This window comes from Ruegeria sp. F5, assembly GCF_056533845.1.
In genome coordinates this window covers 1-44,035 of sequence record NZ_JBQFOU010000027.1, presented here as the reverse complement: position 1 = coordinate 44,035, position 44,035 = coordinate 1, and the positions used below count along the sequence as shown (strand labels likewise).

42 protein-coding genes are annotated in these 44,035 nt (G+C 54.1%); 10 read left to right on the top strand and 32 right to left on the bottom strand.

The genetic code is table 11. The features are described 5' to 3' along the window. Nucleotides 1-147: 147 nt before the first annotated feature. From ACR0K1_RS23645 to ACR0K1_RS23550, 20 genes are all read right to left on the bottom strand, one after another. Nucleotides 148-1,065, bottom strand: coding sequence for a MurR/RpiR family transcriptional regulator (locus ACR0K1_RS23645; protein ID WP_480616088.1), 918 nt, complete (start codon nucleotides 1,063-1,065; stop codon nucleotides 148-150). A gap of 62 nt (nucleotides 1,066-1,127) precedes the next feature. Beyond that, nucleotides 1,128-2,009, bottom strand: coding sequence for a sugar phosphate isomerase/epimerase family protein (locus tag ACR0K1_RS23640; RefSeq protein WP_480852077.1), 882 nt, complete (start codon nucleotides 2,007-2,009; stop codon nucleotides 1,128-1,130). A 9-nt stretch (nucleotides 2,010-2,018) separates the two neighbouring features. After that, nucleotides 2,019-2,804 carry an SDR family NAD(P)-dependent oxidoreductase gene (locus tag ACR0K1_RS23635; protein ID WP_480852076.1) on the bottom strand — a complete coding sequence of 262 codons (786 nt, stop codon included), beginning with the start codon at nucleotides 2,802-2,804 and terminating at the stop codon, nucleotides 2,019-2,021. A 3-nt stretch (nucleotides 2,805-2,807) separates the two neighbouring features. Continuing rightward, nucleotides 2,808-3,803: an ABC transporter permease gene (locus tag ACR0K1_RS23630; RefSeq protein WP_480852075.1), complete on the bottom strand. Its 996-nt coding sequence runs from the start codon at nucleotides 3,801-3,803 to the stop codon at nucleotides 2,808-2,810. A gap of 11 nt (nucleotides 3,804-3,814) precedes the next feature. Continuing rightward, nucleotides 3,815-5,323, bottom strand: a complete 1,509-nt coding sequence (locus tag ACR0K1_RS23625) for a sugar ABC transporter ATP-binding protein (RefSeq protein WP_480852074.1) — start codon at nucleotides 5,321-5,323, stop codon at nucleotides 3,815-3,817. A gap of 59 nt (nucleotides 5,324-5,382) precedes the next feature. After that, nucleotides 5,383-6,426 carry a sugar ABC transporter substrate-binding protein gene (locus tag ACR0K1_RS23620; protein WP_480852073.1) on the bottom strand — a complete coding sequence of 348 codons (1,044 nt, stop codon included), beginning with the start codon at nucleotides 6,424-6,426 and terminating at the stop codon, nucleotides 5,383-5,385. Between the two features lie 124 nt (nucleotides 6,427-6,550). After that, a complete protein-coding gene (locus tag ACR0K1_RS23615) occupies nucleotides 6,551-7,855 on the bottom strand; it encodes an arsenate reductase/protein-tyrosine-phosphatase family protein (RefSeq protein WP_480852072.1) in 1,305 nt (434 codons plus the stop codon). Beyond that, nucleotides 7,852-8,772, bottom strand: a complete 921-nt coding sequence (locus ACR0K1_RS23610) for a phosphoglycerate dehydrogenase (RefSeq protein WP_480852071.1) — start codon at nucleotides 8,770-8,772, stop codon at nucleotides 7,852-7,854. The genes ACR0K1_RS23615 and ACR0K1_RS23610 overlap by 4 nt, the downstream gene beginning before the upstream one ends. Nucleotides 8,773-8,788: 16 nt before the next feature. Then, nucleotides 8,789-9,364 carry a glucose-6-phosphate isomerase gene (locus ACR0K1_RS23605; RefSeq protein ID WP_480852070.1) on the bottom strand — a complete coding sequence of 192 codons (576 nt, stop codon included), beginning with the start codon at nucleotides 9,362-9,364 and terminating at the stop codon, nucleotides 8,789-8,791. Nucleotides 9,365-9,376: 12 nt separating this feature from the next. Then, nucleotides 9,377-10,327 (bottom strand): shikimate dehydrogenase family protein, encoded by a 951-nt coding sequence (locus tag ACR0K1_RS23600; RefSeq protein ID WP_480852069.1) that lies wholly within the window; start codon nucleotides 10,325-10,327, stop codon nucleotides 9,377-9,379. An 8-nt stretch (nucleotides 10,328-10,335) separates the two neighbouring features. Continuing rightward, nucleotides 10,336-11,838, bottom strand: coding sequence for a glycerol kinase GlpK (gene glpK, locus ACR0K1_RS23595; protein WP_480852068.1), 1,503 nt, complete (start codon nucleotides 11,836-11,838; stop codon nucleotides 10,336-10,338). Between the two features lie 23 nt (nucleotides 11,839-11,861). Beyond that, entirely contained in the window at nucleotides 11,862-12,917 is a 1,056-nt protein-coding gene (locus ACR0K1_RS23590) for a galactitol-1-phosphate 5-dehydrogenase (protein ID WP_480852067.1), read from the bottom strand. Then, nucleotides 12,914-13,969, bottom strand: a complete 1,056-nt coding sequence (locus ACR0K1_RS23585; protein WP_480852066.1) for a zinc-dependent dehydrogenase — start codon at nucleotides 13,967-13,969, stop codon at nucleotides 12,914-12,916. The genes ACR0K1_RS23590 and ACR0K1_RS23585 overlap by 4 nt, the downstream gene beginning before the upstream one ends. A gap of 4 nt (nucleotides 13,970-13,973) precedes the next feature. Then, nucleotides 13,974-14,810, bottom strand: a complete 837-nt coding sequence (locus ACR0K1_RS23580; protein ID WP_170386406.1) for an SDR family oxidoreductase — start codon at nucleotides 14,808-14,810, stop codon at nucleotides 13,974-13,976. Nucleotides 14,811-14,844: 34 nt separating this feature from the next. Continuing rightward, nucleotides 14,845-15,540 carry a bifunctional 4-hydroxy-2-oxoglutarate aldolase/2-dehydro-3-deoxy-phosphogluconate aldolase gene (locus ACR0K1_RS23575; RefSeq protein WP_480852065.1) on the bottom strand — a complete coding sequence of 232 codons (696 nt, stop codon included), beginning with the start codon at nucleotides 15,538-15,540 and terminating at the stop codon, nucleotides 14,845-14,847. Nucleotides 15,541-15,599: 59 nt separating this feature from the next. Continuing rightward, nucleotides 15,600-16,625, bottom strand: coding sequence for an ABC transporter permease (locus tag ACR0K1_RS23570; RefSeq protein WP_480852064.1), 1,026 nt, complete (start codon nucleotides 16,623-16,625; stop codon nucleotides 15,600-15,602). Next, entirely contained in the window at nucleotides 16,625-17,602 is a 978-nt protein-coding gene (locus ACR0K1_RS23565; RefSeq protein ID WP_480852063.1) for an ABC transporter permease, read from the bottom strand. Before ACR0K1_RS23565 ends, ACR0K1_RS23570 begins: the two co-directional genes overlap by 1 nt. 11 nt (nucleotides 17,603-17,613) lie before the next feature. Further along, a complete protein-coding gene (locus tag ACR0K1_RS23560) occupies nucleotides 17,614-19,116 on the bottom strand; it encodes a sugar ABC transporter ATP-binding protein (RefSeq protein ID WP_480852062.1) in 1,503 nt (500 codons plus the stop codon). 68 nt (nucleotides 19,117-19,184) lie between these two features. Further along, entirely contained in the window at nucleotides 19,185-20,180 is a 996-nt protein-coding gene (locus tag ACR0K1_RS23555) for a substrate-binding domain-containing protein (RefSeq protein ID WP_480616119.1), read from the bottom strand. 687 nt (nucleotides 20,181-20,867) lie between these two features. After that, nucleotides 20,868-21,776: a LysR family transcriptional regulator gene (locus ACR0K1_RS23550; RefSeq protein WP_480616121.1), complete on the bottom strand. Its 909-nt coding sequence runs from the start codon at nucleotides 21,774-21,776 to the stop codon at nucleotides 20,868-20,870. 36 nt (nucleotides 21,777-21,812) lie between these two features. On the opposite strand from ACR0K1_RS23550, the gene ACR0K1_RS23545 reads away from it, so the two are divergent. The 3 genes from ACR0K1_RS23545 to ACR0K1_RS23535 all read left to right on the top strand — a co-directional run bounded on the left by ACR0K1_RS23545 (nucleotide 21,813) and on the right by ACR0K1_RS23535 (nucleotide 25,616). Next, nucleotides 21,813-22,712: a CmcJ/NvfI family oxidoreductase gene (locus tag ACR0K1_RS23545; protein WP_480852061.1), complete on the top strand. Its 900-nt coding sequence runs from the start codon at nucleotides 21,813-21,815 to the stop codon at nucleotides 22,710-22,712. A gap of 139 nt (nucleotides 22,713-22,851) precedes the next feature. Beyond that, nucleotides 22,852-23,640, top strand: coding sequence for an SDR family NAD(P)-dependent oxidoreductase (locus ACR0K1_RS23540; RefSeq protein WP_480852060.1), 789 nt, complete (start codon nucleotides 22,852-22,854; stop codon nucleotides 23,638-23,640). A 95-nt stretch (nucleotides 23,641-23,735) separates the two neighbouring features. After that, nucleotides 23,736-25,616 (top strand): sigma-54-dependent Fis family transcriptional regulator, encoded by a 1,881-nt coding sequence (locus tag ACR0K1_RS23535; RefSeq protein ID WP_480852059.1) that lies wholly within the window; start codon nucleotides 23,736-23,738, stop codon nucleotides 25,614-25,616. A gap of 51 nt (nucleotides 25,617-25,667) precedes the next feature. Here ACR0K1_RS23535 and lpdA read toward each other — a convergent pair whose 3' ends face one another. The 11 genes from lpdA to ACR0K1_RS23480 all read right to left on the bottom strand — a co-directional run bounded on the left by lpdA (nucleotide 25,668) and on the right by ACR0K1_RS23480 (nucleotide 35,584). Further along, the gene (lpdA, locus tag ACR0K1_RS23530) at nucleotides 25,668-27,062 is read right to left on the bottom strand and encodes a dihydrolipoyl dehydrogenase (RefSeq protein WP_480852058.1); all 1,395 of its coding nucleotides are present in this window, start codon (nucleotides 27,060-27,062) and stop codon (nucleotides 25,668-25,670) included. A 23-nt stretch (nucleotides 27,063-27,085) separates the two neighbouring features. Then, nucleotides 27,086-28,360: a HupE/UreJ family protein gene (locus ACR0K1_RS23525; RefSeq protein ID WP_480852057.1), complete on the bottom strand. Its 1,275-nt coding sequence runs from the start codon at nucleotides 28,358-28,360 to the stop codon at nucleotides 27,086-27,088. A 65-nt stretch (nucleotides 28,361-28,425) separates the two neighbouring features. After that, nucleotides 28,426-29,016: a VOC family protein gene (locus ACR0K1_RS23520; protein WP_480852056.1), complete on the bottom strand. Its 591-nt coding sequence runs from the start codon at nucleotides 29,014-29,016 to the stop codon at nucleotides 28,426-28,428. A 119-nt stretch (nucleotides 29,017-29,135) separates the two neighbouring features. Beyond that, nucleotides 29,136-30,713, bottom strand: a complete 1,578-nt coding sequence (locus tag ACR0K1_RS23515) for a GMC family oxidoreductase (RefSeq protein ID WP_480616135.1) — start codon at nucleotides 30,711-30,713, stop codon at nucleotides 29,136-29,138. An 11-nt stretch (nucleotides 30,714-30,724) separates the two neighbouring features. Continuing rightward, nucleotides 30,725-31,318, bottom strand: a complete 594-nt coding sequence (locus ACR0K1_RS23510) for a hypothetical protein (RefSeq protein WP_480616137.1) — start codon at nucleotides 31,316-31,318, stop codon at nucleotides 30,725-30,727. Nucleotides 31,319-31,456: 138 nt separating this feature from the next. Then, complete coding sequence (locus ACR0K1_RS23505) at nucleotides 31,457-31,819, bottom strand: putative quinol monooxygenase (protein WP_480852055.1); 363 nt, start codon at nucleotides 31,817-31,819, stop codon at nucleotides 31,457-31,459. Nucleotides 31,820-31,872: 53 nt separating this feature from the next. Next, nucleotides 31,873-32,583 carry a lipoyl protein ligase domain-containing protein gene (locus tag ACR0K1_RS23500; protein ID WP_480852054.1) on the bottom strand — a complete coding sequence of 237 codons (711 nt, stop codon included), beginning with the start codon at nucleotides 32,581-32,583 and terminating at the stop codon, nucleotides 31,873-31,875. Beyond that, entirely contained in the window at nucleotides 32,580-33,260 is a 681-nt protein-coding gene (locus ACR0K1_RS23495; protein ID WP_480852053.1) for a 2-oxo acid dehydrogenase subunit E2, read from the bottom strand. The genes ACR0K1_RS23500 and ACR0K1_RS23495 overlap by 4 nt, the downstream gene beginning before the upstream one ends. Further along, entirely contained in the window at nucleotides 33,257-33,490 is a 234-nt protein-coding gene (locus ACR0K1_RS23490; protein ID WP_480616145.1) for a biotin/lipoyl-containing protein, read from the bottom strand. The genes ACR0K1_RS23495 and ACR0K1_RS23490 overlap by 4 nt, the downstream gene beginning before the upstream one ends. A gap of 71 nt (nucleotides 33,491-33,561) precedes the next feature. After that, the gene (locus ACR0K1_RS23485) at nucleotides 33,562-34,581 is read right to left on the bottom strand and encodes an alpha-ketoacid dehydrogenase subunit beta (RefSeq protein ID WP_480616147.1); all 1,020 of its coding nucleotides are present in this window, start codon (nucleotides 34,579-34,581) and stop codon (nucleotides 33,562-33,564) included. Nucleotides 34,582-34,597: 16 nt separating this feature from the next. Beyond that, nucleotides 34,598-35,584, bottom strand: coding sequence for a thiamine pyrophosphate-dependent dehydrogenase E1 component subunit alpha (locus ACR0K1_RS23480; RefSeq protein ID WP_480852052.1), 987 nt, complete (start codon nucleotides 35,582-35,584; stop codon nucleotides 34,598-34,600). A 335-nt stretch (nucleotides 35,585-35,919) separates the two neighbouring features. Here ACR0K1_RS23480 and ACR0K1_RS23475 point away from each other — a divergent pair, with 335 nt between their 5' ends. From ACR0K1_RS23475 to ACR0K1_RS23445, 7 genes are all read left to right on the top strand, one after another. Then, the gene (locus ACR0K1_RS23475; protein WP_480852051.1) at nucleotides 35,920-36,906 is read left to right on the top strand and encodes a zinc-dependent alcohol dehydrogenase family protein; all 987 of its coding nucleotides are present in this window, start codon (nucleotides 35,920-35,922) and stop codon (nucleotides 36,904-36,906) included. Nucleotides 36,907-37,168: 262 nt separating this feature from the next. Beyond that, nucleotides 37,169-38,314, top strand: a complete 1,146-nt coding sequence (locus tag ACR0K1_RS23470; RefSeq protein WP_480852050.1) for an adenylate/guanylate cyclase domain-containing protein — start codon at nucleotides 37,169-37,171, stop codon at nucleotides 38,312-38,314. A gap of 205 nt (nucleotides 38,315-38,519) precedes the next feature. Further along, on the top strand, nucleotides 38,520-39,365 hold the full coding sequence (locus ACR0K1_RS23465) for an enoyl-CoA hydratase/isomerase family protein (protein WP_480852049.1): 846 nt from the start codon (nucleotides 38,520-38,522) through the stop codon (nucleotides 39,363-39,365). Next, a complete protein-coding gene (locus ACR0K1_RS23460) occupies nucleotides 39,365-39,772 on the top strand; it encodes a nuclear transport factor 2 family protein (protein WP_480616157.1) in 408 nt (135 codons plus the stop codon). The genes ACR0K1_RS23465 and ACR0K1_RS23460 overlap by 1 nt, the downstream gene beginning before the upstream one ends. 201 nt (nucleotides 39,773-39,973) lie before the next feature. Further along, nucleotides 39,974-40,825: a 2OG-Fe(II) oxygenase family protein gene (locus ACR0K1_RS23455; RefSeq protein WP_480852048.1), complete on the top strand. Its 852-nt coding sequence runs from the start codon at nucleotides 39,974-39,976 to the stop codon at nucleotides 40,823-40,825. Between the two features lie 164 nt (nucleotides 40,826-40,989). Then, nucleotides 40,990-41,598, top strand: coding sequence for an NAD(P)H-dependent oxidoreductase (locus ACR0K1_RS23450; RefSeq protein WP_480616161.1), 609 nt, complete (start codon nucleotides 40,990-40,992; stop codon nucleotides 41,596-41,598). A 3-nt stretch (nucleotides 41,599-41,601) separates the two neighbouring features. Continuing rightward, nucleotides 41,602-43,593 (top strand): cation:proton antiporter domain-containing protein, encoded by a 1,992-nt coding sequence (locus ACR0K1_RS23445; protein WP_480616163.1) that lies wholly within the window; start codon nucleotides 41,602-41,604, stop codon nucleotides 43,591-43,593. An 18-nt stretch (nucleotides 43,594-43,611) separates the two neighbouring features. On the opposite strand, the gene ACR0K1_RS23440 is transcribed toward ACR0K1_RS23445, so the two are convergent. Beyond that, entirely contained in the window at nucleotides 43,612-43,896 is a 285-nt protein-coding gene (locus tag ACR0K1_RS23440) for a PfkB family carbohydrate kinase (protein WP_480852078.1), read from the bottom strand. Nucleotides 43,897-44,035: the final 139 nt, after the last annotated feature.

Below are 44,035 nucleotides of genomic sequence, written 5' to 3'. Positions count from 1 at the left end.
GAATAGGATCACATCTTTCGGATACTGTGCACCTTTGAAGGAAATCATGAGCTGGCTTTCGACTTGATACGACCGACGAGTCATTCACTCGCTATTTCCGAAAGCGTCAATGGCCGAAAGTTTGCAACGGAACCGCTCGGCGTCGCGCTAGTACCGCGTAACAGATGTGACGTTTGACGTCTTCTCCAAACCCTCCATGGCACTTCCGAAGTTTTTCACTGCGTAGATCGAATACAAAATGTCGATCATCTGAAGTTGCGCAATTTTGGAGACCATAGACTCATGGTAGTCTGCCGTGCCTGTCGCTCCTGTAACCGTTGGCGTGAACAGTTTGATATCTGAGTATTTCACAATGGGGCTATCAGTGAAGCTCGTTATACACAGCGTTCTTGCGCCTTGTTCTCGTGCGGCTTTGAGTGCATCTACAGTCGAAATTGTGCGACCGGAATTAGAAATACCAATCGCCAGGTTGTGGGGGCCAAGCGATGCTGTCGAAATCTGACGAACACCAAGATCGCGAAAGAACTGACAGCTCTTGCCGACGCGCATGAACCGCATCAATGCGTTTTCAACGCATATCATGGACGAGCCCATGGCAAAAAACGAAAGCGTATCTGCTTCCTCGATTGCCGCAACCGCGGCCTCAAATTGTCCAGAATGCGACCCGGCCATAGTGTCCTGAACAGTCATGGCATAACGCGCAGATACCTTGTCGATGATCGCTTTTGAATCGTCCGTTTCGGAAATATCTTCATAAACGTGCCGATCTGATCCGGAGGTCTCGGTCGCCTGAGACTGCGACAGCTCTTCTGCAATCAGGATTTTGAACTGCTGGAAACTCGACACATCAATTTCCCGCACGAAACGGGTAACCGTAGATTCCGACACGTCGCAGATTGTGGCCAGCTCCTTGATCGACATCGACTTCACTTTTTCCGGTTTTTTCAGAACCTGCTCTGCAATACGGCGCAAGGCCGGGTTGAGATATGCAGACATATAGCGAATCCGGCTCAAAATCCCGGTTGAGTGCGCACCATCCATATGATCGTCCTTGTTCGGTTCCATTCTTTCCTCATGCCGGACTTTGCTGTCGAACATGTAGCACGAAAGAAAATTTTATTGCATCCTCATTTATTCCAAGGAGAAACAGACAATTCCGCGGTCTGCATATGTGATTTAACAACAGCGTGGGCCGAAGTGGCGGCGTCTTTCGCGTCGAGCCAACCCTTCCGCCACAGGCTGACCCCTCCAACCAGGTCGGGGCCGAGGACTTCGGGTGAGAAGCTTTCAACGGTAAAATCGCCGGAATAACCCACATCTGCTAAGGCGCGGAAATATACACTCCAATTAAAATTGCCGGTCCCGAGAAGGCCACGATGGTTTTCCGCGACATGGGCGTAACCCAAAAGATCGGCGTTCCGCGAAATAACAGACGGCAAATCCGCTTCTTCAATGTTCATGTGGAACGTATCCATATGAATAAACATGTTGGCCGCATCGATTGACCGGATCATATCACCAGCCTGGTCCAGGCTGTTGATCATGTTTGATTCATATCGATTTACCGGCTCGAGTCCGAGCTTGACACCCAGATTGCCCGCCAATTTGTCCAGACGTGCCAATGCTGCCATAACAGCGGCTCTTTGTGCATTGGTTGGCGGCGCTGTGTAGTTGTTGAAGGCCGCGTAAGTGATCCCACTGACCGCCGGCACGCGGAGGTCGCTTGCTATTTCCAGGCAACGTGCAACGGTTGCTTCGCCGGCTTTGGCAATTTCTGGATTGGTGCTGGAAATATCCGCGCCCTGACTAAGGGCCATACCAAGTCGCAACTCAAGCCCAGCGTCTTTGACGACCTGGCCCGTCATTCCGGTATCCAGCGCCTCGGGATCAAAAATCAGCACCTCAAACAGATCGTAACCGATCTCGGCCGCAATACCTGTTGCCCTCTGCGCGGCTTCCTCGGTCCAGGTGTCTCCGAAAACAAGACTATGAATGCCAATCTTGCTCATCTTTTTCCCTTACCCAAAAATCGAACGGATTGTACCGCCGTCGGCCCGATGGCAGACCCCGTTCATCGCCGCATTTGTGGCCAGTTGCAGAACGCCGCGCCCATGCATTGCTGGGTCAATTAGTTTTTGCGGCAGATTGCCGGGCTGTACGTCACGGTAGAAGTCTTTTAAAGCAGCCTCGATCGTAGTGCCCTGATCATTAGCCAAACCTTCGAAGTAGCCCATCACCGACTCCGTTGCGGTTGTGCCAGGCATGTAACTCGTCACACGCACATCAGTGCCGCGTGTTAATTCGGATAGTGAACGGCTGAGGCCAAGCATCGCAGATTTTGTAGTGGAATAGGGCACCATATTACCGATCGACCGGATTGCGGCTTCGGAAGCAATGAAAACGATGCTTCCGGAGTTCCGATCTAGCATATCCCTCAGCACCAAACGGCTGATCCGGACAGACGTCATGATGTTGTGATCAAAATACTCCATCCAACGGTCATCGCTGACCTCGAAAAAGTCGTTCACATCGAACACGCCAATGTTGTTCACCAAGAACTTCACAGCTCCATGTGCTTTGGCGAACTCAAAGAGATCCGCTGCCCCTTTGGCACTGCGCAAATCGGCAACTAACCCGTGCGCACGTTGACCAATCTCGGCGCAGGCAGAGTCCAGCTTCGACTGCGTCCGACCGTTAATGATGACGGTGGCACCCTCGTCGTGGAAGGTCTGGGCGATTGCCCTGCCAATTCCAGTTGCACCGCCTGTAACGATGACGACTTTTCCTTTAACCCCGAAATCCATGGCTTACACTTCCTTTGTCTTGGCATTCAGAAACCCCGCGATCGATGCGCCTATTCGACTCCGCCAGACATCTACACCGACTGCGACCAGAATGATCAGACCGATGGTCAAGCTTTGCATCGAGGTGGTAACCGCATTTAGGTTAAGACCGTTTTGCACCACGATGATGATCAGCGCTCCTATCAAAGTTGAGATCACGCGCCCCCTGCCCCCGGCCAAGCTGGCGCCACCAACCACGGCCGCCGCAATTGCCTGCAATTCAATCAAGGTGCCATAATTCGGTGAACCAGAGTTCAAACGTGATGAAAGAAGCACAGCACCAACTGCCGCACAGAGCGCCGCAAACACAAATGCGATCAACCGCACACGGGCAACATTGATCCCTGAGAGTCGCGCCGCAGATTCATTCCCACCAACTGCATAGATCTCTCTTCCTAACCGGGTGTGCTCCATGATGATGGTGAAAAGCGTATAGGCGCCGACCACGTAGTAAAATGGCAGCGGCAAGCCCAGGAAAGTGCCATAGAACACTTCGCGCAATTCCGGTGACAGTGAAAAGGCAGGAGTGCCACCATTTAGGGTTAGGGCAAGACCCTTGAACGCTGATAGTCCGGCAAGGGTTACAATGAAGGCTGGAATACCGACATAGGCTACGAGAATGCCGTTGATGACGCCCAGCCCACAGCCGATCAGCAAGGTAAGAGGAATCGCGACCCAAAGCGAGAGCCCATAGGTCTTGATGAAAACCGCAAGACACATGGTAAGCAGTGCAATCATCGAGCCCGGTGACAGATCGATGCCACCGGTGATGATTACAATGGTCGACCCAATTGCCACAATTGACAGGATGGACACTTGCAGCGCGATATTGCGAAAGTTTTGCGGCTCCAAAAATGCGGGCGTGGTCGCGGCTACGATTACCACAATCAGTAGAAGTGCGATTAGCGGCCCAATGAACTCCTGACGTGCCAGACGTCCAAGAAAACTTGACTCACTCATGTCATTCCTCCTTAGGCCGCATCATGGGTCAGTTCCTGTGCGGATGCCTGAACCAGATGGGTGTGTGTCACGCGCGCTGCAGGCATGGTCTCGACGAGGGAGCCTTCGCGGATGATGCCGATACGATCGGACATCGCGATCAGCTCGTTATGATCCGAGCTGATAAGGATCACGGCGTAACCACGCGCTGTCAGCGCATTGATCAGATTGTAAACGGCGATCTTGGCACCGATATCGATGCCCTGAGTTGGCTCATCCAGGATCAGCACCCGGCTGTCGGCAAAGAGCCACCGAGCTATGACGATCTTTTGCTGATTGCCACCTGACAGCAGATTGACGAATTTCCTGGCCGCTGCAGGCGAGATCTCGAGCTGATCAATGTAGTCTTGTGCGACGTCTGCCTCAGTGCGTTTTTTTAGCAGAAACTGGCCGCGGATTTTGTCCAGCGCCGCTGCGGTCATGTTGGGGCCGCCATTGAAGTTGAAGAAAAGCCCGTCGAACTTGCGGTTCTCCGGTACCAACGCCAATCCTGCGCGAATTGCATCCTGCGGGTTGCGGATCCGCAGTGTCTTCCCGTCGATACTAACCTTGCCGCTTGTCAACGGATCAACGCCAAAGATTGCGCGGGCAATTTCAGTCCGTCCGGATCCGATGACACCGCCCAATCCGTAGACTTCTCCGGCATGCACATCAAAACTGACGTCTCTCACGCCGTTATCCGTCGACAGGTTCCGCGCGGAAAATAGAACGGTGTTGGTCGCATTGTTCTGTTTGGGATAGTGTTCGTCGATATCCTCTCCCACCATCTTGGAAACGATCTCATCGACGTCCAGATTGGTACCATTGGCGGTTGAGACGACCTTGCCATCCTTCAAAATCGTGGCTGAGTCGACCAATGAAACCACCTCATCCAACCTGTGGGAGATGTAAAGGATCGACACGCCGCGATCCTTCATGCGCCGTAGAAGCTGATGGAGAGCGATAATCTCTTGCTCGCCGAGCGCGGTGGATGGTTCATCCAGAATGAGCAGCGTTGCATCGATAGAGATCGCTTTGGCGATTTCGACCAATTGCTGCTCGGCCACCGACAATGTTCCAACAATGCGGTCCGGAGCAATTGCGATATCGAGCGAACCCAAGACCTCAGCCGCTTCACGTTTCATGAGTGGCCAGTTGACCAACGGCCCCCGCCGTGGATAACGGCCAAGAAATATATTTTCTGCCACTGTCAACGTAGGGGCGAGAGAGAACTCTTGAAATACGGTCGCAACGCCTTGCCCTCTTGCTTGGATTGGACTGGTGAGTTGGACCACATCGCCGCGCCTGCGGATCGTACCGGCGTCTGGCTGATGCACGCCGGACAGAATCTTGATCAGCGTCGACTTACCACAGCCGTTTTCGCCTAGTAGCGCATGAATCTCACCTGCATGCAGGCGGATCGAGATTCCGTCATTCGCGCGAACACCGGGAAAAGTTTTGGTGATCCCTTCGAGTTCCCAAAGTGGGGATTGATCTTGCATTGGAAGCCTCCTTCAAAAAACGGGGGCGGTTTCCCGCCCCCGACTCAGTTGGGGAGGTATCAATAATCCTTGGACGGCAGGGGGAAGAGGTCTTCAGGTGCTTGCAGAACCTGAACTGCATTGCCTTCATGCACGATCCGTGTCGGCGTATTCACATATCCGCCCTCGCTCTTCCCTTCGATCAGGTCGAGCACAAAGCAGGCTGCCTTGCGGCCCATGATGACGGGCGAAGTATCAGACGTGGCCGTCATACCTCCCGCCGCAATGTCCTCAAGCGCGCCTGTATCCCCGTCGTAGCCCAGAATGGAGATATCATCCCGACCAAGAGCTTGGGTGGCCAAGACAGCGCCCAAAGCCATGTAGTCGTTCGAGGCGTAGATCACTTCAACCCCAGGATTTGCCTGGATCAGGTCCATCGCCGCAGTGTTGCCTTTTTCGACGCTCCAGCCACCATTGATGCGCGCAACGAGCTCCCAGTTAGTGCCTTCAATTCCGTCGGCAAAACCACCGGCCCGTTCAGTCGCCAGATATCCCGGCTCGCCGTCGAGCACACCGACCTTTCGCGCTGCGCCATCGGCCTGCTCCATGGCCCAATCGGCCAAGGCGTGATTTACAGCCCGCTGGTTTACACCAACAACGCCATGTACCGGTGTCGGAAAGTCCGGGATGTCAGAGTTAATGATGACGACGGCCTTGCCAGCGTTTACCGCCTCTTCAACCAGGGGCGCCAACGCACTTTCGTCAAAGCTGATCAGGATAATGGCATCGACATCGTCACGGGCCGTCACATCCTGCAGCATGCCCATTTGACCTGCCAGATCACCTCCGGAATAGGGCGACAACAAGAAGCTATCAACTCCGTCGCGTGTTTCAGTGACGTCAGTGATGCCTTCGCCGAGCGCGATGTGGTAGTTAAATTCGGTTCCCATCGGCAGATAGGCGATCGTAATTCCGTCTTGGTCATTCTGGATCGTACCGGTTGCGGCTTGCGCACCTTCGTTCAGGGCCGTGGGGGCCGCATAGTCACACATGTCTTCGGCCCAAGCACCACCTGCGATGCCCACAAAAGCAACACTCGTCAGCAAGGTCTGTCTCAGGTTCATGTCGTTCTCCTCCAGTTGAACTTTGATCTCACCTTCTGGCGATTCCCTTCACCAGATTTCGTAAAATTCTGTTCCATTAGTCATAGTTTGTAAAGAATTTCCTTCTTTTTGAAGACAAATAAAATCAAATTCTCTTTGCGAGTTGAACACAAGCTGTTGATATTTCTGCGAAACATTTTTCAAACTCTGCCTCGCCAAAATCATATGGGTCCGCAATATCGTGGCGTTGACCTGGGCGGATCAAGTCACCAAGTCTCAAAACACGTGCCGTTGCATCCACGGGTGCGATCTCGGCAAGCGCGGTACAATTGTCCGCGTCCATCGCCAGGATCAGGTCGAAGTCACGAAAGTCCGCAGAAGTGATTTGCCGGGCGCGCTGCCTCGTTAGGTCCAACCCATGAGTTTTCGCGATGTTGATCGAGCGTTTGTCTGGCGCACACCCCACATTCCAATTCTTGATTGCCGCGCTGTCCACAACCCAGTCCGAACGATGCTTCAACAAATCTGCCAAAATGCCCTCTGCCAACGGCGACCTGCAAATGTTGCCACGGCAAATCGCCAGGATCTTTCGAGGTGTCCCGGCTGACTTGGACCTCACAACATAACGTTTCCCCAATTCCACAAGACGCACACGCGAACAGTCAGCGTTTTTGCTTAGCCATTTTTGTCCAACGTCTCGGTCGAGTGTGTTGAAGTCGAACAGATCTAAATGGTGCCCCAGCATGGACCCTGCCCCAACCTCCTCGGTCAACGCAACAGCCTCTTCCAAAGTGAGGTTTCCGGGCACACCATTGCTTGCGCGGACTTTATCGCGGCCGTTCACAGGTAAGAGGACAAGATCAACCAAGAGAGGAGCAACCGATTCGACCAGCCCTGGAAAAGGAATGGTATCTCCGGAATGCCAGATCGTCGCGTCTGGACCTCTTAGGGCGTAGCCCAGAAATTGCGCGTTCCCCTGGCCGTCGCGGCTCAACGTTTCATGAGCCGCTGGCGTAGCAAACAGCGTCACGCCGCCCAAGTCCAACCACTCACCGTCATTGACGGCAACCAAACAATCTTGCGAAACTCCACGTTCCGTGGCGCGCGCGACCTCCGATCTGGGCACCACGACCTTCGCCTCCGGGTTTGCCGCAAGGAGCGGAGGAATAGTGCCCGGGTCCATATGATCGGTGTGCCCGTGGGTGCAAAGTAACCAATCAATGCCTTCCAAATCGCCGGGTCCAACAGGAGTTTGGGTCATTCGGAAATGTGGGAACTTTTGACCCTTGTATTTTTCTGCCAGGGAATCCGACAGATAAGCGTCGATCACGATCCGCAACCCACCCATTTCGATCAGGAAACCCGCCTGCCCCAACCACCAGACAGCTGCCCCCGAGCTTGGGCAGCCCAGCGTATCGGGAGAGGGCCAAGGATCGCTCGTGATACTCATTGCTCCAAAACTTTCAGCAAATTGTACACGGCGGTTTCTGTGGCGCGCGTAACGCTTTCCTCAGTGAACCCACCGGCATGAGGGGTCATGATCACTCGGTCGTGCGACAAAAGGTTGGACAGCTCTGGAGGTTCTTCCCGGAACACATCCGTCGCAAGACATGAGACTTTCTCGCTCTCCAATCCCGCCAGAACCGCCGCGTCGTCAAGGAGTTCAGCTCGTGCGGTATTGATGATCAGGACGCCGGACTTCAAACGTGCAATGACACTTGCATCGATCAAAGGATTTTCTGAAGGCGGGCAATGCAAAGTTATGGCGTCTGACCTTTCAAATACCTCGTCCAAAGATGCCTGCCGATAGCCTTCCGGTGAAAAACCTTGCGGAGGATAGGGATCATGTCCCAGGACCTTCATTCCCAAACCGATGGCAATACGCGCCACGGTCTGGCCGATGGCACCGCAGCCAATGACACCCAGCACGCGGTCTTCGGCTTCAACCCCTTTGCGGCGTTCCCACTTGCCCTGATGCAGCATAGCGTCGGACCATGGTACATGACGGAACCCCGCCAACATGAGCGCAATGGCAAGCTCTGCCACGCCGCGCGCATTGGTTCCTGCGGCACGTTCAATGGCAATGCCGTGGCGTTGGGCAGCGGCCAGGTCGATGTTGTTCACGCCAACTCCGTTGCGGCTGATCACGCGCAATCCGTCTGCCTGATCAAGAACCCGAGCCGGAATCTGCTCCACTCCGGCCAGCCAGCCGACGCAACCCGGCACTGAAGACAACAGCGCATCCTCGGAAGGTGTCTGCCCCGGTGCGGGAAAGACAAGCTCATATCCCTGATCAGTCAGCAAAGACAAAGCGGGATGGCCCGCGCCCGAAAGCGAGCGCGGCGTGATTGCAATTTTAGATGTCATCTGAATACCTTGGAGGCTATCCTTGCCAGCGCGGATTATCGATCAGCGTGGGTTTGCCATCGCGTTCCACCAGCAGTTTACGGAAACCCTTGGTTTCGATCGTTCCATAGTCGTGACCGGCGTGCCCCGGGAAGGCGAAGAACATCACAAAGTCCTCGCTGTCAGAAATGTTGATTGATCGATGCGCCCAGCGACCCGGCACGTAAACCGCATCGCCTTTCTTCATCTCACGCCATTCGACCCTGCCTTCAGGCGTCTCCATCATCATTCCACCATTGCCGGAGAGGCAGTAGTATACTTCGGCGGTGTCCAGCACGGTATGGAAGTGACCCTTGGTCATGTAGTATTCCTCACCGATTTTGCCGGGACGGATACGGGTGGTGCCATAGGCAACATTACCGCTGGTCTCCGGAACGCCCATGTCAAAATACTCATAGACCATGGCATCATCTGCCGTGACCGCTGCGTTGAAAGCGTCCTCGTCAGCAAAGTAGCCCTTGAGGGTCGACAAAGGGCGTGCAATCGGCTCTGCGGTTTTGGACGCGCCAGTTTCGACGTCGAAATCAAACAGTGTGGGTGTCATATCGTTCATGGAATTATCCTTTCAGGAAGTCGCTTCTTTCGCGATCCGGCTCAGCTCTTCAAAAGCCGGTCCGGACATGGGGATATCGATGTCGAAAACCTCGGCGATCACACGCGTCCAGCCGTGGATGAAATAGACCCAGCCATCGACCACGGTGAGGTTTTTCGCCTCTGCCTGCGCGTCTGCCTGATCGAGAAAGACCAGATCGCCACGGTAGTTAAACTCCCAGATCAGAGCGTCCTCGGGGTAGCTCACCGCATCTGAGACAGGTGACCCGGGGCCGTCTTTGCCAAGCCCAGTGGCGTTGATCACCATTGAGCCTTTCGGCAATTCCGAGACAACCACATCGGCTTCCGATGGGGTCGGAGCCAGCCGGTATTCGATTGGAATGCTGAACCCGATATTGCCATGAACGGTGCGCATCTCGTCGAGGCTAGCGTCGCGCCGGGCGGTGACGATGATCTTGCCTGGCACATCGCCGCCTTCTGCGGCTTTGTTATGTAGATAAAGCGTCAGCGCCAATGACGAACCGCCAGACCCAAGGATCAGCATTTCACCGCCGGTTTTTAGCCAATGACCGTCTGTGACAATCGCCTCATACGCGGCACCGGCACTGATGGGATCCTTTGCATGGCCCGCCAGCCGGTCACCCCGTTTCGAGATCGATGAAATCTCGTGTAAAGTCTGTGCATAAGGATCGAGATCATCAAATAGATCGCGCGAGGCTTTCAGAAGATTGACCTTATGGGTCGTCACAAGCGCCCCAAGCGACAAGGGATCCGACTTGATAAAAGAAACAGCACCGCGATAAGCGTCGTGGTCCGAGTTCGGCACAAAGTCGATGCCCTTAAGTTCGGCGTTCAACCCCAAATGATCCGCCCAAGCAGGAAACACCTTCATGATGGACGATTTGGTCGTGGTCACGCCAATGAAGTACATCGTTCGGCGCGTTGCAACGGCGTAGTTGGTCATTGTTTTTCCTATTCGTGTTCGGCCCAGTCGCGCGATCGCTCAACGGCACGGGTCCAACCCGCGTACAGCTCATCGGCTTGCGTCCGGTCCATCTGTGGATCGAATTGCCTGTCCAGTGTGAATGTCGCGCGTAGGTCGTCTGTGGTTTCCCAGAATCCGACTGCAAGACCCGCGAGGAAGGCAGCGCCGCGTGCCGTGGTGTCGACGATCTTGGGTCGGAGCACTGAGACATCCAGCATGTCAGCCTGAAACTGCATGACGAAATTATTCATGGCCGCGCCCCCGTCGACCTTGAGGTCGGCAAGCGTGATCCCTGTGTCCTTCTCCATGCAGGTGATGACGTCTCGGATCTGGTAGGCCATGCTTTCCAGCGACGCCCGCACGATGTGATCGCGGTTGGCCCCTCGAGTGATGCCAACAATCGTGCCCCGCGCATATTGATCCCAATGCGGCGCCGAAAGGCCTGTGAATGCCGGAACAACATAAACACCATTTGTGTCATCAACGTTGTTTGCCGAGACTTCACTCTCGGCGGCGTTGTGAAGGATTTTCATTTCGTCGCGAAGCCATTGAATGACCGAGCCGACTGTAAAGAGCAGACCTTCGACCGCGTATTGAGTTTTGCCATTCACGCGACAGGCAACTGTCGTCAGCAGGCCGTTCTCGGAGTATTTCACCTCTTCGCCGACGTTCATCATAAGTGAACCACCGGTGCCGTAGGTCGCCTTGACCATGCCCGGCTCAAAACAAGCCTGACCAAAGAGCGCGCCTTGTTGATCCCCGATGGCAGAGGCAACCGGGATCTCCGCACCGTCAAAGACATTCGGATGTGTGGTTCCGTACACTTCAGAGCTGTCTTTTATGTCCGGCAATATCGCGCGCGGCACCCGCAATTCGCGCATCAACTCCTCGTCCCATTCACAGGTCCGGATATCCATTAACTGCGTCCGCGATGCATTCGAGACATCCGTGGCATGCACTCCACCGGTGAGCTTCCAGATCAACCAACTGTCGATGGTGCCTGCAGCTAATTCGCCCCGTTCGGCCCGCTCCCGCGCGCCTTCCACGTTGTCGAGGATCCAGGCAATTTTGGTTCCTGAAAAATAGGCGTCCACAACAAGTCCGGTCTTTTTGCGGATCGCTTCCTCAAGCCCCCGCGCCTTGAGCCCGTCACACACGTCTGCCGTACGGCGATCCTGCCAAACCAGGGCATTGTAAATGGGACGGCTGGTTTTGCGGTCCCAGATCACCACGGTTTCGCGTTGGTTGGTTATTCCAATGGAGGCAATCTCTGCTGGATTGGCATTAGCCGACTTCATGGCTTCCTGAATGACTGCCAGCTGCGTTGTCCAAATCTCGCGAGGATCATGTTCAACCCAACCCGGTTGAGGGTAAATCTGACGAAATTCCTGCTGACCGATGGCCGCGACTTCCCCGGCTTTGTCAAATAGAATGGCGCGGGCGCTTGACGTCCCTTCGTCCAGTGCCAGCACATATTTCTTGTCAGTCATATCGCCCTCCCTCGCTCTTGCCTTCAAGTGTTCGGCTTGAACAGAATCTTGTGATACGGCCCAAAGCTACGATCTTTCAGTTTGCGAAAGATCTCTGGCGCTTCATCCAGAGAAGCTCGATGCGTGATCAGCGGCTCAACATCCAGACGTCCAGCTTCAAGCAAACCCATGATGTCGAACCACTCTTTGCCCGGAAACGGCACAGAGTAAGAATTCCACGAGCCAATCACTTCAACCTCTTCGCGCACAACTTTGTCGAACGCCGCTTTGGAGAAAGTTACATCCCCATAGGCCGTCCCATAGAGCACGACTTTGCCCTGTTTCGCGCAGGACAGGATAGACAAGTCTCGCCCTGCGTCATTTCCGGCCGCTTCCAGCGCCAGTGCAACGCCCCGGCCCTTTGTCGCCTGCTTGATTGCCGCAAGCGCATCAGTCTGAGCAGGATTGATGCAGACGTCCGCTCCGACCCGTCGCGCCAGTTCGAGCTTTTCCTCATCAACATCCACGGCAATCAGGGGCTGCGCGCCGGACAGCTTGGCGAGCTGAAGGGCAAAATACCCGAGCGCACCGCATCCCACGACAACCACGGCATCGCCCAGGCTTAGGTCCACCTTATGGATACCATGAAGGATAATGGCCGCCGGTTCGATGGTCGCAGCGACCTCGAGGCTGACATTGTCCGGAACCTTTAGGACATTTTGTGCAGGGGCCTTGAGATACTGCGCAAAAGCGCCATCGGTACGAGAGCCCAGGAAGTTGTAATTCTCGCACAAGGAGTAATTCCCGCGCGCGCAGTCATCACAGGTCCCGCAGGGCATCAACGGTGCAACGGCAACTTTGTCCCCGGGCTTCAGATGCGAGACCTCGGTACCGATCTCTTCCACGACCCCTGCGAATTCGTGCCCTGGTATCGTTGGGAAACTATATGTCCCCGTGACCATAACGCGACCGATATCTGAGCCGCAGATGCCACAGGCAGCCACCTTGACGAGTACCTCGTTGTCTCCCAAGTCCTTGGGAACCGGAACGTCTTCAACCCGGAGATCAGCCGGGGCGTGGAGAACTGCAGCCTTCATCATGCGCTTGCCTCTTGCGGAAGTATAAGTGTTTTCATGCCCTTGCCGGTCAGTGCGTGATCGAAACCCGCGATGGCGTCATTCATGCCGAAACGATGGGACACGATGGATGTCACGTCGATCTGATTACTTTCGACCAGCTTTAACGAGCGTGCGTAGTCCTCAACGCTAGACCCGGTGCTGCCCAGAAGAGTCAGTCCCCAATAGTGCACCTTGTTTGTATCCAGATCGACTGTGCTGCCTTTGGTCAGACCAGAAAAGAAGTTCATCCGGCCGTAGCGGGCAAGCAATCCTAGAGCTACGCCTTGCAGCTCTGGCGCGGGTGCGCAGGTCAATGCAACATCCACCCCATGTCCGCCTGTGATCCGCATAACCTCGTCGTGCACATCAACTTCCGCAGAGTTGACCGTGTTTGTGGCCCCCTGCCCCGCAATCTCACGCAACCGGCTGTCTCGACGTCCCACGACGATCACCTGTCGCGCGCCGTAAGAACGGGCGAGTTGCAGGAAGAGAGCGGCGATCGGTCCCGTACCCAGGATCAATACACGATCCTCTGGCGTAACGTGTAAATCTTTCCATGCGTTGAAACAGCACGACAGCGGCTCGACCAAGGCGGCAGCTTCATAGTCAAGACTGCGAGGAATTTCGAAGAGGTTGCCACCATAAAGCGCGGCCGGCGTCACAATCATATATTGCTGAAAACCGCCGTCGATGTTGATACCAAAGGCATCGTATTTCGGGCACATATTGTTCAGCCCTTTGCGGCACATGTCGCAGTGCCCGCAGCCGATATTGGGAACAACCGAAACTCGCTGACCAACCTTCCAATGGGCAACATGATCGCCAACCGCCACAATGTCCCCGGCAAGCTCGTGACCCAGAACGCGTGTTTCATCAGGGCCGACCCGGAAATGGCCACCGCGCATAATCTTCAGATCGGTGCCGCAAATCGATGCGGCATGCACCTTGACCAACACTTCCGCAGCGCTGATTGCAGGCATCTCGCGCTCATCGAGCGTGACCGTGCCGACCCCTCTGAAAACAGCCGCCTTCACTGGTTCAGACCTCCATCCCGTAGCGGTGCACCTTGTGCGTGGGATAGAGCGAGATCGTCGGGATCGTGACGTCGGGTGTACGTGTCGCAACGTAGAGTGCCAACCAGCCTACGTTTTCCACGTCGATGCACGAGGCATGGATGCCTTCCTTCAGTTCTTTCTCGTCCAGCCAACCGTCTGTGTAGGCCTTCAAGTCACCGTCATAGAGACCCTTGTCGATGATCTCGGTCATCGGAGTTTTCACATGGCTCGGGTTCAGTACCGTGACACCGATATTCTTCTTCTCACCATCCAACAGGATGTTCTTCGAGAAACCTATCATACCGTGTTTGGAAGCTCGGTAAGGGCTGTGGCCGGGTCCCGATGCAACTCGGGTTGAAGACGATCCCATGTTAATGATGCGTCCGCCGCCCTGCGGTTCCATGTAGATGAAAGCCTCGCGGCAGCAGAGGAACACGGCCGTCAGGTTTGGCCCGATGGTCTTGTTCCATTCCTCCAGCGTCACTTCGTTCAGCGGAGGCGCCAGGCTGTCGCGCCCGGCCGAATTGACCAGGACATCGATCTTGCCCCACTTTTCATGCACCTGTTTGAAAAACGCGCGGACCGTCTCTTCTTCTGTGACATCAGCGTAGATTGGCAGAACATCCCCGCCTTCGGCTGCGATTTCCTTAGCGACGCGATCAAGACGTTCCTTATCAAAATCCACCATCGCAATTTTGCATCCGGCGTCTGCATAGACGCGGGCCACCTCTTCTCCGATCCCCGAAGCCGCGCCGGTGATGATGCTGACCTTGCCCTCAAGCGTCATTGGAGCGCGTCTGCCATTTCCATTTATCGACATGATGTTTCCTTTTCTTGAAGAACTTGAACTCTGTTCAGGCAGCACGAGCAGCGCTTAAGGCTGCGGCCGTCAATTTTCTGATTTCGTCAAATTTCCCGGCGGCGATCAGCTTGGGATCAACCATCCAGGATCCACCGCAAGCAACCACTTGCGATATCCCAAGGTAGTCCGACACATTCCGCGCGTTGACGCCCCCGGTGGGAACGAACCGCATGTCGCCATAGGGCCCCGTCAACGCTTTGAGGAATGGAACTCCGCCCGTTGGTTCGGCGGGGAAGAATTTGACAACTTTCAACCCGTGCGACATTGCCTGCTCGACACCGGTTGGATTGTTGATCCCTGGAACAATCGGAATTCCCTTGGATTGCGCGTGGCGGACAACGTCAGGGTTGAACCCTGGGGTCACGATGAAAGTTGCGCCCGCCTCGGCGGCGGCATCCAACTGATCTACGTTCGTGACCGTGCCTGCCCCCAAAAGGATCTCCGGGACGGCTTGTGCGATGGCGTGTATGGAATCCTTAGCCGCTGCTGTTCGAAAAGTGACTTCTGCAACGTCCAACCCACCCGCAAGCAGAGCCTTCGCCAGCGGCACGGCATCTTCAGCTCTCTCCAGGACTACCACAGGCAAAAGCCGTGCTGCGTTGATGCGCTGGATGATGTCTTGCTCTGTCACCGTTCTTGTCTCCATCGAATGAAACGCGATTCTTTTCACAATCAGCTTATCGCGCAAAATTTTATTCTGCAATAAAACTGAAAAAATTATTTTCTAACTTGTGCCGGCCTCGAAATTTACTTCCCCCGCCGTGCTCGGCGTAGAGAACGCCAACCATCGGACACAACAACAGAAATCAGAACTGAGCCAACGACAACCTTTTGCCATTCCGCAGCAACCTCAAATAGGTTGAATGCGTTATTGACCAGCGTGATGAACAGCACACCCAAAACAGACCCAAGCACCGAGCCGCGCCCTCCCGCGATGCTGGCTCCGCCTACGAGACAGGCAATGATGATCTGCAACTCCACGCCAGAGCCAATATGACGACTGGCCAAACCGGTTCGCGCGGCGATGAACATACCGGCTATCGCGGCCAAAACACCGCACAAAACGAAACCTGCCAACTGAAGTCGACGCACCGGTATACCCAATGACCGCGCCGCATCCGGATTGTCACCAGCAAGATAGTGGCGGCGCCCAATCGGATGGCGGCGCAATATGACATCTGCGCCAAGCGCCAAGACAATCGCCAAAAGGAGAATAATGTGAAGCGGTCCGATATGCAGCGATCCAAACGCATAAAAGCCTGGATCAACCTCGGGACCTGACACATACATCCAAGGCTGTGGACGACCGCCTCCGATCATCAGGTCAACCAAACCACGCAGTACATACAGCGCCCCAAGGGTCACAATCAACGGGTTCAACCCGACATAAGACACCAACACGCCGTTGAATACTCCGACAATTGCTCCAACACCGACACCGCCGATCATGGCCATTTGCCAAGGCAGACCCGCAGAAAGAAGCCATGTCGCCACGAGACCGGCCAAAGCCATGGTGGCCCCGATCGACAGGTCGAATGTGCCGGTCACAAAAAGCGCTGTCATGCCAATTGCCAGAAGAACCATTGGTCCAATGCTGGTTTGCAGGGAGGCGAGGTTGTTCGCGTTCAGAAAAAAGGGACTGCCAAACATCAAAACCAGAAGCAGCACTGCAACCACAATACCGGCTGGCACCTCGGGCTGTGCAAGCAAGCGGCTTAGCGTTATTGATTGTGCGGGAACAGTCTTGGGTGTCGCCACTGTTTCAGCAGACATCACGCGCCCTCCTTCTTGTTCATGATTATGTCGACCAACACTGCGCAAATCAGCAGCACACCAATGGCGACCTGTTGGGCAAGCGGGTTGACGTTGTACATGACGAGGCCATTCAGGATCAGCGCAAGAAAGAGTAGGCCCAGCACCGAGCCTCCGACACCACCACGCCCTCCATATAGACTGGCACCCCCCAAGATGGCCGCCGTGACATAAGTGAATTCCAGGCCAACCCCCATATCGGTGCTCGCATGGGTTAAACGAGATGCGGTCAGGACCCCTCCGACCCCGGCGAAAAAGGCCGACGCAACAAATGCCCAAAGCTTGAATGCGTCAGTTCGGATGCCATAGATACGCGCCGTCTCTGAATTTTCTCCAACCAGATACATCTTGCGGAACAGCGATGAGCGCAGTTGCAGGAACACAAGTACGGCAAGTGCAAAACCCGCGACAATGATTGTTGCACTTATTCCGAACCAACGGGTCTTTGCCAAAAGCCTGAAATCTCGCGGATAAACGCCCCCAACCAAATCGGTGGCCAGGACACCGACGACCCCTTGAACAAGGATCAAAGTGCCGATTGTTAACATCAAGGAATTGACCTTGAACCGGGTTACCAGAAAACCATTGGCAAACCCGACAGCGGTTGCAACGCAGAGCGCCAGAAAGATCGCGGGATAAAGGTCCAGCCCACCCACCTTGAGAAGCCACCCTGTCAGTGTTCCGGCCAGCGCGTAGACGGCACCTACCGACAGATCGATCTCCCCGAGCACCATCACATAGGTGAATCCAAAAATCGCAATCGCGTCGATCGAAAGCGCGAAAGCAAGGGAGTAGAGATTGTTGTAGGCAGAAAACTGAGCCTTTGTGACCGCGAGGAAGACAAACAGCAAAAGCACCACTGCAACGAGAATACCGCCGGAGGCGGCAAATCCGCGGAGATTGAAAGGCTCGATTATGGATTGGTCGGTTGAAGCCATGTATCTTCCCCTCAGTGCACGGCGCTGCCAGCGGCCAGCGTCATCGCACTATCTTCGGTGATTTCATTTCCACGCAATTCGCCGACAATGCGATTGCTCCGCATGACGATCACGCGGTCGCAGAGGCTCACGAGTTCTGGAAGTTCGGAGGAAAACACCATCACGCTGGTGCCGTTTTCGGCCAACTCAATCAACTTGCGGTGCATCTCGGCCTTGGCACCAACGTCTACGCCTCTGGTTGGTTCATTGACGATCACCACATCTGGATCTGGCGTCAGACAAGCGGCCATCATCACTTTCTGCTGATTGCCGCCACTAAGCGATGCGGGCGTGCTGGCCAACCCGCCCGCCTTGATCTCAAATCGGTCCGAATACGCCCGGGACGTATCTTGCACCTTCGCGCGCCGGATCAACCCCATACGGCTGAGCCGAGACAGGACAGGCGCGGTAATGTTGTCCGTCAATGCCCGGTATTTAAACAACCCGGATTCAGAGCGGTCTGGCGATAAGTAGGTGACCCCTGCGTCGATCATCTTGAGCGGCGTAGGGTTGGGAACGACGTTTTCCTTCACGTGCAGGGTTCCCGCGGCCGGAACATCACGCCCAAAGAGAAGGCGGGAAAGCTCACTCGCCCCCGAACCTTCCAGACCGAAAACCCCCAAGACCTCGCCCTGGTACAAATCTAGAGTTACGTCGTTGAGGCCGCCAACACCTGACAACCCTTTGGCGCCAAAGGCAACGATGTCCCGGTTTGCGCCGCTTGACGCTCGGCGCCTATGCAGCTCGCCCATGTCACGCCCAACCATGCGTCGCACCAAGTCCGCCTCGGTCAGACCCGCATTCTCCAGCGTCTCAATGTACTCTCCGTCTCGCAGCACGGTTATCCGATCACTGATCTCGAGGACTTCCGGGATCCGGTGCGAGACAAACAAAACACTTTTACCTTCCGCCCGCAGTGACTTGATGAGATCTAACAAAGTTTCCGTTTCCTGCGCATTCAGGCTGGACGTTGGCTCATCAAGTATGATCAGGCGGCGGCTCTCAGAAATGGTCCGGAGGATCTCTACAATCTGCTTCTGCCCGGTTGTCAGTGAGGACATCAGCTGATCCGGCGCAATATTTAAATTGAAAAGATTGAGCTTGGCAGTTGCAAATTCATTCAGTGCCTTTCGGTTTACAAAACCGGCCCGGTTGCGTGTAGGCAAGTCGGGGGCGAGGTTCTCGGCGACGGTCAAGCCATTAAAGATCGCCAGTTCCTGGTGAACCATCGCGATACCGAGATCATCAGAAACGGCTGGAGAGAACCGCGTCAGCGTTTGACCGACCACAACCACCTCGCCCTTCGAAGGGGCGGTCTCACCTCGCACCACACGCATTGTCGTGCTTTTGCCCGCCCCGTTCTCGCCAAGGAGCGCGTGGACTTCACCGGCGCGTATGGAGAAACTCACATCCTTCAGCGCCTGAACCGGCCCGTAGGACTTGGACACATGCCTGAGTTCGACAAGATCTGGCATCTTTTCCTCCGCGAAGCAGGGCTTGGTCCCACGCGCTGGCAACTTCCTGCGCGCAGGACTTGTTCTCCTCAGTCGTACTGGGGGATGTTCTCATGCATGAACGACCCAACGTTTTCTGCATTGATGACCTGGGCACCCATATAGATGACCTCGGGTGCCGAGGTGATGCCGGATGCTGTATTGTCTGCCGAGATCGGTACACCAGCCAAACCAACATTCGCATCGTTGAAAGCTTCGAGGATTTGGATCGCCATGAAGCTTTCCAATGCAGTCTTGTTAATGATCGAGCTGTCGATCACACCATCCGCGATACACTCAAGAACCGGAGCTTCCCGATCGTTGACCACCACCGCGAGGTCAGCGATATCAAGGCCAAGTTCCTCTGCCGCCAGACATATTCCGGTGCCCGATGAAGCGTCGAAGCCAACAATGGCGTCGATGTCCTCATAGGTGTTGAAGATCGCCTTACCAGCTTCAATAGCATCTGCCGTATTGGCTTTGTCGTCAACGCGCCCGGCTTCCTGCCAATTGGAATTAGCGGTGACGTAATCGGTAAAGCCCGTGATCTTTGCGTCAGTGTTGGACGCGCCCCAGTTCCCACTTGCAACATAAGCACCTTCGGTTCCCGCGAGACGGATCAACTCTTTGGCCTGTTCCACGCCGGATTGATAGTTGTCCAAACCAATAAAGGTCATCGCGCCGTGGTCATCGACGGTCGCTTCGATAACAACGACGGGAATGCCTTGGTCCATCGCTCGTTTGATTGCAGGAACCGCACCTGGCTCCCAAAGCGATGTGATGATCCCATCAGGTTCTTTGGCGATCGCTTGCTCGACTGCTTCGGCATGACCTGCAGGATCCCAGCCCTGGGGGCCGGTGGTGCGGATCTCTACACCGAACTTATCGGCCGCATAGCGCATGCCAAGATGGTTATCGAGCAGATAAGGGTGACCCAGAAGTTGGGATGCATAGTAATAGACGCGATCTTCAGCAAACGCGGAACTTGCCGCACCAATGACCGTTCCTCCGGCCACCGCTGCTTTGAGCAAAGTCAAAAGTTTCATGGGCTCCTCCCTTCGAGAAAATTATTTTCACGAATCCTTCTTAGCATCGCATGAAATTTTATTGCAAGACTAAACTGTAGAATCTTATGAAATTGCAGGCCTCGCTTTGTGACATTGGTCAGCGGATGAACAACGGGCTCCATTAGTCGAATGTCAGTGGCCGACCGCAGCTATGGTTTCAAATACAAACACCCAACGAAGAAACATTGGCAGAGTGGCAAAGTTCTGAAACCGCCGAACCGTTACCGGCTATGAGGCAGGGTCGCCGATGGCCTGATCAATGGCGTTCTGGTGGGCTACGCTGGTTTACCTGCCCTCAACACCACCATCGCGACTGGGAGCATTGCGCGGTCCCACTTGTTTATCTCCTTTGAAGACGGCAGACTGGTTCGGGACGCTGTCAGCTTTAGGTCGGTCCAGATCACAGATCTCGCGAGAGAGTTCAACCTTAGTGCAAACGAGGTGGTCGAAATACTTCGATGTTGCTGCGGTCAAAGAATCTGGATCAAGTATCTCTGAATTGGGCTAAAACGGAGTGGGTCGCCTTTGAAAAAGTCCGCAGGAGCATGTTTCACATAAATTAGCTTATGGGGGAATACCGCTCACACTGAACCTGGATATTCTAGCCATACAGGACAGGCAGAGGTGATTGAGAACATGAAACCGCGAATGGATTTTTCGAAACGACTAAATGCTTTCCCAACTTGGCATCTGTCCAATCCTGTCCAACAGGAAATCCATGAAAACCCGAACCTTAGCGGACAAGACATTTGCTTTCGGATAGACAAGCCATAGTACAGATGCGTCGGTTACCCGGTAGTCTGGCAGGACCTGAACAAGACTGCCTTCCGACAGTTCACGGTGGACGCTCCAAAGCGAATTCATTGAAATACCTGCTCCAGCCACCGTGGCGAGTTTTTGGCTGAGGCCATCATCAAAAGTTAGCTGACAACGGGCCGCGCGGGGATCGAATTCTCCGGATGAGCCATTAGAACCGGTGAGAGGACGCGGCTCCTGATCTCTGAATGCGATCAAATCATGATCTACCAGATCGGATGGTGCTGCCGGTGCCCCACGCTGGGCCAAATATTGAGGAGAGGCACAAAGTACGCGATTGTCGTCAGCGAGCTTGCGGCCTTTGAGGCTGGTATCTTCAAGCGCTGAGTTCCGAATAGCCAAATCGTAGCTGCCCTCAATCAGGTTGAACTGGCTGTCGGACAGACGAAGGTCGAGATTAACCCCCGGGTACTTAAGGAGGAATTCTGGCAGGATTGGCGCGATGTATAACTGTGCAAAAGTGCTGGGTGCAGTAAAGCGCAGTGTTCCTTTGGGCTGAGATTGTCCCTGCCCCAATGCGGCGCGCCCAGCACTCTCTTGCGCCAGAATTTCGCGGGCGTAGGGCAGAAATTCAGCACCTTCCAATGATAAAGCAACTTTACGGGTCGAGCGGTGCAGCAAGTCAGCACCCAATGTGTTTTCGAGCTTGGCAAGCCGGGCGCTTGCTACAGCCGGTGCAAAACCTAGTTCGCGCCCTGCTGCGCTAATATTGAGCTTTTCAGCTGCAAGAACAAACAGGCGAAGGCTTTCCGTATCCATCTCATTATATCCAAAACCCGAATTATCTATCTTCTAATGACCCATTTTTATTCCGTCTTCAATGCGTATCTTGGAGTCCAGCCGAAACAAGGTCGCGACGCGAACTCAAATCGCTTGTCGGGTCGCGGATCAAAAATGTTAAAAAAGGAGAAGGCTATGCCAGGTGCTGCAACTGTCAATTATCACGTGCACAGTGCGTCGAGGCAGGCGTTTCAAATCGATGCTGGTGGTGTCGCGGGAAACCTGATCTCGCCAGAACTTGTTACAACGGAAATTTCGCTCCGAGACCTGCGGGGATCAGAGGATGCGATTTCGTTTGCAACGGATGGCGTCTCGTTTGTTACATCACCTAGCAACGTAACTTCGTTTGGCGATGGAAACGACTGGCAACAGGTTTATGACCGTGAATTGACCGAGTTGCTTTTCCAACATCTGGGTGCCAAAGAGGTCGTTGTTTTCGACCACACATTAAGGGTTGATGACCCCGATTCCGATCGCAAACCAGCCCGGAATGTCCATAGCGACTACAGCACTGAGGGGGCGGAAAAGCGACTGGTAGACATTCTGGGATCAGACAAGGCCGCAGAATGGAGCACGGGGCACTACGCCTTCATCAATGTATGGCGCCCAGTTGAAAACCCTATCAATAGCGCGCCGCTTGGTTTTGTTCGCCCATCCAGCGTCACGAATGAAGACTGGATTCTGATCGATCTGATTTACCCGGATCGGCGCGGCCACATTATGGGGCTGGCGGCGAGCGACGCACATGATTGGGTTTATCAGTCAAGAATGACCCCGGATGAGATTGTCCTGTTCAATATCTACGACAACCAAGGACTGCCCTCAGTGGGTCACAGTGCAGTCGATTTGATCGAGGATCCAAGTATCCATTCAATTCGAAAGAGCCTCGAGAGCCGAACTGTTGTTCGCTTCTGATAGGCTACTGAAAAGCGACACACATAGCTAAAACGAACTTCAGGATAGTTCGGCTTTTTGAGACCGGGTGAATGCTAGCTTCAAAGTGCAGTCCATCCTCAAATGTCCGAAGCCCGGCTTACGAACAAAGGAACGAACCATGTCCAAAACAATTCTTATCACTGGATCAACGGACGGCCTCGGTCTCTTGACTGCCAAAACCCTCTCGGCACAAGGTCATAGAATTCTGCTACATGGTCGAAACCAACCAAAACTTGAGGTGGCTGCAGCAGAAGTTGGCGACCATACAGAAAGCTATGTCGCCGACTTTTCAAAACTGAGTGATGTCGAAGCGTTGTCGACAGAGATTCTTGAGCGACATGACCGCATCGATGTCTTGATCAACAATGCTGGCGTCTACAAGACGCCTACCACACGAACACCGGATGGCTTCGACGTTCGCTTTGTGGTGAATACGTTCGCGCCGTGGGTGCTGACGCAACGGCTGTTGCCGATCATCCCGCAAGATGGCCGTATAATTAACTTGTCGTCGGCCGCACAAGCCCCAGTCGATGCAAAGGCAATGGTCGGTCATGGTCCGCTGGACGATTTTGGGGCCTATGCCCAAAGCAAACTGGCGATCACTATCTGGTCACAGGAACTGGCAAAAGCGCTGCCAAATGGCCCGTCTGTCATTGCGGTGAATCCCGGCTCACTGCTTGCCTCCAAGATGGTGAAAGAGGGGTTTGGCGTCGCAGGGAATGATATGAGCATAGGCGCGGACATCATATGCCGTACCGCACTTGACCCCGAGTTTTCCAATGCTTCCGGCAAGTACTTCGACAACGACTCGGGACAGTTGGCCAAACCCCATTCAGCAGCAATGGATGAAGACCATAGAAAATCTGTGATGAAAGCTATCCAAGAGGTCACAGCCACCTCGCGGTAAACTCTCAGACAGGCGGGAAAACCGCGGGAGCATCGACGTTTTTTTGTCGAAATTGCTCTCAATGCTGTAAGCTGATGGCACGGGGAGGACATAGGGTGGAAACCGATAATTCCTTACACTTTGGAAATGCTATTAGTGAATCGTGGGAACGCTGTGAGCTCAAGTACAAGCTTGTTCGGGATACAGCTCGCCCCATCCTTCGCCTACAATCATCTGAAGTGGCTCCTCGGTTAGAGGAATTGGTAGAACGTTCCGGCGGCCGCCAAGGGATAATCAGCCAACTCGCTAAAATAGCAGCCAATGCCGGCCATTGCCTTGTTGTCACGGACACCGATGGTGTTTCGGTTCGTCTGGAGGGCACCGACCAGGGCCGGTCCGTTTTTGAAGAAAACGGCATCGCCGTCGGTTCCTGTTGGGATGAGCGAATTGCAGGAACTAATGGTGTTAGCATGGCGTTATCTGAGAGAGATGCCTTCACCGTTAGCGGAGGAAACCACTACTTTTCTTCTTTGCGTCCATTCGCCTGCACAGCTGCCCCTATTTTTGACGCAGAAAACCAGACACTCGGTGCAATCAGCTTGGCCATGCTGGATCGCAATAACTCGTTAGACTATCTCTTTGCGTCTCAGCTTTTGGGCGCCGCCGCAGACAGAATCCAACGCATACTATTCGAAAAGCAGTTTGCAGATAAATTGATCATATCTGTTTCCTCAGCTGATGGGCGCGACTTGCTGAAGCGGGATGAACATGTGGCATTGAACGAAGCTGGGATCATCTTGGGCACTACAGCAGGGGCACACCGCCTCGTAGGTGAAAAAACTCCCGCGGCACTAAAAGGGAAGGCCTTTGAGTTAGTGTTCGGTACTGATTCAAAGGTTATGGAAACAGTCCCCGAAAGAGTAACGAGTGTTCGATCCAAGAACGGAACAGTTCTAAATTTCTCGGCGCTAACTAAGAGCGGTAAGCGCGCTTCTCCAGCGTCATGGAAAAACCGAAAAACGACAACTTCGCTAAGACCAAAACGTACCCGACTGGCCACCTCGTTACGCCAGCTTTCAATCGGAAGCGATCGAATGGCTGCGCTTTGTACGAGGGCCCTGGCCAACTTCAGAAAGGGATTACCCTTCTTGATCGAAGGTGAGTCCGGTACCGGTAAGTCTGCCCTCATTGTAGCGATCCTTGAAGCTACCAAGTTCGACTCAGCACGTGTAACGACCGTTGATTGTGCGTCTCTGGGTGAATCTGAACAGGACAAACTTTACTTTCAGACCTTGCTGGAACAAGCGCGTATTGCGAGTTCCTTTGGAATGGCACACCAGGAACATATTGTTCTGGTTTTTGAGAACGTAGACGAACTGCCAGAGTTCGCGCAGGCTCGACTCAGGATGCTGATGGGTGAAATTGAAGCAGACGGGTTGCTACTCGAAGAGCAGTATTCGGGACCGACACCGAGAATAATAGCAACGTGCCGTCAACCGCTTCGCGTTGCCGTCCAGGACGGGTTGTTCCGTGATGATCTTTATTTCCTGCTGGCAAATACGATTGTTCAACTTCCTCCTCTTCGACACCGTGAACGCATCGAGGTCTTGGCTGGCGAGATCGCTCGGCAGTTGGCGGGAGAGGCAGTGCAAATAACAGAAGAAGCAAAAAGCTTGATCTCCTGCTCTGATTGGCCAGGCAATGTCCGAGAGCTCAAAAACGCCCTGCAGCAATCGCTTATGGAAGGGGATGGTCGTCGTATCTCACGGCTGGACCTACCGGAATGCACCATATCTGGGTCAGAAACCCGCAAGATCGTAGAGACAAGGCAGAATTATTCCGACCAGTCAAATTCGAACTATGATGAGCAGACACTCATTCAGGACGCGCTGATCGGAGCCCGATGGAACGTTTCGAAAGCAGCGCGTAACTTAGGAATGGGCCGCGCAACCATTCATCGAAAGATGAAACAATATGGCATCGCGCGACCCCGTTAGCATCAACATGGTCGGCAACAAGTAATGTTGCTGACGAGCGATTGAGCGAAGCTACTTGTGGATGACTCTTCCGAAAGCATCGAGAGCGCTTTCATGCATCATTTCGCTAAGCGTTGGGTGCGGGAATACAGTTTCCATCAAATCTGGACCTGTTGCATTGAGCTTTTGCCCGACGACATATCCTTGGATCAGTTCGGTCACTTCGGCCCCGACCATATGCGCTCCAAGCAATCGCTCGGTTTTGGCATCAAAGACGGTCTTGATCATCCCCTGCGCGTCGCCCAATGCAATGGCTTTGCCATTGCCCTGGTAAGGAAACCGCCCGACTTTTATTTCAAATCCGGCTTCGATTGCTTGCGCTTCGGTCATCCCAACGCTCGCGATCTGAGGGTGGCAATATGTGCAACCTGCAATACTCTCCGGCTTAACAGGGTGACCTTCAAGTCCAGCAATGAGTTCAGCGACCATAACACCCTCATGACTTGCCTTGTGAGCAAGCCAAGGAGCCCCCGCGACATCTCCGATAGCATAGAGTCCAGGTATATTGGTGCGGCAATACTCGTCTGTGACGACGTGATTTCGGTCGATCTCAATACCCATCTCTTCGAGACCAAGGTTCTCAACGTTACCGGTGACGCCAACAGCTGAAATCACGGTGTCAAAATCCTGAACCGTTACCTCGCCCTCTTTTACGATATGAGCGACAACTCGGTCGCTGTGACGTTCAAGCTGCGTAACTTTCGAGCCCTCGAAAAACTTCATGCCCTGTTTGCTGAAGCTCTTCTTGGCATAGGTCGATATCTCGGCGTCTTCGGCAGGCAAAATGCGACCCATTACTTCCACTACGGTCGTTTTTGCTCCGATCGCGTTGTAAAAACTGGCAAATTCGATACCGATCGCACCGGAACCGATGACCAGCAGCTTGTTCGGTTCATGCGGCGGCTGCAAAGCATGTTTGTAAGACCAAACGCGTTTCCCATCAGCTTCAAGTCCAGGAAGATCTCTCGCGCGTGCACCGGTTGCCAGAACGATATTGTTAGCACGCAGTTTCTTTTCGCCATCGTTGGTTTTCACAACAACTTCGCCATTCCCGGCCAAGCGCGCTTCACCCATAATGGATGGAACTTTGTTCTTCTTGAACAAATAACCAACGCCATTTGAAAGCTGTTTGGCAACCCTCCGAGACCGCACGACAATGGCTTCGAGATCGTGTTCCGGATCTTCAATCTTGAGGCCAAAGTCTTTTGCATTCTGAGCTAAGTGTAGCACTTCGCTCGAGCGGAGAAGTGCCTTTGTGGGAATGCAGCCCCAGTTCAGACAAATACCACCGAGGTGTTCACGCTCGATACAAACGACATCCAACCCCAGTTGGGCTGCACGGATTGCAGCAACATAACCACCTGGTCCTGCTCCGATTACGATCATATCGAATTTTGTTTCAGTCATTTTGGATCTCCGAGGTGAATGGTCTAAACTAGGCCAAAAGCGTCTGCTGCTTCAGTAACGCGGGTGAATGTAGCGGACGCGGCAAACAGCGCGATGAACACCGCAACACCTCTGCGCCACGTGTCGTGTAGCAATGGGAATAGGCGATCTGTCAGCAGGATGATCGGTAGGATCATGGCGTAGATCGCGAATTGGCAGGCTTCCAGCCCAAAGGTGAATGCCAATAGGTCGAGGAAATCAAACTGACCTGCAAACATTGCCTGAGACGCAGAGGCGGCAAACCCGTAGCCATGGACCAGCCCAATGACGAACAACGCTAACCAACCCAGCGGATGTCTGATCTGAAAGCATATAAAAGCGCCAGCAACAACGATCGATAGCGCAATGCTAAATTCCACCAACGGTATGAACCAGATCGTTGCCGGGGCGATGCCGTAGAGGCCGGCAGCAAGAGTGATCATATGTCCAATGGTGAAGGCCGAAGCCATCCCCAGAGCTTGGCGCCAGCTTTGTGCGGCAATGGCGATAAGGACAATTATGGCCAGGTGATCAAGACCAAAGTAAATATGTTCTGCTCCGATTAAGGCCGCATCGCGCATAACGATCCATTTGTTTGAAGCCGCTGGATACGAGACATCCAGCACACCAATCATCGCCTGCGTCTCGATTGAGTTGCTGCGATGTAGCTTCACGACAGTTCCAAACCTGTCCATCACCTGAAAATTCTTACCAAGATCCGAAGCAACGCGCAGATCCTGATTTAGAGATCCAGCCGGGACCGAAAGCGCGACGTCTACAGTGAGGTCGAAGTATGGCAAGGCTGCCACATTTGTTTGGGCGGCCTGTTGAAATGCTGCCTTTGCAGATTTGACAGTTCCAAATGAGGGCCTCTCAGTATCAGCCCAGAACCGAACTTGCTCAACTTTCGTATCTGATCTATGCCCATCAATCCAAATAGACAACGATCGGTTCAATACGTCCAAAAGCTCAAGTGTGTTGTTTTCAATCGCATGCGCATCCAGAAAAGTGTCAGCACCGTTGCTGATACCAAATGGGGGTAAGCGAGTTTCGCTCTGTCCTTGCCAATCGTCGGGAAGCAGAGCCAAAGGAGCGGGCATGCGAATGAGAACGAGTGCTTGGTCTCCGCCGTCGTCAACAATGTGGATGATCCGCGGGTCGGAATAGCTGAAGTGAGCGTATCCTCGCTGCGGCCACCAGCAGAGCGCTAGTAAGAGAACTAAAACACCCGTTAAGATAGGCTGGCGTCGTGTATATTTCGAGGAGCTCAACCAAGCCATGTTCGCCTCCTTAAGAAGGGTGGCGGCTTGGGGTGCCGCAGCCCGTTTTCGTATTTGGATTATCTTCAGGAGCGCGGGTCCCAGAAATTCCGATTATTCTGCTTTTCGTCCAGAATGCCGTTGGGCGCGCTGACGATTTCCAACTGCATGCCCCAAGGCGTCAGAAAATAGACCCAGTCCATCCCCTCCAACAATGTGCCCGTCAGCGGGTGAGGGCTTTCCAAGACCTGTACACCGTTATCACGCAGGTACTGGGTCGCTTCGTTGATATCATCGACATAAAAAGCGATGTGGTACCCACCGATGTCGCTGTTCTTTGGCGGGTTCGGGTTCTGATCCGGCGATGTGTATTTGAACACTTCAAAAGCCGGACCGTTGCCGCACCGAACCATTGTAATGACTTCGATGACCGCGCGCGGGTTCACGTTCAGGTTTTTTGTCATCCAGTCATCTTCAAACGGACCAAAAGGACCGAAAGAGAAAAACGCCTCGCATCCCATGATGTCGACGAGAAACTCAACGGCTTCGTCCACGTTGGGTACGGTGATGCCGATATGTTGAGTTCCCCGCATACCTGGTAGCTCGGCAAACGCAGATGCTGGAATGCCCAGTGTCAGTGCCGTGGCGCAGGCAAATTTACTTAACTTTTTTAACATCTTATCCTCCTTAAGTTTGTTAGTTATTCGGCGTTCGCACGCGATGGTTCGCACTCGTTCCTCCTCCAATGCAGCCAGGCACAAAGGCCTGACCGCACCAGGGAGAGATGCATGCGATTTCAGATGTTTTGGGCGTTCATCTCTTGCGCGATGTATTCCGCCTGTCGGATCGCCAAAGCGACAATCGTTAGCGTCGGATTGCAGGCGCCCGATGATGTGAACTGACTACCATCCGACACAAAAAGATTTGAGATGTCGTGCGATTGGCCATAGGCATTGACCACACCTTTCGCCGGATCGGCATGCATCCGGTTGGTACCCATGTTGTGAGACGCGGGATAGGCAGGCAGTTCGTAGATATCGGTTGCCCCGACCGACTCATAAATCTGAGCTGTCGACTCGTACATGTAGTTGGTCATGTTGACGTCGTTGATATGCGGGGTCTTCGACACGATTGGCACAGGCAAACCATACTGGTCTACTTCGCTATCATGCAGAGCCACCCCATTCTGCTCTTGCGCCAGGTCTTCACCCAGCACCCAGACACCAGACATATGATCATACTTCTCAAGTGCACTGGAAACGCTGCGTCCCCAGCCCGTGTTGCCTGGTTCCAAAAATGCAGCCATGAACGGCAGGCCAAGTGACAGGAACTCCAAGTAAAAACCACCAGAGAAACCGCGCGAGGGGTCGTGTTTGACGTCATCTCCGACAATGCCTGCCACCGAGGTGCCGCGGAACATGTGGACTGGCTCGGGCATGGCTGCGTAAAGGCCGCCCGTGGTATGCACCATGTAGTTCTTGCCAACCTGTCCTGATGAATTTGCGAGACCGTCGGGGAACATTGTAGAAGCGGAATTGAGCAGCAGGCGTGGGCTCTCGATTGAGTTCCCGGCAACGCAAACAATGCGTGCATTCTGCAGGTGTTGGTTACCTTCCGCGTCCGCATAAAGGACGCCGGTCACCTTCCCAGTTTCATCATGCTCAATCTTCAGCACCATGGCATCCGTGCGGACTTCACAGAATTCGGTGTCCTCAGCTCTGGGAAGTTCTGCAACCATCGTCGACCATTTGGCACCGATTGCACAGCCCTGCATACAGAACCCGATCTGCATGCAGGCCGGACGTTCATCGCGATCAATGGAGTTTATAGCCATCGGACCAGACGCGTAATCCGTGCGACCAGTGCGACGACATCCTTCTGCGAGGACGCGGAAGCCGTTGTTCCAAGGCAGGTGTGGCATGCCCGTGGTCTTGCCGGTCACACCCATTTTGAGCTCAGCCTTTTCGTACCAGGGCGTCATCTCTTCCAGTGAAAAGGGCCAATCTTCGATATTCGCGTCTGCAATTTCGCCATAGGTTGAGCGGGTCTTGAACTCAAAGTCCTTAAATCGCAGAGCGACACCCGCCCAGTGCACGGTCGATCCCCCGTAGCCCTTGACGATCCAAGCCGGCAAGTTTGGGTGGTTGACGGAACCATGCCAACCGCCGCCTGAGTATCTTTTGTCCAGCCACGACAATTTCTGGAACTGGGTCCATTCATCGTTTTCCATGTCGGTACTGTCGAACCGGGGCCCAGCCTCCAGCACGACGGATTTGATCCCTTTTTGCGCCAGTTCATACGCAAGGGTTCCACCTCCGGCACCTGAACCGATGATGACAACAACGCTGTCGTCGTCTTTTTCAAACGTAGCCATGATCGCCTCCCTTAGCCCTGAACTTGCGCCAACCGCTCTTCCAGGGTCGGGCCCGGAGGAACGAAGGTGATGTCTGAAAATCCACGGTCGATGTAGCCGCCGTGCTCAACGGAAGAGCCTTGGTATCCAAACAGCGGCCACACATCTTTGTTGTTGTAGATGGCGAAATAGGCGGTCCAGCGTACGCCTTGGAAGAAGCCTTCGTTTTGGAATTTTCGAAGGAGGCCTTCGCGTGCGTCTGGATCGTCAATTTCAACGTATGGCACCCCAAACAGGGCTTCTGCCTGCTCGTTGATCCGCTTCAGCCCATCCCGCAAGCCGTCCGCAGTGTCCGCAGCCCCCTCGGCATTTGTGGTGACCGTGTCTGCAATCGTCTGATAGTGGCTGATTTCCAGAAGGTCCGGGTGGGGATATATGTCCTGAGTCATTTGCAGAAGCGTCGCGCTTTCCGCCTCATCAAAGACGGCGGCGAAAGCAGGGCTCGCACTGCCAAGCATCGCGCTTGTCGTGACGCCAGCCATCGCAGTCGTCATTAGAAACATGCGGCGACTGACACCTGATGTGTCCAAACCCCGCCGCTTTTGACGATGGAAACGTATGTTCATTTTCTCCTCCAGATTTTAGCTGTCTTGTTGGCTGGGCGTGTTGGATCGCCCATTGAATCCCTGGGCAGCGGCGCGCACGAGGTCCCGTCGAGAAACCGTGGGGAAACTCTTGCGTCGGTCGCTGGCGAATTGCGTGGATCAGAAGCGGTGAAATCCGCCTTTCTGCGAGACGTATAGGGGCGCGATACCCTCCAGGATGCCGCGGATGTATGCAGTCGCATTTTCCGATACGATGGCTTCGCACCCGTCGATCAGATCGAAGAACCGGCCAGCGTAGTTTTCGGCAAACCCTTTCACATGCAGGTCGCCATTCTCAGCGTCCGCATATCTTTCAATGATGTGCCAGGTGTTGCCGTCGTCAGTTCGATACCATTCGTAAACCAGTGTGCCCGGCTCGTTTTGAGTTCTCGCGACGAGCTCAGTCATGAGGTCTTCGAACTTATCGCCGTTTTCTGAGGGCACACCAACTTTTAGGTAAATGTGGATCGTTTCGTTGGACATGGTTTCCTCCCTTTACTTAAAAGCCGCTCTCCTCTTGCGGCTCATGTCTTTGCTCATGCCGCGACAGAGGTCTGTGCTTCGAAGTGAACGGATCGCAGAGCTGAAACTGAAGCTGCGTGCAGGTCTTGAACGAGGGTGCGAGGAGCCCGCATGGCCTTGTCCGTGGCAAGCTCCAAACTCGTGTGAGCGGCACAAGAGACCGCACCTAATCCGAGGTCGGCATTAAAGGCGTCTACTGCCCGTGCGCCGGGTTCAACTGGGCCTTGTGTCAGGATCAGGGCATGCGCCAAAACCCGGGTGTTGGTTTCACCAAGCGGCTTCCAGCGCTGTGCTGTGCCTACGACCTTCTTGCCCCCAAGAGAGAGATTCCAGTCGCCGTCGCAGAAACTGGTCGGCGTTGGACCTGTTGCCAGCCGGTTTCCTGTGGAACCAAGCCCGTCTCGGATGATGCCGGTAATTAGCCTATAGCCATCATTGATCGTGAAGCCGCGCGGCGCGTTAAAAGTGATCGCCAGATTGACAATCCCCGACCCTTGCGGAACAGCACCGCCCCCGGTTGGCCGAGTAAAGATAGGCCAACCTCGCTTCAGCGAATGCGCTGCAGCTTCTTTGAAACCAGGGCTTTTGCGATACGAAGCCGGACAGACCAGTGCTTCGTTTTCGCTGGCCCAGAGGCCCACGGCAGATTCCCGTGCGGAAAAAAGCTTGGCTTCAAAAACCAAACCCTCTTCCGGGCTGGAAAACTGACGTAGAAGGCCGGTCATTTGCCCATTCCTTCAATTTCTTCGCTTATCGAAGTCAGGAGGTCGCCCGCCGGGGCTCCGTCGAGGGCACGATGGTCAAAAGTTAATGACAGGCCCACATGCGGACGCAGTTCAATGCCGCCATCTTCACCTCTAACTGCCCTGTCAATAAGGCGCCCAATACCCAGAATGCAGATTTGCGGGGCATTGATGATTGGTGTGAAGTGCTCGACCCTGGTCAATCCAAGATTACTTACAGTGAACGTGCCGCCAGTCATTTCTGTTACGCTGAGCTTGTTGGTCTTTGCCCGAGCGGCAAGGTCTTGTCGCGCCGCCCTCAGTTCAGAAACATCCATCTCACCCGCACCGAAGATCGCTGGTGCGACCAACAAGTTGCCTGGCAAGGCAATCGCAACCGACAGATCGATTGCGCTAAAAAGTTTGACTTCTTTTCCTTCCACTCTGCCATTGGCGTCTGGGTTCTTTTTCAAAGCGCGGATGACCGCTGACATCAAAAGATCCTCAACCGAAGCCTTGATTCCTGCCTCGGCCAACCGGGCCTTTTCCGCCAAAAGAGCCGTCGCGTCGGCGCTACCCTGATGCGTTAGCTGAGCGGCTGTCTGCAGGCTTTTCACCATCGCGTCAGCGATCATCCCGCGCACACCCTTGAGCGGGACAGTTTTCACTTCACCGCTCATTCTATCGATCCGATCACGGCGCCTTTGGCGACGACAGCATCGGCCTCTTCTTTGATGCTTATAGTCCCCGATGCTGGGGCAAGGATTTCATACTGAACCTTGGCCGTCATAATTTCGGCGATCAGGGCGCCTTCTTCGACGGTAGATCCATCATCAACCAGCCAGCTTGTGATGACGGTTTCCTCGTCCTCTTCCCAAAGGTCCGAAGGGATAACGATATCAGTTGCCATTTAGGCACTCCTTCCTTGTTCGGGGCCGCAATGTGCTGCCCCGTGCTTGTTGGTTTCCACTGGTGTTTAGATCAGGCGGCTTTCATGTCGTTCCAGGCTGCGACGATCTTGTCCGGGTTCGGCAAGCAGTGTTGCTCCATGACGCGTGAGAACGGGATCGGCACATCCGGGAACGCGATCCGCTTTGGCGCAGCTTTCAGCACCGAGATGTCATGCTCTGTAACTGTCGCGATGATTTCACCGGAGACACCATAACTCATGTAGTCTTCGTCAACGACGATCAGTCGGCCGGTCTTGGCCACCGAGGCGCGGATCGTTTCTCGGTCCAGCGGCACGAGGCTGACGAGGTCGACAACTTCGGCACTAACGCCTTGCGCTTCCAGCTTGGCAGCCGCCTTCAATGCGTTGTGAACGCCCATGCCAAGGCTAACAATGGTGACATCTGAACCTTCGCGAACCACTTTGGCCTTGCCGATTTCCACGGTGTAACTTTCCTCGGGAACATGAACCGTTGCTCCGGCCTCGGTACCTAACCACCCCATCCCTTGAAGGCTTTTGTGGTACATGTAGACCACGGGGCTATCGTCACGCATTGCTGCCGTCATCAACCCTTTGGCGTCGTAAGCGTTGGAAGGAGCCACGACTTTCATACCCGGTAAATGGGCAAATGTGCCGTAGACACATTGCGAGTGCTGACCAGCGTCCGAGTAGCCGCCTCCGGTCGAAGTCATCAGCACCATCGGTACTTTGAAATTGCCACCCGAGAAGTAGATGTTCTTGGCCATTAGATTGTAGATCGCATCGAAGCAAACGCCGAAGAAGTCCACGAACATCAATTCTACGACCGGCCGCATACCATCCTGGGCTGCACCAACTGCGGCACCAATAAACGCTGTTTCCGAGATCGGAGTGTCGCGAACCCGTTCGGCGCCAAACTCGTCCAAGAGGCCGCGCGTATTGCCGTAAACTCCGCCCAGTGCACCGATATCTTCACCCATTACGAATACGGAAGGGTCAATCTGCATTTCCTGCTGCATCGCTTCGGCCATAGCTCGGGCGATAGTCAGCTTTCTTTCGTTTGGTTTGTTCATTTTTCCTCCCTCCAGCTCAGGCAAAGATTGCTGTCAGTGCATCTTCAGGTTCTGGCTCTTCGCTTTCCCGGGCGAATTTGATTGCAGCCTCGACGCGTGCCGCGCTTTCGGCTTCGATTGCGTCGAGCTCAGCTTCGGTGGCTATGCCATCGGCAAGCATTTTGGTCCGCATCTTCGGGATTGGATCCTTCTCGAAAAGCGCGTCCTTTTCGCCTTCTGGCCGATAGCCTTCCGCATCTCCCATGAAATGCCCTGCCAGGCGATATGTCTCGATTTCCAGAAGGGTCGGACCTTCGCCAGCGCGTGCGCGCGTTATGGCTTCTCCGGCTGCGTCATAGATCGCGAAAGGATCATTACCTTCGATGCGTTTCCCGGGGATGCCGTAAGCCGCAGCGCGATCCGCATTGTTCGTAACGGCTGTTGAGGCTTCTTTGGAAACGGAGATGCCCCATGCATTGTCCTCGATCACGCAGACAAAGGGCAAGTTCCAAACGGCGGCCAAATTCATGGCTTCATGCCAACCGCCCTGGTTAACTGCGCCTTCGCCAACAAACGCGACCGCTACTCCGGGTTTGTTTTGCATCTTGCGGGAAAGTGCCGCGCCTACGGCTGGCCCCATGCCTTGGGCGATGATCCCCGAGCAGGCAAAATTCACGTCAGCATCAAAGATATGCATGTGACCACCGCGCCCACCGGACAGGCCTGTCTTTTTCCCAAAGATTTCTGCTGCCATTTTGTCCAGATCGACACCCTTGGCGATCGCTTGATGGTGTGGGCGATGCGTTGCTGTTACGACGTCATCAGGGTTGAGGTGCGCACATACGCCGACGGCGACCGGCTCCTGACCGTCGCTGAGATGCATTTCCCCAGGGATCGGTCCGTTAGCCATATTAAAAACGGGCGTTTTGCCCTCGAAATAGATGCCCGCAATAGTTTCTTCGAACCGGCGGCTCGTGACCATATTGCGATACATCCAATGCTGTTCTTCGCGAGTTGGTGTCATGCGCTCCTCCCAAGCATGCGATCATGATGTCGCTCATGTTTCGTTGGGAAGGCTGGCGAGAAGCGCTGAATTCGGCAAGGAACTCGTTGGTCCTGCATCTCGCCAATTGCTTAACTGTATCACCGCGAGACAGTTTGAGACAGTTTGAGACAGTTTGAGACAACGGCACCCCAAACTTTCACCACCACCGCCTGTGGGTACGTACCAAAACCGATATTGGAGATTCACCCAAATTATTCTCAGAATCGGAAAACTGAACTCCGATTTAGATCAATTTATCCGGCTGGGTGTTCAATCTACGTATGAACCGTCAAACATCCATCCGGAGATGCCCAATGAAAGCAATGACCCTTATTGAGTACGGCGAGAACGCAAAGTTCGAACTCGCTGAGATTGATACGCCCACTGCCGACCCCGGCTATGTTGTCGTGCGCGTTGCAGCCACCAGCGTGAACACAGTGGATACTATGATCCGCGCGATGGGCACGGATCTCCCTCTCTCGCCCGAACTACCCGCTGTTCTGGGTATGGACTTTGCTGGAACTGTCGAGGCCGTTGGGGACGGCGTGATAGGCTTCAAGGTAGGCGACGAGGTTTACGGATGTGCTGGCGGTCTACTGAAGCTACAGGGCGCACTGGCTGAATACATGGTCGCTGATGCGCGTCTTATTGCACACAAACCCAAGTCCCTTTCGATGCGAGAAGCTGCTGCGATCCCGTTGGTCGGCATTACTGCCTATGAGGGGCTGACCCGCGCAGGTACTCAAGCAGGTCAGAAGGTTCTGGTGCAAGGTGGTGCCGGTGGAGTCGGCCACTTAGCCGTGCAACTTGCCAGGCATATTGGTGCAGACGTCTTCGCAACCGGAACCGGTGCGTCGCAACTTGAAATGATCGAGAGCTACGGTGCGACGGCAATCGATTTCATGAAGGAGAAGGTCGCAGACTATGTCGAGGAACACACTGCTGGTGCAGGTTTCGAGACCATCTTTGACTCGGTCGGCGGCCCAAACATGACCAACTCCTTCGAGGCGGCAGCGCTGAACGGCAACATCGCCTCAACCGTTGCTTTGGTCGAACTGGACCTTACTCCTGCACATTTCAAAGGTTTGTCTCTGCACATCATCTTCATGCTGATCCCGATGATCCACGACCATAAACGCGAAGAGCATGGCGTGATCCTTGCCAAGCTGGCCGAGATCGTAGACGCAGGCGCGTTGAAGCCACTGCTTGATGACCAGCGTTTCGGGTTTGAACAAGTTGGTGATGCTTATGATCGACTGACCAGTGGTCAAGCCATCGGCAAGGTCGTTGTCGAACTCTGAGGCACTTCACCAAAACCAAACTCTCGGGCAGCGCGCATTCCATATGCGCCGCTGCCCTCTTTTCTTTCCTCGAACTCAGTTTGAGAACTAAAGGAACTAAATTACGATGCATTCGGCGACCCGACAAAATTCTGACGCTCGGTCCAACGAACTGGATCCTGCACCGAGGACATATGCTTCTGGTGTTAGTCTGCTAAGGCGTAGCCGGTTCGACCTGGACCTGAATCAACAATGCGCTCCGGACGATGTCAGGGATTGGCTGTTGAACACAGCAGTTCTGACTAAAGACACCATCGATCTTACAAAAGAGTTTGCGGAAAGGTTGGTGCAAGCTGGGTTGGGGGTTGGTCGTCTGAGTCTCAATGTTGGAACGCTGCATCCGCAAGCCTTTGGATATGCGTGGAACTGGAGCACAACCGACGGGTTTTGCGATGAGATTCAAATTGGCGAGGACACCCTTTATTCTGATGGCTACAGAAAAAACCCTCTTTTCAACGTGATGGAGTACGGCCGAACGGTTCGGGTGACTCTTGAAAACGACGAAGGCGAAGCGGCAAGCCCTCTCATGAAGAGTCTTGGTAAGGAGGGTTTCTCCGAATATGTGGCGCTTCCGATGTCTGCGAGTTGCGGCAGATTTAACGCGATCACGCTGGCCACGCGACAGCAAGGCGGATTCAAGACGGACCAACTGGAAAGTTTGATCCTCTTGATCAAGCTGTTCGGTTTGCATGTGGATCGACACGTCGCAGAGCGGATTACGAAGAACATCTCCTATACCTATCTTGGATGGGAAGCAGGCGACCGCGTTGCAAGCGGGACGATCCGGCGGGGAACGGGCGTTCCGATCAGGGCAGTTGTATGGAGCTCTGATATGCGTGGTTTTACTACGCTTTCGGAAAACATGGACAACCAATCCGTCGCAACGGTGCTCGATCATTACTTCACAGCCATGGCAGACGCAGTAAATCAGCATGGCGGCGACGTCTTGAAATTTATTGGTGACGGTATGCTCGCCGTGTTTCCAATTGCTTCTTTTGAAACGTCTCAAAGCGCCGCTCAAGCGGCTGTTGAAGCCGCGCGACAAGCGCTATCTGAGCTGGATTTACTGAACGAGCGCATGCGTAGTGAAACGGCTTGGACTCCACTACATGCGGGCATTGGTTTGCACTTGGGTGAAATCTTCTTTGGAAACATCGGTGCGGCGCAGCGCTTGGATTTTACCGTCATTGGCGATGCCGTAAATCTGGCAAGCCGTATCGAGGGCTGCTGTAAACACCTGAAACGAGACCTGCTTTTCTCTTCAGACGTCGCATGCCTTCTTGATGACAAGGTCGAGTCTCTGGGCACACGATATCTCAAAGGATTCAACAAATCAAAGCAACTGTTTTCATTGCGTTCAATGGTTTGAAGGTTGGTAATGACCGTATTTTCCGGATTATTATATAAATATTTTAAATACTGAAATCTGATTATGCCCATTTATTAAAGTTTTCCAGTCAATAGATTGCGGTTCGGGCAGGGTGTTTTTCAAGAACCGCTTCGCCCTTAGGGAAACGCCAACCTCCAAAACCGTTCTTGTCCGAACGGTTCGAAACAGGAAATGAGGAACCAAAATGAAGTATGAGAACTTCAGCACGTTTAACGTGAAGGTTGAGAACGCAATCGCTACCGTCACGTTTGATTTCGGATCCGTCAACGTTCAGGGTCAGGAAATGCTGGCTGATCTGAACAGCCTCGCGATGCGGCTGGAGAGGGATCGCAGCGTAAAAGTTGTGGTCTTTGAATCTGCCAATCCGGAAATCTGGGTCTGTCACTATGACACTGAACTGTTGAAAGACATGTCGACCGAGGCTGTGTCGCGCGATGAAGCCAAGCTGCTGGACTTGCAAGCCGTCTGCGAAAGGATCAGCCGTGTACCACAGGCGACCATCGCTAAACTGGAAGGCTTCGCCCGTGGTGGCGGTCACGAGTTGGCCCTGGCGCTGGACATGCGATTTGCAGCACGCGGTAAGTTCAAGTTTATGCAGATGGAAGTCGGCATGGGTATCCTGCCTTGCGGCGGCGGTGCATCACGCATGGCCCGTCAAACGGGTCTGGGTCGCGCACTGGAAATCATCCTCAGCGCGCAGGACTATGATGCGGATGACGCGGAACGGTTCGGCACCATCAACAAGGCGCTGGAACCAGACGAGATCGGACCATTTGTCGACGCGCTGGCCAAACGCATCGCACAGTTCCCGGCGGAGTCGATCAATGCCTGCAAACAAATGGTCTACGAGTCCATCGATAAGCCGATTGATGAAGCTCTGAAAGCTGAAGCCTATTGGCTGTATCAGGCAACCAGCAAAACCCCTGCGGTCAAACGCTTTGCTATCGCAGATGAGCAGGGACTCGAGCATGACATCGAAAACCAGCGCAACTGGAGCGAACTGGTGATGAAGGTTCAGGACATCAACTGATGTCTGCCACCCAGAACAAGGAAACCGTTCAAAGCTTTTTTGAGCGGTTTTCTGAAACCGATGTTGAGGGGGCACTGGCCTTGCTGGACGCGGACGTCGTTTGGCAAGCGATGGGCCTCAAAAGCAACCCACCTGTGGATACACGGATGGATCGACAAGGAATAGCGGAGCTTATCAAAAAGATGCGTGAAAGAATGCCTGATGGCCTTCAGCTTGCGCCGACAGGCTGGACTGCAGAAGGTGATCGGGTCGCGATGGAAATGGAGTCCTACGGGACCAAAGTGAACGGAACTGTCTACAACAACTTCTACCATTTCTTGGTGACGTTGAAGGACGGCAAGATCACTGCAATCCGCGAATACATGGACACGCTGCATCTCAAGCAGGTCCTAATTGACGACGTCTGACCAAAATCTGCGCAGCTGACTGGCGATTTCCAAGTCCAGACGTTGTTAGGCGGCGGACCCGGTGCCCGCGATTTTAGACAACTTCACTTGCTGCTGCGGCGCTATAGGCGGCGCGGCCTCCCACAAACGGAGACTAATGTAATCATGTCAGTCACTTCACTGGAACGGGCTCGTACAATCGAGCGACCTACACGAGACGAGATGTTGCAACGCGCACCTTCTGTTCAACAATTCTGGACCAAGAACCGGGACTTGTTCAAAGACGCCTGGACTGATTGGGAAAGTTTAGAGGGACGAGAACACGTGCTCGACTCGTCCCTTTTTCATCCACAACTGCGATCGGCTGTCGAGCAAGCATGGGATGACCCAACCAAAGAGGCAGCGGTTCGAGAACTTTGGAATGAAGTATTTCCTGGTGTTTACGCGACACAGTTCTTCGACCCGCAACGGCTCGCCGCTCTCAGGGATTACCTGGACGAGGTATCCAGCGCGGAAATTCCACTACGTCCTCCCTATGGGATCGTGCTGAACCGGGGCGGCGCGCTGCTTGATCCGCGTTCGGAAGGGTATCTTGCGGCCCCAAGTTTCCAAGCTTTTTATAAAGGGCTGATGGACAGCTATATGAGGCCGGTTTCTCGTCTGCTGTTCCCCGATGTTGTCGGCTATGACACACAAACCTTTGGGTTCTCGATCCGCTGGCAAGAAAACAAAGATACCTCGTTGCGCCCGCATACCGACGCGTCCGCTGTGACGCTCAACATCAATCTGAACCTGCCGGGCGAGTATTTTTCAGGTTCTGCTGTCAGCTTTTTTGACAATGAAACGCGTCAGGTCAGCAAGCTTACATTCGAGCCTGGCACTGCTTTGATACACCATGGCAGTGTGCCCCATGCGTCCGAGCCGATCACCAGCGGCGAGCGCTACAACTTTGTGCTCTGGCTCTACGGTGAAAACGGTCAGATCCCACCTCAAGGGGCGGAGCACAAGGAAATAGACGCGCGTCAGCGTTGGACTGTGCCAGCGGCCTCGTCTGACAATTTTGCACCGTTTTAGCAGAGTCGTTGAATCAGCTTCATCGGTGCAAAACAAACCTCGTCAGTCTGCACAGCGTTACCAGGTTACAAAATTGTGCCTGGTTGCGGTGCAGCTGACGAGCCGCGACAACCAGGATTGACTCCGTATGATCCACCGAAGTCACAACCGAAGTGAGGGCTAAAATGTCCAGAGTGATCGTGTATTTCGCCCATCCCGGTCAGCGCCATAGCCGAGCAAATACGGTCATGGCAAAAGCGGCCAAGGATGTTGAGGGTTTAACCTTCGTCGATCTTTACGCCGAATACCCCCGCCACGACATAAATGTCGAACAGGAACAGCGTCGCATGCTCGATCACGACGTGATCGTGTTTCAGTTTCCGCTGTATTGGTACTCGACGCCGAGCCTTCTGAAAGAGTGGCAGGACCTCGTTCTGCAACATGGGTTTGCATATGGTCACGGCGGGAACAAGCTGACAGGCAAGTCGATGGTGCTTGCAATCACCACTGGCGGGTCTGAAGAGGCTTATACCGCCGCAGGGTATCAAAACTTTCCACTACGCTCCTTTCTTTATCCGCTTGAGCAAACCGCACGCCTCTGCCGGATGACTTTCGTGACGCCATATGTGCTGTACTCCGCTCTGCAGGCGGATGAGGAAGGTGCCATCGCAAAACACACAAACGGCTACACGAAACTGTTGAACGCGCTTCAGGACGAGACCTTTGATTTCGGAAAGGCTGAGCAACAAGACATCATGACATTTTCCGATCTGCCCATCCGAGAAAAGGCCTGACCCATGAACGATTTTTTGCTCCTCGCGTTCGTCTTTCTGACAGCTGGTGTTGTCGCGGTCCCCATTGCTACACGTTTGGGTCTGGGGTCAGTCTTGGGTTACCTGATCGCTGGCATTGCGATCAGCCCTGTGCTGGTGGCACTCGGCGTAGATGTAATCTCGATCCAGCATTTCGCTGAATTCGGCGTCGTGATGATGCTGTTCCTTGTCGGGTTGGAGCTTGAGCCCAGAATGCTCTGGGCCATGCGATCCAAGCTGCTTGGTTTAGGCGGACTTCAGGTTGCTGCGACAACCGGTCTTGTGATGGTCGTCGCGCTTTTCTTTGGGCAGCCCTGGACGGTTTCTCTTGCTATCGGCATGGTCCTCGCTTTGTCCTCGACGGCGATTGTCTTGCAGACCCTAAACGAAAAAGGGTTGATGAAAACGGAGGGAGGTCAGTCAAGCTTCTCCGTCTTGCTTTTTCAGGATATCGCAGTCATTCCGATGTTGGCATTTATCCCTCTTCTCGCATTACCGGAACTCTCAGATATTTCGCTCGGTGTCGTCTCCAACACAGGTCACGGGGCTGAAGTGGCTCATACTGTAGACTCGCACGCATCCGATGGGCACGGAAGCGATGGTCACGCAAGCCTCAGCCTCGTGGACGGTCTGGCCGGTTGGCAAGTTGCATCCGTAACGATCGGAGCAGTCGCCGCCATCGTTCTCGGTGGCACATTCCTGACCCGTCCGATCTTTCGCTTCATCGCGATGGCTGGCCTGCGTGAACTATTTGTGGCAACCGCTCTTCTCTTCGTTATCGGAATTGCGCTTTTGATGATCGTCGTCGGCTTGTCCCCAGCGCTTGGGACCTTCTTAGCCGGTGTGGTTCTTGCGAACAGCGAATACAGGCACGAGTTGGAATCGAACATAGATCCATTCAGAGGGCTTCTTCTGGGGTTGTTCTTTATTACCGTCGGTGCAGGAATTGATTTTGCGCTGCTTGGCGAGAACTTCGTGCCCATCTTGGCACTGACGCTTGGCGTGATCCTTTTGAAAGCCAGTGTTCTGTTTGCTTTGGCTTACATCTTCCGGATTAAAGGAAACGACAAGTGGCTCTTTGGATTGGGGCTTGCTCAAGCTGGGGAATTCGGGTTCGTTTTGCTGTCCTTCACCGTCGCAAGCCACGTCATCCCGAAACCAATCGCTGATCAACTGCTGTTGGTTGTCGCGCTGTCCATGCTGCTTACTCCGGCCTTGTTCATCATCTACGAAAAACTCGTTCTGCCCCGTTCTGCCCAGGAACAGGAACGAGAAACAGACGCAATTGATGAGGACGGGGACGTGATTATTGTGGGTCACGGGCGTTTTGGTGGTGTCGTCAACCGAATGCTGCGCGCGGCGGGGTATACCACAACCGTTCTCGACTACAGCGCGTCACATCTCGAACTGCTCCGTTCGTTTGGTTTCAAAGTGTTTTTCGGAGATGCTACCAGGCCAGACCTGTTGCATGCGGCAGGAATATCTAAAGCACGGTTGCTGGTGGTCGCGATTGACGGGAAAGAGCAGATCAATTCTTTGGTACACCACGTGCGCCATAGCTACCCGAATGTAAAAATCATCGCGCGGGCGATAGACCGTCAGCATGTCTACGACCTCTATGCGGCCGGCGTGCAAGAAATCATTCGCGAGACGTTTGACTCCTCGGTGCGAACCGGGCGGTCGGCGTTTGAAATCTTGGGCATGCACCCTTTTGAAGCCGAACTGCTCGCGCGGCAATTTTCAGAGGATGACCGGCACATTCTTCAGGAAATGGCTGAAGTCTATGATCCCAATATCCCGTTGCAGGAAAACGCTGCCTACATCGAGAAATCACGGGCGCTGATGGAGGAACGCGATGCGCAGATTTTCGGTAAAGGCGATGCATACGGTGATCGAACAGATTCCGGTTGGTTGCCGCCGTCCGGGAAGGATGTCGAGGCAGTTAAGGCAAATCACGTGAAAACCAAGAAGGCTTAACATCAATAAGAGTATAGTTCAGAACGGAAACCAGCGAGTCTCAGTCAGAAAGCGGATCAGGTTTCTGCGTGTGTCGGGCGGTAGAATCGCCGGGAAAATACCCGACAAATACAACAGATCAAACCCTGCTAGTGCACCCATTGGAACGAAACACGGGGACTGGAAAAGTGTGCGAGCAGCGGAGTGTGAGTACCAGTAAGTAAAGCTGCGCTCTCCGTTTTCGCCCGTATCTGTGGCGTAAAGTCCCGGGCTTTCCCCGTCGCAAATTTCAATGTGCGACGCGTCAATTCCGTATGCATCAATCGACTTTAAAATGATCTACAAGTAAGGATCCGAACCCAGAGCTGAGCATTAGGGTCAGGATGCATTGATTTCGGCTGCGCTGCGTGATTCACGAGTTGGAAAACGGAGCGGTGACATGAGCGACCTTTTCTGGCTGAAC

Bases quoted from the DNA above. Each gene is read 5' to 3' on its own strand.
- ACR0K1_RS23645 (WP_480616088.1), bottom strand. From the start codon at position 1,065: ATGGAACCGAACAAGGACGATCATATGGATGGTGCGCACTCAACCGGG.
- ACR0K1_RS23640 (WP_480852077.1), bottom strand. From the start codon at position 2,009: ATGAGCAAGATTGGCATTCATAGTCTTGTTTTCGGAGACACCTGGACC.
- ACR0K1_RS23635 (WP_480852076.1), bottom strand. From the start codon at position 2,804: ATGGATTTCGGGGTTAAAGGAAAAGTCGTCATCGTTACAGGCGGTGCA.
- ACR0K1_RS23630 (WP_480852075.1), bottom strand. From the start codon at position 3,803: ATGAGTGAGTCAAGTTTTCTTGGACGTCTGGCACGTCAGGAGTTCATT.
- ACR0K1_RS23625 (WP_480852074.1), bottom strand. From the start codon at position 5,323: ATGCAAGATCAATCCCCACTTTGGGAACTCGAAGGGATCACCAAAACT.
- ACR0K1_RS23620 (WP_480852073.1), bottom strand. From the start codon at position 6,426: ATGAACCTGAGACAGACCTTGCTGACGAGTGTTGCTTTTGTGGGCATC.
- ACR0K1_RS23615 (WP_480852072.1), bottom strand. From the start codon at position 7,855: ATGAGTATCACGAGCGATCCTTGGCCCTCTCCCGATACGCTGGGCTGC.
- ACR0K1_RS23610 (WP_480852071.1), bottom strand. From the start codon at position 8,772: ATGACATCTAAAATTGCAATCACGCCGCGCTCGCTTTCGGGCGCGGGC.
- ACR0K1_RS23605 (WP_480852070.1), bottom strand. From the start codon at position 9,364: ATGAACGATATGACACCCACACTGTTTGATTTCGACGTCGAAACTGGC.
- ACR0K1_RS23600 (WP_480852069.1), bottom strand. From the start codon at position 10,327: ATGACCAACTACGCCGTTGCAACGCGCCGAACGATGTACTTCATTGGC.
- glpK (WP_480852068.1), bottom strand. From the start codon at position 11,838: ATGACTGACAAGAAATATGTGCTGGCACTGGACGAAGGGACGTCAAGC.
- ACR0K1_RS23590 (WP_480852067.1), bottom strand. From the start codon at position 12,917: ATGATGAAGGCTGCAGTTCTCCACGCCCCGGCTGATCTCCGGGTTGAA.
- ACR0K1_RS23580 (WP_170386406.1), bottom strand. From the start codon at position 14,810: ATGTCGATAAATGGAAATGGCAGACGCGCTCCAATGACGCTTGAGGGC.
- ACR0K1_RS23570 (WP_480852064.1), bottom strand. From the start codon at position 16,625: ATGTCTGCTGAAACAGTGGCGACACCCAAGACTGTTCCCGCACAATCA.
- ACR0K1_RS23565 (WP_480852063.1), bottom strand. From the start codon at position 17,602: ATGGCTTCAACCGACCAATCCATAATCGAGCCTTTCAATCTCCGCGGA.
- ACR0K1_RS23560 (WP_480852062.1), bottom strand. From the start codon at position 19,116: ATGCCAGATCTTGTCGAACTCAGGCATGTGTCCAAGTCCTACGGGCCG.
- ACR0K1_RS23555 (WP_480616119.1), bottom strand. From the start codon at position 20,180: ATGAAACTTTTGACTTTGCTCAAAGCAGCGGTGGCCGGAGGAACGGTC.
- ACR0K1_RS23550 (WP_480616121.1), bottom strand. From the start codon at position 21,776: ATGGATACGGAAAGCCTTCGCCTGTTTGTTCTTGCAGCTGAAAAGCTC.
- ACR0K1_RS23545 (WP_480852061.1), top strand. From the start codon at position 21,813: ATGACCCATTTTTATTCCGTCTTCAATGCGTATCTTGGAGTCCAGCCG.
- ACR0K1_RS23540 (WP_480852060.1), top strand. From the start codon at position 22,852: ATGTCCAAAACAATTCTTATCACTGGATCAACGGACGGCCTCGGTCTC.
- lpdA (WP_480852058.1), bottom strand. From the start codon at position 27,062: ATGACTGAAACAAAATTCGATATGATCGTAATCGGAGCAGGACCAGGT.
- ACR0K1_RS23525 (WP_480852057.1), bottom strand. From the start codon at position 28,360: ATGGCTTGGTTGAGCTCCTCGAAATATACACGACGCCAGCCTATCTTA.
- ACR0K1_RS23520 (WP_480852056.1), bottom strand. From the start codon at position 29,016: ATGTTAAAAAAGTTAAGTAAATTTGCCTGCGCCACGGCACTGACACTG.
- ACR0K1_RS23515 (WP_480616135.1), bottom strand. From the start codon at position 30,713: ATGGCTACGTTTGAAAAAGACGACGACAGCGTTGTTGTCATCATCGGT.
- ACR0K1_RS23510 (WP_480616137.1), bottom strand. From the start codon at position 31,318: ATGAACATACGTTTCCATCGTCAAAAGCGGCGGGGTTTGGACACATCA.
- ACR0K1_RS23505 (WP_480852055.1), bottom strand. From the start codon at position 31,819: ATGTCCAACGAAACGATCCACATTTACCTAAAAGTTGGTGTGCCCTCA.
- ACR0K1_RS23500 (WP_480852054.1), bottom strand. From the start codon at position 32,583: ATGACCGGCCTTCTACGTCAGTTTTCCAGCCCGGAAGAGGGTTTGGTT.
- ACR0K1_RS23495 (WP_480852053.1), bottom strand. From the start codon at position 33,260: ATGAGCGGTGAAGTGAAAACTGTCCCGCTCAAGGGTGTGCGCGGGATG.
- ACR0K1_RS23490 (WP_480616145.1), bottom strand. From the start codon at position 33,490: ATGGCAACTGATATCGTTATCCCTTCGGACCTTTGGGAAGAGGACGAG.
- ACR0K1_RS23485 (WP_480616147.1), bottom strand. From the start codon at position 34,581: ATGAACAAACCAAACGAAAGAAAGCTGACTATCGCCCGAGCTATGGCC.
- ACR0K1_RS23480 (WP_480852052.1), bottom strand. From the start codon at position 35,584: ATGACACCAACTCGCGAAGAACAGCATTGGATGTATCGCAATATGGTC.
- ACR0K1_RS23475 (WP_480852051.1), top strand. From the start codon at position 35,920: ATGAAAGCAATGACCCTTATTGAGTACGGCGAGAACGCAAAGTTCGAA.
- ACR0K1_RS23465 (WP_480852049.1), top strand. From the start codon at position 38,520: ATGAAGTATGAGAACTTCAGCACGTTTAACGTGAAGGTTGAGAACGCA.
- ACR0K1_RS23460 (WP_480616157.1), top strand. From the start codon at position 39,365: ATGTCTGCCACCCAGAACAAGGAAACCGTTCAAAGCTTTTTTGAGCGG.
- ACR0K1_RS23455 (WP_480852048.1), top strand. From the start codon at position 39,974: ATGTTGCAACGCGCACCTTCTGTTCAACAATTCTGGACCAAGAACCGG.
- ACR0K1_RS23450 (WP_480616161.1), top strand. From the start codon at position 40,990: ATGTCCAGAGTGATCGTGTATTTCGCCCATCCCGGTCAGCGCCATAGC.
- ACR0K1_RS23445 (WP_480616163.1), top strand. From the start codon at position 41,602: ATGAACGATTTTTTGCTCCTCGCGTTCGTCTTTCTGACAGCTGGTGTT.